General features: G+C 39.1%; 45 protein-coding genes and 4 pseudogenes. 28 read left to right on the forward strand and 21 right to left on the reverse strand.

The features are described from left to right. Positions 1 to 147 precede the first annotated feature (147 nt). Positions 148 to 2,526, forward strand: coding sequence for a CHAT domain-containing protein (locus ACE1CC_RS09015; protein ID WP_413270129.1), 2,379 nt, complete (start codon positions 148 to 150; stop codon positions 2,524 to 2,526). Positions 2,527 to 2,537: 11 nt separating this feature from the next. Here ACE1CC_RS09015 and ACE1CC_RS09020 read toward each other — a convergent pair whose 3' ends face one another. From ACE1CC_RS09020 to ACE1CC_RS09030, 3 genes are read right to left on the reverse strand one after another with little or no spacing between them, the layout of a single operon-like run. Further along, the gene (locus tag ACE1CC_RS09020) at positions 2,538 to 3,338 is read right to left on the reverse strand and encodes a DUF928 domain-containing protein (RefSeq protein ID WP_413270130.1); all 801 of its coding nucleotides are present in this window, start codon (positions 3,336 to 3,338) and stop codon (positions 2,538 to 2,540) included. A gap of 24 nt (positions 3,339 to 3,362) precedes the next feature. Continuing rightward, the gene (locus tag ACE1CC_RS09025; RefSeq protein ID WP_413270131.1) at positions 3,363 to 5,597 is read right to left on the reverse strand and encodes a CHASE2 domain-containing protein; all 2,235 of its coding nucleotides are present in this window, start codon (positions 5,595 to 5,597) and stop codon (positions 3,363 to 3,365) included. Positions 5,598 to 5,622: 25 nt separating this feature from the next. Beyond that, positions 5,623 to 7,242, reverse strand: coding sequence for an NB-ARC domain-containing protein (locus ACE1CC_RS09030; RefSeq protein ID WP_413270132.1), 1,620 nt, complete (start codon positions 7,240 to 7,242; stop codon positions 5,623 to 5,625). Positions 7,243 to 7,534: 292 nt separating this feature from the next. On the opposite strand from ACE1CC_RS09030, the gene ACE1CC_RS09035 reads away from it, so the two are divergent. The 5 genes from ACE1CC_RS09035 (at position 7,535) to ACE1CC_RS09055 (ending at position 11,811) form a co-directional block, all read left to right on the forward strand. Further along, the gene (locus ACE1CC_RS09035) at positions 7,535 to 8,305 is read left to right on the forward strand and encodes a hypothetical protein (protein WP_413270133.1); all 771 of its coding nucleotides are present in this window, start codon (positions 7,535 to 7,537) and stop codon (positions 8,303 to 8,305) included. Then, entirely contained in the window at positions 8,298 to 9,893 is a 1,596-nt protein-coding gene (gene lnt / locus ACE1CC_RS09040) for an apolipoprotein N-acyltransferase (protein ID WP_413270134.1), read from the forward strand. Before ACE1CC_RS09035 ends, lnt begins: the two co-directional genes overlap by 8 nt. Positions 9,894 to 9,904: 11 nt before the next feature. Beyond that, complete coding sequence (locus ACE1CC_RS09045; protein WP_413270135.1) at positions 9,905 to 10,951, forward strand: NHL repeat-containing protein; 1,047 nt, start codon at positions 9,905 to 9,907, stop codon at positions 10,949 to 10,951. A 93-nt stretch (positions 10,952 to 11,044) separates the two neighbouring features. Continuing rightward, positions 11,045 to 11,395 (forward strand): hypothetical protein, encoded by a 351-nt coding sequence (locus ACE1CC_RS09050; protein WP_413270136.1) that lies wholly within the window; start codon positions 11,045 to 11,047, stop codon positions 11,393 to 11,395. A gap of 11 nt (positions 11,396 to 11,406) precedes the next feature. Continuing rightward, positions 11,407 to 11,811 (forward strand): hypothetical protein, encoded by a 405-nt coding sequence (locus ACE1CC_RS09055; RefSeq protein ID WP_413270137.1) that lies wholly within the window; start codon positions 11,407 to 11,409, stop codon positions 11,809 to 11,811. A gap of 327 nt (positions 11,812 to 12,138) precedes the next feature. On the opposite strand, the gene ACE1CC_RS09060 is transcribed toward ACE1CC_RS09055, so the two are convergent. The 4 genes and pseudogenes from ACE1CC_RS09060 to ACE1CC_RS09075 form a co-directional block, all read right to left on the reverse strand. Next, positions 12,139 to 12,378, reverse strand: coding sequence for a DUF2283 domain-containing protein (locus tag ACE1CC_RS09060; RefSeq protein ID WP_413270138.1), 240 nt, complete (start codon positions 12,376 to 12,378; stop codon positions 12,139 to 12,141). 222 nt (positions 12,379 to 12,600) lie between these two features. Beyond that, positions 12,601 to 12,900 (reverse strand): annotated as a pseudogene (locus ACE1CC_RS36745) (DUF433 domain-containing protein); the annotation flags it as partial. A 188-nt stretch (positions 12,901 to 13,088) separates the two neighbouring features. Next, positions 13,089 to 13,451 carry a DUF5615 family PIN-like protein gene (locus ACE1CC_RS09070; RefSeq protein ID WP_413270140.1) on the reverse strand — a complete coding sequence of 121 codons (363 nt, stop codon included), beginning with the start codon at positions 13,449 to 13,451 and terminating at the stop codon, positions 13,089 to 13,091. 4 nt (positions 13,452 to 13,455) lie between these two features. After that, positions 13,456 to 13,803 carry a DUF433 domain-containing protein gene (locus tag ACE1CC_RS09075; protein ID WP_413270141.1) on the reverse strand — a complete coding sequence of 116 codons (348 nt, stop codon included), beginning with the start codon at positions 13,801 to 13,803 and terminating at the stop codon, positions 13,456 to 13,458. Positions 13,804 to 13,995: 192 nt separating this feature from the next. On the opposite strand from ACE1CC_RS09075, the gene ACE1CC_RS09080 reads away from it, so the two are divergent. The 13 genes from ACE1CC_RS09080 (at position 13,996) to ACE1CC_RS09140 (ending at position 22,163) form a co-directional block, all read left to right on the forward strand. After that, complete coding sequence (locus ACE1CC_RS09080; protein ID WP_413270142.1) at positions 13,996 to 14,331, forward strand: late competence development ComFB family protein; 336 nt, start codon at positions 13,996 to 13,998, stop codon at positions 14,329 to 14,331. A 91-nt stretch (positions 14,332 to 14,422) separates the two neighbouring features. Further along, positions 14,423 to 14,662 carry a hypothetical protein gene (locus ACE1CC_RS09085; protein ID WP_413270143.1) on the forward strand — a complete coding sequence of 80 codons (240 nt, stop codon included), beginning with the start codon at positions 14,423 to 14,425 and terminating at the stop codon, positions 14,660 to 14,662. A 134-nt stretch (positions 14,663 to 14,796) separates the two neighbouring features. Further along, positions 14,797 to 15,435: a sugar transferase gene (locus tag ACE1CC_RS09090; protein ID WP_413270144.1), complete on the forward strand. Its 639-nt coding sequence runs from the start codon at positions 14,797 to 14,799 to the stop codon at positions 15,433 to 15,435. Between the two features lie 12 nt (positions 15,436 to 15,447). Then, a complete protein-coding gene (locus tag ACE1CC_RS09095) occupies positions 15,448 to 15,696 on the forward strand; it encodes an NfeD family protein (RefSeq protein WP_413270145.1) in 249 nt (82 codons plus the stop codon). 28 nt (positions 15,697 to 15,724) lie between these two features. Further along, positions 15,725 to 16,573 (forward strand): glycosyltransferase family 2 protein, encoded by an 849-nt coding sequence (locus tag ACE1CC_RS09100; RefSeq protein WP_413270146.1) that lies wholly within the window; start codon positions 15,725 to 15,727, stop codon positions 16,571 to 16,573. Between the two features lie 53 nt (positions 16,574 to 16,626). Then, positions 16,627 to 16,857 (forward strand): hypothetical protein, encoded by a 231-nt coding sequence (locus ACE1CC_RS09105; RefSeq protein WP_413270147.1) that lies wholly within the window; start codon positions 16,627 to 16,629, stop codon positions 16,855 to 16,857. Then, on the forward strand, positions 16,844 to 17,173 hold the full coding sequence (gene crn3 / locus ACE1CC_RS09110) for a CRISPR-associated ring nuclease Crn3/Csx3 (protein ID WP_413270148.1): 330 nt from the start codon (positions 16,844 to 16,846) through the stop codon (positions 17,171 to 17,173). The genes ACE1CC_RS09105 and crn3 overlap by 14 nt, the downstream gene beginning before the upstream one ends. Positions 17,174 to 17,288: 115 nt before the next feature. Then, on the forward strand, positions 17,289 to 17,555 hold the full coding sequence (locus ACE1CC_RS09115) for a hypothetical protein (RefSeq protein ID WP_413270149.1): 267 nt from the start codon (positions 17,289 to 17,291) through the stop codon (positions 17,553 to 17,555). Positions 17,556 to 17,752: 197 nt separating this feature from the next. Next, positions 17,753 to 18,460, forward strand: coding sequence for a 4Fe-4S dicluster domain-containing protein (locus ACE1CC_RS09120; RefSeq protein WP_413270150.1), 708 nt, complete (start codon positions 17,753 to 17,755; stop codon positions 18,458 to 18,460). Positions 18,461 to 18,472: 12 nt separating this feature from the next. Then, the gene (locus tag ACE1CC_RS09125; protein ID WP_413270151.1) at positions 18,473 to 19,519 is read left to right on the forward strand and encodes a heterodisulfide reductase-related iron-sulfur binding cluster; all 1,047 of its coding nucleotides are present in this window, start codon (positions 18,473 to 18,475) and stop codon (positions 19,517 to 19,519) included. A gap of 114 nt (positions 19,520 to 19,633) precedes the next feature. After that, positions 19,634 to 20,701, forward strand: coding sequence for an FAD-dependent oxidoreductase (locus ACE1CC_RS09130; protein WP_413270152.1), 1,068 nt, complete (start codon positions 19,634 to 19,636; stop codon positions 20,699 to 20,701). Positions 20,702 to 20,712: 11 nt separating this feature from the next. Then, on the forward strand, positions 20,713 to 21,300 hold the full coding sequence (locus ACE1CC_RS09135; protein WP_413270153.1) for a 4Fe-4S dicluster domain-containing protein: 588 nt from the start codon (positions 20,713 to 20,715) through the stop codon (positions 21,298 to 21,300). Next, on the forward strand, positions 21,297 to 22,163 hold the full coding sequence (locus ACE1CC_RS09140) for a CoB--CoM heterodisulfide reductase iron-sulfur subunit B family protein (protein ID WP_413270154.1): 867 nt from the start codon (positions 21,297 to 21,299) through the stop codon (positions 22,161 to 22,163). Before ACE1CC_RS09135 ends, ACE1CC_RS09140 begins: the two co-directional genes overlap by 4 nt. A 54-nt stretch (positions 22,164 to 22,217) precedes the next feature. On the opposite strand, the gene ACE1CC_RS09145 is transcribed toward ACE1CC_RS09140, so the two are convergent. Together ACE1CC_RS09145 and ACE1CC_RS09150 are read right to left on the reverse strand one after the other, a co-directional pair. Then, positions 22,218 to 23,519: an NAD(P)/FAD-dependent oxidoreductase gene (locus tag ACE1CC_RS09145; RefSeq protein WP_413270155.1), complete on the reverse strand. Its 1,302-nt coding sequence runs from the start codon at positions 23,517 to 23,519 to the stop codon at positions 22,218 to 22,220. Between the two features lie 163 nt (positions 23,520 to 23,682). After that, complete coding sequence (locus ACE1CC_RS09150) at positions 23,683 to 24,078, reverse strand: ArsR/SmtB family transcription factor (protein WP_413270156.1); 396 nt, start codon at positions 24,076 to 24,078, stop codon at positions 23,683 to 23,685. A gap of 598 nt (positions 24,079 to 24,676) precedes the next feature. On the opposite strand from ACE1CC_RS09150, the pseudogene ACE1CC_RS36750 reads away from it, so the two are divergent. Then, positions 24,677 to 24,865 (forward strand): annotated as a pseudogene (locus tag ACE1CC_RS36750) (IS607 family transposase); the annotation flags it as partial. A 39-nt stretch (positions 24,866 to 24,904) separates the two neighbouring features. Here ACE1CC_RS36750 and ACE1CC_RS09155 read toward each other — a convergent pair. The 8 genes and pseudogenes from ACE1CC_RS09155 to ACE1CC_RS09190 form a co-directional block, all read right to left on the reverse strand. Then, positions 24,905 to 25,927, reverse strand: a pseudogene (locus ACE1CC_RS09155) (AAA-like domain-containing protein); the annotation flags it as partial. A gap of 206 nt (positions 25,928 to 26,133) precedes the next feature. Continuing rightward, entirely contained in the window at positions 26,134 to 27,546 is a 1,413-nt protein-coding gene (locus tag ACE1CC_RS36755) for an adenylate/guanylate cyclase domain-containing protein (protein ID WP_459563818.1), read from the reverse strand. A 152-nt stretch (positions 27,547 to 27,698) separates the two neighbouring features. Then, entirely contained in the window at positions 27,699 to 27,872 is a 174-nt protein-coding gene (locus ACE1CC_RS09165; RefSeq protein WP_413270157.1) for a hypothetical protein, read from the reverse strand. A 24-nt stretch (positions 27,873 to 27,896) separates the two neighbouring features. After that, positions 27,897 to 28,148 (reverse strand): DUF4278 domain-containing protein, encoded by a 252-nt coding sequence (locus ACE1CC_RS09170; protein ID WP_413270158.1) that lies wholly within the window; start codon positions 28,146 to 28,148, stop codon positions 27,897 to 27,899. Positions 28,149 to 28,527: 379 nt separating this feature from the next. Beyond that, positions 28,528 to 30,582 (reverse strand): calcium-binding protein, encoded by a 2,055-nt coding sequence (locus ACE1CC_RS09175; RefSeq protein WP_413270159.1) that lies wholly within the window; start codon positions 30,580 to 30,582, stop codon positions 28,528 to 28,530. Between the two features lie 312 nt (positions 30,583 to 30,894). Further along, positions 30,895 to 31,086: a hypothetical protein gene (locus tag ACE1CC_RS09180; protein ID WP_413270160.1), complete on the reverse strand. Its 192-nt coding sequence runs from the start codon at positions 31,084 to 31,086 to the stop codon at positions 30,895 to 30,897. Between the two features lie 77 nt (positions 31,087 to 31,163). Continuing rightward, positions 31,164 to 32,486, reverse strand: a complete 1,323-nt coding sequence (locus tag ACE1CC_RS09185) for a flavin-containing monooxygenase (RefSeq protein ID WP_413270161.1) — start codon at positions 32,484 to 32,486, stop codon at positions 31,164 to 31,166. Between the two features lie 28 nt (positions 32,487 to 32,514). Next, positions 32,515 to 34,161 (reverse strand): cyclic peptide export ABC transporter, encoded by a 1,647-nt coding sequence (locus ACE1CC_RS09190; protein WP_413270162.1) that lies wholly within the window; start codon positions 34,159 to 34,161, stop codon positions 32,515 to 32,517. Positions 34,162 to 34,461: 300 nt separating this feature from the next. Between ACE1CC_RS09190 and ACE1CC_RS09195 the strand changes: the two genes are divergently transcribed. Further along, the gene (locus ACE1CC_RS09195; protein ID WP_413270163.1) at positions 34,462 to 35,055 is read left to right on the forward strand and encodes a peptidoglycan-binding domain-containing protein; all 594 of its coding nucleotides are present in this window, start codon (positions 34,462 to 34,464) and stop codon (positions 35,053 to 35,055) included. A 231-nt stretch (positions 35,056 to 35,286) separates the two neighbouring features. Here ACE1CC_RS09195 and ACE1CC_RS09200 read toward each other — a convergent pair whose 3' ends face one another. Continuing rightward, positions 35,287 to 36,219: a pyridoxamine 5'-phosphate oxidase family protein gene (locus ACE1CC_RS09200; RefSeq protein ID WP_413270164.1), complete on the reverse strand. Its 933-nt coding sequence runs from the start codon at positions 36,217 to 36,219 to the stop codon at positions 35,287 to 35,289. A 98-nt stretch (positions 36,220 to 36,317) separates the two neighbouring features. After that, positions 36,318 to 36,914 (reverse strand): glutathione S-transferase family protein, encoded by a 597-nt coding sequence (locus ACE1CC_RS09205; RefSeq protein ID WP_413270165.1) that lies wholly within the window; start codon positions 36,912 to 36,914, stop codon positions 36,318 to 36,320. Positions 36,915 to 37,145: 231 nt separating this feature from the next. Between ACE1CC_RS09205 and ACE1CC_RS09215 the strand changes: the two are divergent. Next, positions 37,146 to 40,828 (forward strand): annotated as a pseudogene (locus tag ACE1CC_RS09215) (NB-ARC domain-containing protein). A 181-nt stretch (positions 40,829 to 41,009) separates the two neighbouring features. Here the strand turns inward: ACE1CC_RS09215 and ACE1CC_RS09220 are convergent. Then, entirely contained in the window at positions 41,010 to 42,338 is a 1,329-nt protein-coding gene (locus ACE1CC_RS09220; RefSeq protein WP_413270168.1) for an NAD(P)/FAD-dependent oxidoreductase, read from the reverse strand. Between the two features lie 247 nt (positions 42,339 to 42,585). On the opposite strand from ACE1CC_RS09220, the gene ACE1CC_RS09225 reads away from it, so the two are divergent. From ACE1CC_RS09225 to ACE1CC_RS09245, 5 genes are all read left to right on the forward strand, one after another. Beyond that, entirely contained in the window at positions 42,586 to 43,290 is a 705-nt protein-coding gene (locus ACE1CC_RS09225; RefSeq protein ID WP_413270169.1) for an MBL fold metallo-hydrolase, read from the forward strand. An 11-nt stretch (positions 43,291 to 43,301) separates the two neighbouring features. Continuing rightward, entirely contained in the window at positions 43,302 to 43,730 is a 429-nt protein-coding gene (locus tag ACE1CC_RS09230; protein WP_413270170.1) for a YeeE/YedE family protein, read from the forward strand. Then, positions 43,727 to 44,146, forward strand: a complete 420-nt coding sequence (locus ACE1CC_RS09235; protein ID WP_413270171.1) for a DUF6691 family protein — start codon at positions 43,727 to 43,729, stop codon at positions 44,144 to 44,146. Before ACE1CC_RS09230 ends, ACE1CC_RS09235 begins: the two co-directional genes overlap by 4 nt. Before the next feature lie 16 nt (positions 44,147 to 44,162). Beyond that, positions 44,163 to 45,932 carry a SulP family inorganic anion transporter gene (locus ACE1CC_RS09240; RefSeq protein WP_413270172.1) on the forward strand — a complete coding sequence of 590 codons (1,770 nt, stop codon included), beginning with the start codon at positions 44,163 to 44,165 and terminating at the stop codon, positions 45,930 to 45,932. Between the two features lie 256 nt (positions 45,933 to 46,188). Further along, complete coding sequence (locus ACE1CC_RS09245; RefSeq protein WP_413270173.1) at positions 46,189 to 46,839, forward strand: cadmium resistance transporter; 651 nt, start codon at positions 46,189 to 46,191, stop codon at positions 46,837 to 46,839. A gap of 31 nt (positions 46,840 to 46,870) precedes the next feature. Here ACE1CC_RS09245 and ACE1CC_RS09250 read toward each other — a convergent pair whose 3' ends face one another. Beyond that, positions 46,871 to 47,668, reverse strand: a complete 798-nt coding sequence (locus ACE1CC_RS09250) for a sulfite exporter TauE/SafE family protein (RefSeq protein WP_413270174.1) — start codon at positions 47,666 to 47,668, stop codon at positions 46,871 to 46,873. Between the two features lie 1,068 nt (positions 47,669 to 48,736). Here ACE1CC_RS09250 and ACE1CC_RS09255 point away from each other — a divergent pair. After that, on the forward strand, positions 48,737 to 49,081 hold a 345-nt coding region (locus ACE1CC_RS09255), incomplete at its 3' end, for a TSUP family transporter (RefSeq protein ID WP_413270175.1).

A 49,081-nucleotide genomic window follows, 5' to 3' on the forward strand; every position in this document is an offset into this window, starting at 1 on the left:
TAACAATTATCGATCGCAAAATGAACTACAAAAAACTGAAATTGTGGAGGCGCAAGGTTGGATAAGGGGAGAAAATGGTGAAATAATTTTAACTGCTCAAACACCTGTTACACCAGCTAATTTTATACTTTTACCTGGTAGCTGCAAATGAAAAAGTTATTAATAAAATTCTTAATTTTAGCGATTTTGTCACTAGTTGTTACTGTGAGTGTAGCACAGATTATTCCGCGAATGTTAATGGCTGGAGAGGCGATCGCATTTCCCACAAATTCCACCTTTTTACAAACCGCTATCACTTGGAATGAAACCGGAAAAAAACAACTCGAACAAGGGGAAGCAGAAGCAGCATTAAAAAGTTGGCAACAAGCAGAAATCGCATATCATAAAGCTAAGGATGAAAATGGTGTAATTGGTAGTCAAATTAACCAAGCACAAGCACTTCAAGCATTAGGAAAATATCAGGAAGCCGAAAAGTTATTAATCAAAATCCAAGAATCTCTCAAAAGTCAACCCGATTCTTTATTAAAAGTTCTGGCAAAGCGTAACTTGGGTGATGTTTGGCGAGTTACAGGTAATTTGATTGAGTCAGAAAAAATTTTACAAGAAAGTTGGAAAATAGCCGTAAGTTTACAGTCTCCCGAAAATGCTAATGCTGCTCAATTAAGTTTAGGTAATACCGCTGTTGCTCAAGCAAAACGAGCCGAATCAGTTGGTGAAAAAAAGCAAGCTAAGGAAGAGATTAAAAAAGCTCTAAACTTTTATCAAACCGTCCTGAAAAATAATCCCAGTCCGCTAATAAAACTACAAGCCCAACTAAATCTACTTTACCTGTTTAGTGAAAATCCTGAAAGTTCTGAAGTGGAAATATGGCTAAAAATTCGCGAAAGTCTCAATGAAATCCCCATTAATCACATAGCTGTTGCAGCGAGAATTAACTTCGCTAATAGTCTGCTCAAGCTTTATCAAAGTTCAAATAAATATACTCCTGAATCAAAAGAGATTTATCAAATTTTAGAAACAGCTTTACAACAATCCCGAAATTTAAATAATCAGCGATTAGAAGCATACACTCTCGGATATTTAGGCAAATTATATGAGTTAAATCAACAACCATTAGAAGCAATTAAGTTAACTAATCAAGCTTTAAATATAGCTCAATTAGAACAAGCCTGGGATATTGCTTATCAATGGCAATGGCAGTTAGGAAGATTATACAATATTCAAGGGGAAAAAGCGAAAACAATTGCAGCTTACAAGACAGCTATTAATTCATTAGATATATTACGAAAAAATCTTATTGCTATCAATCCAGAAGGTCAATTTTCTTTTCGTGATGATGTTGAACCTGTGTATCGCCAGTTAGTTGATTTATTGTTGCAACCAGAACCAGGAAAAAAGGAACCAAGTCAAGAAAATCTCAAGTTAGCAATTGAAAATATTGATGGACTACAATTAGCAGAAATTCAAAACCTGCTTGGCTGCACTAATCTAGCTCCATCAGTGTTTACTAATCAGGTAGTAGATCCAAAAGCTGCTATAATTTATCCGATTATTTTAGATCGACGATTAGCGGTTATTTTGCAATTACCAGGTAAGGATTTATCGTATCACGAAACTCTGCTCGATCGACAAGAAATAGAAAGAATTCTCAAAGAGTTAAGAACAGATCTAACAGCATCTAATCGCAAAAATGAGGTGGTTATCAATTCCCAAAAAGTTTATCAATGGTTAATTCAGCCGTTTGATGAAATTCTGAGTAATAATCAATCAATTAAGACGTTAGTATTTGTCTTGGATGGGTACTTAAGAAATATTCCAATGGCAGTTTTGTCTGATGGAAAAAACTATTTGATGGAGAAGTATGCGATCGCTATTTCTCCCAGAATAGAACTTTTTACACCCAAACCTTTAAGCCGTAAATTAAAAGTTTTTCTAGGCGGAGTTGGCGAAGCACAAAATATTGATGGCAAAGAATTTGAGAAAATCGAGTATTTTGAAGCTGAGTTAAATGAAATCAAAAGTAATATTGACCCAATTAGAGATTTAATTAACAATAATTTTACTAAATCAAATATCGAAAAATTGCTAGCCTCTGAAGAGTTTTCGATAATTCACATTAAAACTCACGGAGAATTTAGTTCAACTCCCGATCGCACTTTTATTGTAGCCTACAATCAACTATTAAAAGCAACAGATTTAGCTCGATTAATTGAAACTAACACCCAAAGTAAACCTAGAGAAATAGAGTTATTAGTTTTGAGTGCTTGTTACACTGCACAAGGAGATAATCGAGCCGTTTTAGGATTAGCTGGAATTGCGATCGGAGCAGGCGCACGCAGCACCATCTCAAGTTTATGGATAGCACAAGATGTAGCCAATACCGCACTAATGGCTAGATTTTATGAAGAATTATCTAAAGGTATCTCAAGAGCAGAAGCATTAAATATTGCTCAAAAAGCCTTATTTGAGCAATATAAATCTCCTAATGTTTGGGCACCTTATGTATTAGTCGGTAACTGGTTATAGCATAGCTATAATTATTGGTTTTCCTGAAGTTGGATTATTTCAACAATTGGTTCTTCTGCTATATTTTCTAACTTCGCAGATTGTAATAAGTTAATCCATTGGCGTTGAATCTCCTTATCCTCTGGATTATTACGGCGCAGTTCAGCTAATTGAGTTAAGGAATCATACCAAATATCGGGGTTAATTTGGTTAGTAGAAGTATTTGGTAATGCAACTCTTTGTACCCACTCATTAACTGATAATCCAGGGTTAGAATTACTATCTGATTTGCATTTAACTATTAAGTACCAATGGTAATATTTGCCTTGTTGAAGTGCATATTTTGGCACAGAAGGTAAACGAACGCCAATAATTCCTGGTGTCTTGCTGGGAACAAAAGAAGTTCGATAAATTGTATTTTCGTCGCGATCGTGCAGTGAAAATTCTATTGATTGAATTTCATCAGGTGTAAAGGGAATGTAAAACCAAAAAGTTGGATGTTCTGAAGTTGTTAATCTTTGTTGAATATTTAGCGGTACTAAAGCTGTCAGTGGTTTATCTGTTTTTCTGCATGACTCACTACCACTTAATCCGCCACCGGGTCTTCCTTGACCAGGCGGCGGAGGTGTATTTTCTCCACCTCCTGCTCTTCTTGGATCGGACGTTGGGGGTGTGTTCTCATTAACTTGCTGTTTGGAATTATTTGCTACTGAACTGCTAGGATAGTAACTCTGACCCAAAGTTTTTACTGGTGTAAAATCAAGCAAAATACTAGCAATAGGTAGGAAAATCGCTAGTATAAGCTTTCCAAGTTTTAATAAGTTAATCAGCATAGATGCTCTACTCGGAAAAACTGACTAAAAATGTGTTTTCCTATAGCTAATATAAATTATCAGACCTTGAGTAGAAAACAGAGATAATACGGAAGGAACAAAGGGTAGCCAGCCGCCGTAAGTCAGAGTAGTTAAAGCAATTTGATACAATAGCAAAATGGCAAGGCTGTTAAAAAAGAATAAAATATAGATATAACGGGGTTTCCAGACTAATAGGCTACCTATTAGAGACCAAATTGCTACCCAAATGAAATCTCCCCATTGAAAATTACCCCATTGTGGTAAAACCCATAATAATGGTCGATTATCAATTATAGCACTGATAATTTGGCTCAACTGATGAGCATGAACCCAAACGCCGGGAATACGACCATAAGGAGTGTTAAAATCATCTTTGGCAATGGGAGCAGTATAACCAACTAAGACGATTTTATTGTTTACTAATTCTTTGAGTTGACTATCTGTTTCAGCTTCTAAAAGTTGTGTCAAAGAGAGAGATTTAGCAATTTTTTCTTGTCCCCAAGGAGAACGATAATTAATTAAAATTTGGTTGCTCTTTCCGTCTAAGTTTTGATAGCCACCTGTACGAGTTGCTAGTTTTTTTAAGACTACTTTTTCAGTTTGCCATTCTTCATTTTGGTTAAGTTTCAAGGTTATTCCTTCAATTTCAAGAAACCGTTTGGCTAAATAAAAACTCAAGCTATAAGGAGTTGTACAATTTGAAATGTATGGATTTAAATCGGAATCAAAATGTAGAATTTGCCGACGCACATATTTATCTGGATCATTATTTTCTAAATCACTAAAACCAAATTTTTCCTGAATTTGATGCTGTAATTCAGGCAAGGGTAAAAAATCTTTATATTGATTTATAGAAGCTTGAGAAAAACAGACAAGTAATATATTTTTATTTTTTTGCAATTGCTCAATGAATTCTTTTCGTCCTGGTGGACGAGGTTGATAGCGGTGCAGATCTAAACCAATTAATCTTGGTTGATATTTTTGTAGTTTTTCAATTACTTTTGCTAAAGTTGCATCTCTAATAGAATACTTTTTATAGCGATCGCCTACATATTTCTTAATATCTTCTTCAGTTATTTCTATTACTAAAAGCCGGGAGTCTATCACTTCTCCGGGACGCGATCGCATCAACCAATCGAACGCTGACAACTCCCAATTTTGCAACCATCCTAAATACCGCACACCCATAATTAAACCAGTCACAGTCAGACTGGATAACATGAAAATTTTCCAATTTAATTGCAGTTTTGGTAACTCAAAAAAAGTTGTGAATGCGGAAAAATATCGCTTTTGTTTTTGCAGAGAAAGCTTTTTAAACTCTTGTAATTGATGCAAGCTACCAGATTCTAAAGCTTGCAAGTATTGGCGGATAATATCTGTATTTATTGGACGTTGAAATCGTGAAGGTTCCATTAACCAATCAATTAGATCGGCTAATGGCTGAGAAATATTAATTGCACTTTCTCGCCATAATAATCTCAGATGTTCATCTTCATCAAATTCGCTTGGTTCTTTTCCAGTTAAAAGATAGACAAATGTCCGCCCTAATGCAAAAAAATCCGATTGAGGTAAAGGTTTTCCATTAATTTGTTCTAATGGTGTGTAGCCATAACTAAGAACAGCAGTTACTAATTCTTGATTCCCCCCTAATTTTGCCAGGTAAGTGTCAGTTATTTTCCGCACAGTACCAAAATCAATTAATACCAATTGACCAGATTTTCGCAACATAATATTTGTCGGTTTAATGTCGCGGTGGAAATATTGTTCTTGATGCAATTTTTCGAGGATTTCAATTAGTTGGTGTAACCAAGCGATCGCCTTTTTTTCAGAAATTGGTTGATGATTCTGTTTTTCTAACCATTCACTTAAATTCAATCCTTCAATTTTCTCCATTACCAAACAGTGTATCGCATTTTTACTGCCATCTATTTGGTATTGAAAATATCCATCAGATTCTACTTTAGGAATTCCCGGATGTCGTAATTTGCTTAAAACTTTTGCTTCTTGTTCAAACAAAGCAATCAGTTTTTTATCTTTGTGAAATAGGCGTTTTAATACTTTTCTCTTGCCGTTATCATCAATTTCAAAAATTTCTCCACATCCCCCTTTACCCAAACGACGAATCACCCGATATCGTTGCTGTAAAATTAATTCTGCACCACAATTAATGCAGCATAGCCTATTGGCATTTTTCGGATTGGATGGCTCCTTACACTTGGGATTTAAGCAATAACTCATAATAGATGCCTAAGTTTACCCAATATTAATTACTTGACAATTCTTTAATTATTGCTTCCAGGTTATCGGTTGCATATCCGATCTCTAAAGGTGAATTTTTGGAAATTTCCGAGAGAACGTTATTTAGTTGTTCTCGTAAACTCCGAGGATTTCTAATTATTTTACGCAGGACTTCTAAAATTTGTTGCATCATTGATAAGCTTTCACCTTCTTTTTGAGTTTTATCTTCTTCTTCCAAAGTCCAACAATAATGTTTAATAATTTCCATCCTTTTAAAGTCTCCAGTTTTCATTGCTTGGATAATTTCTTCTGCACTCTGCTCAACTAAAAGGTTTTTCACATATTCCATGACGACTGGAGGTAAGGTAAAACCTGCGATACTTTTTTCAATTAGCGATCGCCTCCCCAAAGATTCCAATGCTTCAAATAATTTCAACTCTGATTCCGAGATCCACATATTTGTTTGTAGTTCTTTCAGGGAAACTGGATGATCGGAAATTGCTAACCAATTGGTAATTTCTTTTTCTAATTCCGACAATCGTTCAAACTCTTCCTCAATTAAATTCCGCATATCTCGCAAAACTAAAGTCGGTCGTTGTTTGAGGAATTGCACAACACTACCACAAAATACTTCTTGAATTGTCGTCGAAACTATCTTTAATGCTAGAGGATTGCCACGATAAAGTTTAATCAGCATTCCCCATTTAGTAGAATCGGATAATCCCTTAGCTTTGAGTATTTCTCCAGCGTCAGCTTCATTTAATCCTGCTACTTGCCAGGAACGAACAGGTAAACTTTCTCCTTCTTGGAAAGCAACTTCTCTCGGTTTTTCCACACTGGTAACAATCAAACAACTTTGATGAGGTTCTTCGCCTATTCGCCGCAGGAGTTCACTATATTCTTTATACTTTTCTTCGTAATGTCCGGCGAAATCTCCCGATCGCAAAATGGTTTCCAAGTTATCTAAAATAATTAAACAACGAGAAGTTTTGCAAATCTCTAAAATTTGGCTAATTCTATCTTCTGAATTCCCTAACTCAAGGTTTCGTTTGGGAGAAAGTATCGGCAGAATATCTCCTAACAAATCTTCGAGGAGTAAGGGATGACGTAGCGATCGCCAAATCACATAATCAAAATGTTCTTGAAGTTTTTGTCCTAATTTTACTGACAGCGCCGTTTTCCCAATCCCTACCATTCCCAGTAATGCTACCAAACGACAGCGGTCGCGCAGCGTGGCGTTAGCCGTATCGCTCACTATCCATTGTTCTAGTTTAGTGAGTTCTTCTTCACGACCGTAAAAAATTGACACATCTGGCGCTTCTCCCCAATCTTGGCAAGGTTGGGTGAGTATTTCTGCGTTATCCTCCTGAATCGTTTTGCTCAAATTAACCTGAATAGAGCCTTTTTGGTAGAGAGATATAAGAATTTGTTGCAATTTAGCCAATTTTCCTGGCCCTGCGCCACCAATGCGAAATTTTTTGTAAACTTCGCCTAATCTTTTCCGCACTGCTTCCGGCGTGATTTCGAGTTGGGTGGCGATCGCTAGAATCGATTTCCCATCCAACGCCATCGACAACACCGTTAATTCAGTGTTAGATACGCCATGTTCAGTTGCCACCGTCCTCAGAAATTCCTGGGGAATCACAGCTATTCGCTCCCCTTTATTATAGATACTTCATTGTATATCCTTAAGTGAGTTTTGTCTAATCTAGATTTTCACTTAAGCTATAAGCTTTTTACAAAACTTCACTAAAAATCCTTGCTGAAATTGCGTATTGTCACTTGACTTTTATACTTAAGTGAGATAAAGTAATTTACAAGCTCACATTGAAAGTGAACTGTGAAGTGAGGAGCGATCGATCTTCTGGGAGGAGTGCGATCGATCCGCAAAACATCCTTACTGTCAAAACCGATATTTTGTGGGAGTTTAGATCAATATGCAACTACGCTACGTTTTTAAGACTTGCTTGGCGCTGACGGTTCTAACTGGTGTGACGATGAGTAGCGTTTTACCAGCAAATGCAGGGGGTGGCGGTGGATGGCAGCCACCACCACCACCACCGCCACCGCCACCACCACCACCACCGCCCGGTTCTACGCAATCGACAGCGATTCTGCCAACCTTAGTGCAACTGGTGCAACAGGGAAGTCAGGTGTTTACAACAGGGCGAAGCTTTTTTCAGGCAGGGCGGACTTTTTTCCGCACAGGGCGGACATTGTTTAGCTTTTTAAGGCAAAGTCCCCGGCTTTGGTTCGATCCACCAACTGCTTCTGGGTTTGTCTACAGCATGAGTCCAGATTCAAATTCTCTGTTTACTGAAATTATGGATTTCCCGACAGGAATAGATGCTGATAACTTGTTCACCGTCTCAGTTGGAGATACCGTAATTGGTCAATTCAGTCCTGGTCAAAAAGTAAATTTTGTTGATTTACTCGGTCACGGTGTAAGTGAATTCGCCATTACTGGAATCGATCCGTTAGTCGATCCATTAAGTGAGAATCCATTCCCGCTGATGCTGGATTTCAACACACCAACAGCCGATTTTACTATGGCAGATTTAGAGATATTCCAACCCACAGAAGAACAATTAAGGTCTATTCCCGAACCTTCTGGTGGCTTGAGCATTCTGGCGTTTGGTGCTATTGGTGCTGCTGCGCTAGTGAAACGCCAAAGGAAATTAGCTAAGAGTGTTTTCAGCAATGGCTGAGATTAGCTGGGCTGCTAGCCGTCGATTGGGGTTAGTCTTCAGCGGCGGCTTGTTGATGGGGATGACTACCGCGCCAGTATCAGCATGGCCCCTAGCGTGGGTTGCATTAGTTCCCCTCTGGGTATTGGTTGTAGATGCTAGCCCCATCCCAAATCCCAAATCCCAAATTTCATATTCTCTGGCGTGGGGAATTGGATATCACGGTTTAGCGCTGTCTTGGATTATGGGGATTCACCCGATGACTTGGATGGGAATTCCCTGGCTAATCAGTTTGCTAATTGCTCTGTTTTGCTGGACTTTAGTCACGCTATGGGGAGCGGCGTTAGTGACAGTTTGGATCTGGGGAATGACGATAATTTGTCGTAAATCTCTTGCTTGGGTTCGCATCTTAGTCGGGGTAGCTTTGTGGTGTGGTTTGGAGAGCTTTTGGAGCAATGGGCCACTGTACTGGACTTCTATTTCTTATACTCAGAGTCCCCACAATTTAGCAATTTTGCACTTGGGTCAAATTTCTGGTCCTAGTACAGTGACAGCAGCTTTGGTAGCAGTAAATGGTCTGATTGCCGAAGCATGGCTAAAAAGCCATAATTGCAAAATGTCTCTGAATGTGCGGCTCTTTTTCTGGCCTGTTGTTTGTTATTTTTTATTGCACGCTATAGGTTTTGGGCTGTATAGTCGTCCTTTGATTCAAGTACCTGAAACAGCATTAAAAGTAGGTATCATTCAGGGCAATGTTCCTAATGAAATTAAGCTTTACTCTGAGGGTTTCAATCGCGCTATAGAAGGCTATACAGCAGGATATGAGAGTTTGGCTGCTCAAGGCATGGATGCAGTTTTAACTCCAGAAGTCGCTTTACCATTTCTGTGGACAGACTCAAGCCGAGTACACAATTCTTTTTACCAAGCTGTCCGCAAGTGGGGAGTTGTTGCCTGGTTGGGAGCTTATGGAACCCAAGAGGTTGGGGAAGATTTGCCACCTGCACTGACGACTAGCTTGTTTACTCTCTCAAAAAATGGGGAAATCTTTAGCCGCTATGATAAGGTGCATTTAGTGCCTTTGGGAGAGTCACTTCCCTTTGAGAAATTTTTAGTACAACTGCGGTTATCGCCGAATAAAGCTTTGATGGTGGCAGGTAAGCCAAATCAGAAGTTCGATACGCCTTTTGGTCCTGCAATAGTCGGCGTGTGTTTTGATTCAGCGTTTCCCGAACATTTCCGCACTCAAGCAGCTGCTGGTGGTGAGTTTATCCTTACATCTTCTAATGATGCTCATTACAGTTGGGCAATGCCGTCTCAGCATCATGCACAAGATGTGATGCGGGCAATTGAAACAAACCGCTGGGCGGTACGGGCTACGAATACGGGTTATTCGGCTATTGTTGACCCTCACGGCAGAACTGAATGGTTGTCTGAGCTAAATACTTACGAAGTTCATGCGGCAACAATTTATCGACGCGAAAATCAGACTCTTTATGTGCGACGGGGTGATTGGTTGATGCTGGTTTTGTTGCTATCAGCTGGATTTGCTTGGTTTTTCAATTTTTACCGAATACACAAAACATTCTCTTTTTCGGAGAAAGGAGTTTGATAATAAGCAAAATGATTAATTTACAGAAACTAATTCTCAAAGGATTGGTAGTAACAGCTTCTCTTGTAACTACCTCATCAGCAACATTAGCCGCTACCTTTTCTGGCGACCTTTTCTATACCAGATACCTCACTGATCCAACAAATCCCACTAGCGTTAAAAAGGCGGTTTACAACTACGATGATATTGCTCATACTTTGACTCTGGGAAACCGTATAAGTATCGCCAACGGTGGTGCAGGAGACGGAATGGTATTTGCCCCGGACGGAGATTTAATTGTAGGTGTAGGTCAACAAGTTCAAAAGGTTAACCCAGATAACGGTGCTATTCTCTCTTCGTCGGCCGTAGGTACAAATGCCTTACATCTGGCGCTTGACCCAAGCGGTCAGAAAGTTTGGGGAGGCACTGAGGGGCCTGTTGGAACAAATACACCCTTAGCAGAAATTCCTCTGACTCCTTTTAGTAATGCGATTCCACGCCCTCTCACAGGTGACGATAAATTCATCACTGCTATTGCTTTTGATAACGCTGGTACAGCTTATTACACAGCTGGTGGAGATGACGTAAATGGCAGTTTTGGCATTATTGACCTGAATACTTTTACTACTAAACGCCTCTTAGGTAATATCCCTTCTGCTCACGGAATGATTTTCGATCCATTCACGGAAGATTTAATTATGTTCCGCCACAATCATATTACCCAAGTCGATCCGAAAACCGGAGCAATTTCTGACTACGCTTTACCAACATCAGTCTTTTTAGATGGCGGTACTGCTGATGGTAACGGACACTTATTTGTTGCCGATGCTGCTAACGGCAATTTAGTATTCATGGATTACGCTGCTAGCGGTCAGGTAGGGGCAGCTGGTAATTTTGTTGCTACCCCATTTTTAGATACGCATATTGATGATATAGCACCCTTATCTGGCCCTGGTTCTAAGCGTGTTCCCGAACCTTCTTCTACGTTAGGTTTATTGGTACTTAGTGCTTTCGGTTTTCGTTCAATGTGGAAACGTCACCGGGCACAAAAAGTTTTGCATTCAGTTGTAAGTAATTGATGAAAATGCGATCGCCTACTTGGAACTAATCAAAATGCGATCGGATTTGGGGATTCATCGAAGTGCGATCGCCATTCACCTTAAAATCGGGGAATGTCAAATGCCAGCAGATTGCCAATTCACTCACTGTACGCAGACGGAACAGCTGTGCTTAGGGGTCAGAAACCGCCCCGCATTTCTGGCCCAGACCCCGCCGCGATCGGCCCTCATTCTGTGTTGCGCTGGGACACTACGAACAACCGCATTTACCAAAGGCGGGAGTATGATGCAGATAGGTTCCCCGTGCGCGATCTAGATTTCACTAATCCCGCCTTTCCCGGTAGCGGCACACCTCGTCCGGGTCATCCGGGGCCACCCCATCAGCACCGCTTTGCAGTCAACGACCCCAATATTGGGCCTCGCTCTGGATTCATCAGAAGTGGGCCAGAACCTTTAGAACCATAATAGGAGAAATTATGCGTGGTGTCACCATTACAGATCGCACAGAGGATAATTTCCTTGCCATAAATTTAGTCGATATCCTTTACCAAATCGGCGACTTTATCGAAGATACAGAATGGGAAATTTCAGCAGTAGAATGTTTTGGCACTGCTGCCGATAAATTACATGAAATTGCCGATCGCAAAGCGAGATTGCCTGGAAAAGTTTTGTTGCAATTAGCAGAAAATTTGACTCAGGTAATTGACGGTGTATTTATCGGCTACCGAAACGATCGTCTCAATCCCTGGATTATTATCGAAGCTGTTGATAGTTCTGCTTATGATGTTCAAAGCGATTCGGAAGATGTGCTAAAGCGAATCAGGCAACATTTCAAACAGGTAGCAGATTTGCCATCTGAAGAGATTGCGATATCCAGATAAAATCGCAATTGTTTCTGCAAAATCATCTAGTTTTTCTGTTGCTTATGCCACAATCAACTGTCTTAATGTTAGCTGATCGCATGATAAGCGTCAAGCAACTATAGATATTGCTAATCTGCTGACTTCTCTCGACCAAGATCGTCCTACGATTCTGCGAAAGCTAACAGCAATTGAGAACAAAGTCGATCAGATTTTGGAAAGAGAGAATAGCGATCGATCTGTCAATGGAGAGTGAAAAAGCTATTGCCAACTAGGAATTAATTGAAATGCGATCGCTACTTCAAATAAATTCTATGCGATCGCCTCACCTCAATTCCAAACCCATTCTTAAGCTTTCACAGAAAGATGTAAGTCTGCCATAATTGGTAGTTCAAACACATTACTTTCCTGAAACCGCTTCGAGAAAAACATCACTTCCAAATTCTCAATTTCCTCAGTCACAGGATTAAGACGAGCAACAATTCCGTATTCGATTTCTGCTGATTCTTGTTCTGCATAAGGAGAGCATTTGTTTATGTAGAGAATATCACCGACGCGATCGTATTCAACAGTTAATTTCGCTGCCATATTGTTGTTTCAATGCTTGTAAATTTCCTCTTTCCATCCTTTTGGTACACCCTGCCCATCCAATATGGGTAATGGCGCTAGTTCAACTTTCGCTTGTACGATTAGCGATTCACCGTTAGGAAATTGCACTGTGATCGCAGATTTTTGTCGTAACAAGCTCAAAAAATCTTCCCCTGAAATGTTTCTTATGCTTTCAATAGTAATAGTTTGTTCGACGTTCATTAGTTTTTGCTGAACCAAAGAAGGAGTTTTAGCCTCCAACTCCTGCACAAATTTTTCATCTTCATCAATCTGTTGTCGGATTTCTTGGATATGGTCGTGATAATACGCCAAAGCAGCATATACATCAGCCAAAGTAATTGTAGGATATTGCGATACGATTTCATCGGGAGACATTCCCATTCTTTCGTGCCAAATAACAATATCCTGTACTTTAATTCGATGTCCAGCAATACGCGGTTTACCGCCACAAAAACCAGGAGTGATTTCAATATGTTCCGAAATTACGTTTTGAATAGCCATCTTTGCTTAGTACCTTATGATAAGCAATCTCGAATTCACCTGACTATTATGGCATTTTTGGTATCTTTTGCCCAATTCAATTGTAAGCAATATGCCTACTGAACGAATAGCGATCGCGCCAGCGATGCGTAGCATTATCGGATTTGGGGATTTATCGAAATGCGATCGGTTTTATGCTAATGCACTCCTCAAATTGCTGGCAGATAAATAATTAAATCCTGATATTTATCTGCTGGTGAAATCTCAGCAATCTCAATCAAGTTGTCGATCGTTTGACCCATACTCATATTGGGATTCAAAATAAAAATTCCCGGCACATGACGACCTTCATTTATATGATCTGTTAGGTGTACAGGCATAGAACTACGGTTATTTGTGACCAGTAGAAAACCATGTTCTTCACACCAACAGAGAATATCTGGATCTAGCGTTGATTTAGGGGGTGTACCTGGATCTCCAACTGATAAAACATTTAAACTGGGATTCCGTCTTAGCAATTGAGTTTGATAGGCAGGTGCAATATTTTCATCCAAAAGATAGCGGAGTGCCATACATTTATTTTTGTATTACAACCTGTTCTTCAGATGTTTGCTTGCGTTTAGCTAATTCTTGCCGCAGCCAAACTAAAGCAGGTGGAGGATTTAACTCTTGCGCCTTCCGTTGTTGATGAGCGAAATCCATCCAATCAGCCAGGTATTTGCTAACAGCTTCCTGGTTGTGTAAGTAATAAAGAATCGTTGCGTAAACTTGTTCCAATGTTATAGTGCGGTAACTCTGAGCAATTTCTTCTGGTAGCCGCTTGCGATGAATAAAATCATAGAGAACTGTTTCAATTCCTACCCTTGTTCCCTTAATGCGAATATCGTTAGGAGCTAAAAAATTGAAGTAGTCTTCAAGTTGCATAATTCAAACCTCAACTGGAATTTCGATTATACCAAAACCTGCTGCCGTTTTTCATCCGTTTTGCTGAATCGCGCAATAATAATGTGTAGAATTTCGTCCACTGGTAACTCATCAAAATCTAATTATCCTACCCATGCTTGACGCGATCGCAAATCCTCCATTACAACTATTACCATTCATGTTTTTCCACCTATGAATTATCCAAATAACTCAGTGTCACTTTATCATAATGCAATGGAACTGCTGGTAATTGAAGAAATAGAACAACAACTACAAAACCTTCCCCAGCATCTCACTGAATCTATTAACAATAACGATGCTATAGCTTATGCTCTCAATCGTTTACCTCCATTATATGCGACTTCTTTAGAAGGATATTTTTGGCAACAAAAACGAGCCAGAGAAACCTTCAAAGATTTAATTTCTAAAGCTGCAAGCTGGGGAATAAAGGCGGCTCAAAGAAAAAAAGAATTCCGCTCTTATGAAGATACAACACACCTAATGAAACGCTACGCGAACACAAATTAGCAAGTTTGATTCAATGAAGAACTAATCAAAATTTGATTCATTCTTCATTGAATTAAACAAGAAACATCAGTTTTACCTCAAGGCAAACGGTATGACTAAACCTCTAAAACTCAACATTTCTGAAACAACACAAGAACTAATTGCACTGCTAAATCAACAGCAAAGCCCAAATATCAAAGAAAAAATTGTTGCTTTATATCTTTGTAAAATTGGTAAAGTCAACACTCTCACAAATTTAGCTGCAACCATCGGGAAAAACCCAAAAACTCTGCGTCGTTGGTTGCAAACTTACCAATTTAAAGGACTGAACTCTCTCTTACAACTTAACTAAAGTGTAACTTAGAGAATTGATCAGTAAGGTGCGTCAGACACTCGAAATTTTAATCTTAAATTTATAACTTTATCTGAGGCACCCTACAAAATGTAGTTAAGCTTAAATCCATTCAACTTGAGGTAAATAATCCAATGCCTACATTATCATTATCGCTCAGGACTCCTCACCCTTCTACTAAATCTATCTCTAAACGGTTGATGGATATTATCGGTAGTTTAGTGGGATTACTAATTTTAGCTTTAATTTTTTTCCCGATCGCCATTGCCATCAAATTAGATACTCCTGGCCCAATTTTCTACACTCAAAGACGTTACGGACTCTATGGTAAATCTTTCCGAATTTACAAATTTCGGACTATGGTGAAAAACGCCGATGCACTCAAAGCATTAATCAAAAATGAAGCCAAAGGATTCATATTCAAAAACGAAAATGACCTCCGTATTACCAGAATTGGACGCTTTTTACGTCGCACCAGTTTAGATGAATTCCCCCAATTTTGGAATGTTCTCACAGGAGAAATGAGTTTAGTTGGCACTCGTCCTCCCACAACAGATGAAGTAATTCACTATAGTAAACATCATTGGCAGAGATTGAATGTCAAACCAGGATTAACAGGTGAATGGCAAGTTAGTGGTCGGTCAAAAATCAAAGATTTTGAAGCTATTGTTGCTCTCGATTTGCGTTACCAAAAATTATGGAATCCTTGGTATGACTTAGTTATTATTATCCAAACAGTTTTTCTGATTCTTAGACAAACAGGTGCTTGTTAAGGATTTAAAAATATGAAATACTTGTTTGTTAAAGTCGAAATAGAAATGTTTCCCGAACCTTTAATTGGAACGGTGGAAGAAAGAATTACTTCTAATCAATCAGGAAGAGTTAAGTTTTTAGGAACTTATTGGCCTGCCAAACTCCATGAAAGTGATAGAGAAATAACTCTAATTCCTGAAGAAACTATTCATATTATTGGTATTCAAGGAATTACACTACTGGTAGTTCCTATTAACAATGAATTGACTCACCAAAAATAACAACTTTCTTTATTCGCGAGGAAAAACTATGTTCTCTATTTACATTCTGACTTACAACGAAGAAATTGATATAGCAGCTTGCATTGAATCAGCAATCCTATCGGATGATGTGATTGTAGTGGATTCTTATAGTAGCGATAACACTATTAAAATCGCCAGTCGTTATCCAGTCCAAATTGTACAGCACCAATTTGAAACTCATGGAAAACAGCGAACTTGGATGTTAAAAAATGTTCCGACAAAATACGAATGGGTTTATATATTAGAAGCTGACGAACGAATGACACCTTTGCTCTTTGCAGAATGTTTACAAGCTATTAAAACATCTAAATATGTTGGTTACTATGTAGCAGAAAGAGTCATGTTTATGGGGACTTGGATTCGCCACAGCACCCAGTATCCTCGCTACCAAATGCGATTATTCCATAGAGATAAAGTTTGGTTTGCAGATTATGGTCATGCAGAAAGAGAAGTTTGTCAGGGTTTAGTAAGTTTCCTCAATGAAAGTTATCCACATTTTACCTGTAGCAAAGGCTTAAGTCGTTGGATAGAAAAGCATAATCGCTACTCTACTGATGAAGCAGTTGAAACTCTTCAACAATTAGAGAATGGCACAGTCAATTGGCAAGATTTGTTATTTGGTAACTCAGAAGTAGCCAAACGCCGAGCTTTAAAAAATTTATCTGTGCGTCTCCCTTTTAGACCTTTGATACGGTTTATTTATATGTACTTTTTGCTGGGTGGTTTATTAGATGGTTCGGCTGGTTTAGCTTGGTGCTTACTACAGGCTTTTTATGAATATCTAATAGTTTTGAAAGTCAGAGAAATCAAAGCAAATACCTTACCAATTTTTGAACGATTAGAACTAAATACATGAAGAATTAAATCAAGCCAGAATCAACAATCAAGAGAACCGCAGTTAGTAAACTAATGGAGTGTGAAATAATTCACCAAGAACAACCTTATTTAGAAATAACTTGTGATCCTTGGGTTTTTGGACAACCTAGACCAATTCCCCAAGCGTTAATTGCTGGCTGGTCAGCTTGGGTAATTTATTGTCTAACTAAAGAGATCGAGTTTTACCAATTGAATATTGCTATTTTACCATCTACGATAGTAGGAATAGTCCAATCAACAACAATAAATTATGAGTGCGATTAAACTGGAAGTTGTTCCGCATCAAACACAATCAGGGTTGCCATATCAGCATTTACGTTTGGAAATTACCAACGAAAATGGCATCATTACACCTGCCGATCTCAAAGGATTGAAGTTGCCAGCAGGCATTGATTTTAGTCAAGGAATAGTTATTGAAGGAAAAGCACCAATTTGGTTGTATGGGTATTTAGTGCATGAATGTCACCCTGCTGCTTGGGTAGGTTGTTACGATCCGCGTTTGGGTGTAGTGGTAGTGGTGACGCATACACATGAAGTTTCGATTTCCCAGGTGTTTAAGGTGGATTTGCCTAAAGTTTAGGGGTCTTCCGTACTTAGGTTGATAAGTTTAATTAATTAATTTCGTTAGAGCTATAGGTAAATAACGATGAAATCCTGATATAGTAAGGGTCTGAGTCTAAAAAAGCTCAAAAAAGATGAACAAAGTTCAGCATCAAGCCGATAATTTAATTCGTCATGCGGGGGAAATTAAAGAGATTCGTCAAGATGGAGATATTCAACTACATCCAGAAGCACAAAATGCGATCGCATCGAGTTGGCGCAATCTGACTCGTTGGTTATCCAAAACCCTACCTCTACCAACAAAAGCACCAAATCTAAATCACAACCCTTATCCAACCAGACAACTAATACGTCACTTTTTGCTTAAAAGGACAGAAAACCTTGATGCAGCTAGATTATAAGCTTGCCTTATCACCACAACTACGGGAGAGCCTTGCCTTTCCTCTGTCAACATTTTGAGAAAAATATTGAGTATTTTTGCTTAGTTATTTCTAAAAAAAAAGATTAAAATTTTAATTGACAATATAACTAAATAGTTATACACTAAATTTATAAACAAACAGCCTAACCCAGAGGCCTAAATAACGAGATATCCCCTATGGGTAAATTATTTAACGAGCTTAAACAAGACCTTTTGTATCAGCATGGTATGAACGCCTGCCTAAACTGCGGCGTATGCACAGCAGTTTGTCCAGCAGCAGAATTTAATGATTACTCTCCCAGAGAAGTCATGAACATTGTGCAATCCGAAAATGACGAACTAATTGAAGAATTACTCAAGTCAGACAAAATTTGGTTTTGTGGGCAATGTTTTTCCTGTAAAACTAGGTGTCCGAGAGGCAATAGTACCGCTTCAGTAATTCTGGCTTTGCGCCGACTTTCCGTTCGTTACGGTTACTTTGCTGAATCAGAAAAAGGCAGACAACAGTTATTTGCCAAGCGAGTATTTGGAGAAAATATGTTAAAACGAGGCTATACCTTGTTAGCAGAAAATATCACTCCGGCACATTTTCCTGAACTTGGTGAAAACTGGGAATACTATTACGAACATAGAGAAGAAATGCGCCAGTGGTGGGACGTGCCGATGAATTTGGAAAATAGCCCAGGTTCACATCGAGTTATTCCCAAAAAAGACATGGAAGAATTGCGGGCAATTTATCAAGTTACGGGTGCGATCGATCTAATGGAAGCCGTAGAAAAAGGCATGGAAAAGAAACTCGGCAGCAAAGAAGAAGTGGAAAAATACTGGCAAAACTGGTTAGAAACTGCTGATAGTAGAAACTACGAAATTAAAGAAAACAAATAAGGAGAAAAATTCATGAAAGTAGCCAGAAAAAATATAGCATGGCAAAGACATCAAAAGCAGGTTCCAACCGTAGATGATGAAGGCGGAAAACTGTGGGGTTGCTTCCGCAGTTGTTTTCTCCAAAGTGCCGCACCATATACCGAAGGCATCGCCTATAAAATTTTAAAAAATGATTTGGGAATGGATTTACGAGAAGCACCAGGACATACTTCTTGTGGTGCGATCGGCTATCACGGAGATGTGTCAAACTTAGAAACTCAAATGGTAGTTGCAGCCAGAAATTTTTCGCTTGCACATCACGAATTAGGCGTTGAAAATCTCTTTTCATTCTGTGTTACTTCTTTTGCTAATTACACAGAAATGATCAAACTTTGGGAAGAAGAACCGGAGTTACGAGAATACACCGAAAAAACTTTAAAAGAAACGACTGGACGAGAATTTTGGATTCCTCATGTTTCTGGTGGTAGACCTTCTGTTGTTCATGCTTCTGACGTATTTTTTGCCAATCGGTATAAACTGGCAGAAAAAGCCAAATATAGCTTGAAAGGTATCAAAGCAGTCGATCATATTGGATGCCACTACGGAAAAATTTTTCCAGGTGAAGCAATGGGTGGTGCAGAATTTCCTCAAGTTTTAGTAGGATTATTGGAAGCTTTCGGTGCAGAAATTGTTGATTATCCAGAACGCAGACATTGCTGCGGCATGGGTTTTCGGCAATGTGCGTTTCCTGAAAACAGAGACTACACCGCAAGTAGCGTCTACAAAAAAATGAAAAGTCTTAAAGAAGCGCACCCAGATTGTAACTTAATCCTCACTAATTGTCCTGGATGTACGGTATTTTTGGATGCTGAACAAGGAACAATTAAAGAAGTTTTAGAAGAGGAATTTAACGTTAGCATCCTTGATTATGCACAGTTAACTGGGTTAATGTTAGGATATGACCCCTTCAAAGATTGCGGATTGAATGCCAAAGTGGTTCCGATCGAGCCTTTACTAGATAAAATTGGCATTCCTTACGACAAATCCAAGACTGCCGAAGAACGCAGAAGGCCATTTTAAAGAAGAAGGTATAAGGCAAAAGAAGGAAATATTTGTATCCTTACTTTTGCAATAGCCTTTAATTGAGAATCTCATCATTTAACTTACACAAAATCAACCTTAAAGGTAAAAAAAATGGACAAAAAAGTTGTGGTAATTGGTGGTGGCCCTGCGGGAATGGCAGCAGCAGGAAAGTTGCAAGACTTTGGATATAATGTAGTTTTGGTTGAGAAAAAACCCGAAGTTGGGGGACATTTAAACAAGTGGTATAAAGTATTCCCTGATTTTACCGATGCTTCGGAAATCATTACTAATTTGAAGCAAGGCTTAGGCAAAACACGAATTTTAAATAATACGACTGTAACTGAAATTTCTGGATCAGCACCTAATTTTAAAGTGACTGTATCGACGGGTGAAGAAATAAATGCTGGGGCGATTTTAGTAGCAACTGGATTTAAACATTTTGATGCTGCTTTTAAAGAAGAATATGGATATGGAATTTATGACAATTGCATCACTTCTGTAGAATTAGATGCAATGCTAAAGGCGCAAAGTGTGAAAACTAGAAATGGGAAAGCGCCGAAGAAAGTGGCAATGGTACATTGTGTTGGTTCTCGTGATGAGAAGGTAAATAATAATTACTGTTCGCGAGTTTGTTGTACCAATGCAATTAAAGTTGCGATCGAGATTAAAGAACAAAACCCCGACTGCGAAATTTACTGCCTTTACATGGATATTCGGGTGTTTGGTCGTGGTTATGAGGAACTGTATCGCACATCGCAAGAAAAGTTTGGCGTACAATTTATTCGTGGTCGTCTTTCTGAAGCTGGCGAGAAAAATGATGGCAGTTTATTATTACGTTTAGAAGATACTTTAACAGCAAAACCGATGCGGTTAAGTGTTGATCTTTTGGTATTAATGGTAGGAATGGAAGGTAATGCTGAATTAGCAGAAGTGGCTGGTTTAAGTGTTGGCTGCGATCGCTTTTACACCACTGCACATCAACAATATTCCAATAATGCTTCTCCGAGAGAAGGTATTTTTCTAGCAGGGACAGCAACCGGGCCAAAAGCAATTGTAGAATCAATTACTGATGGCAGGTCAGCAGCAGCAGAAATTGCAGGGTTTTTAGTTAGTAATCAACTTTTTGAATCATCTCTGAATGGTCAGTTACTAACAGAAATGGCAGCTTCAGTTAAGTAAGGTTGAAAGCAATGGCAGTTAAAAATAAAAAGTTTTTGTTTGGTTTGAAAGTCGATCGCCAACTTGATGGTGATAAAATGAATCGAGAGTTTCTTGATAAAGTAATTGCAGAAGGTGGCGAAGGTGCGGCGATCGCAAGTTGTATGCAGTGCGGTACTTGTAGCGGTGGCTGTACCAATATTGACCGGATGGATATGTCACCTAGAACCCTAGTTTTAATGGTACAAAGAGGCGAATGGGAAAAGGTAATTAAAAGTAACTCTTTGTGGTTATGTACTTCTTGTTACACCTGTACTTCTCGGTGTCCGCGTGGGGTGCGTCCTTCCGATGTGATTGAAGCAGTTAAGGCGATCGCAATTCGCCAAGGAATCGAAAACGATTCTACTAGATTCAACCAAATATTTGTCGAATTAGTTCAGAAACGAGGCATCCTCTTTGAACCAGAATTAATGCAGAAATACGGCGGTTTACAAGCCATGCTCGAACAAGCAGAATTGGGAATTAAATTAGCTCTTAAAGGCAAGATGTCGCCCTTTCCTGCCAAAGTCAAAGAACCCCAAAAATTTAGCGAAGCATTAAAAAAGGCAGGTAAAAAATGAAATATTCTTATTATCCGGGATGTAGCCTTCATACCACTGCTAAAGAATTCGATATTTCAACAAAAGTGGTAATGGAAGAACTGGCAATTGAACTCAGGGAACTAGAGGATTGGTCTTGTTGTGGAGGTTCGGTGGCAGCTGGGGTTTCTCACGATGTTGGTATGGCTTTAGCTGCTAGAAATGTCGCCTTAGCACAAAAGCAAAATCTCGATCTTTTAGCATCTTGTTCCGGTTGCTATAATAAATCAGCTAGAGCAGTAAAAGCATTAGAAAACGAAACAGAAAAACAGCGAATTACTGCAATTCTTTCCGAGATGGGAATAGCGGTTTCTGACTACAATATTAGAGTTAGAAATGTAGTTGATGTTTTGGCTAATGATGTAGATATCGCTACCCGAATTAAAAAACCTCTTAGAGGTTTGAAAGTTGCTTGTTACTATGGTTGTTTGTTGACTAAACCAGCAGATATTACAGGTTGGGATTCTCCTGTTTTTCCGATGTCAATGGATAAATTATCTCAAATTTGTGGAGCGGAAGTTGTTGATTTTCGGTCAAAAACAAAATGCTGTGGTGGCCCAATTCTGGTAGCGAAGCAAGATGTAGCTTTTGATTTAACTAAGAACCTATTAGATGAAGCAAAATCTCTAGGTGCAGATTGTATTGTTTTGGCTTGTCCGTTGTGTGCAACTAACCTGGAACTAAGGCAACCAGATATTGAGAATAAGTACAATGTTTCTTACAATCTGCCAATTCTCTATATCACAGAAATTATCGGCTTGGCTTTAGGAATTAAACCAAGTAAACTGGGAATTAATAAGCATATTGTTTCCCCCAAATCTATTTTAACAAAACTAGGACTTTGAACAAGTGTCAAATAGCAGTGATTAATTAGTTGAAAGTGAAGATTTTTTCCTATATCAACTTTTATTCACTGCCTTTTCTTGAACTCCATCACAATTTTTCAGCAGTGATAATCCGAATAAAATTCGTAAGCCTAAAATTTCAAACCAAGGCAAGCCCCATCCTAATTTCATTTTTAGCAGAAAATACTGCTCAAATCCTGCTTTTACCCAGTTCACCCAATATCCTTGCAAAGCATAGGCATAACGTCGTTTACCTGTTTGTGCATCTGGTAATACGGGTGCTGCAACATATATAATACCTGTGTTGCCAAATTCAGCCAAACAAATTGCTTCCAAAGTAGGAGTTTTTAAATTGTCTGCGATCACACCTAACCTCACACCAATATTATGTTTTACTGCTAATCCCATTGCTTCTGTCATTTGTCCAGTTTTCGGTAATCCTAACCCACAATCTTGTTTAGTTTCCGGCAATGCTACACTCACTCCAAGAGCATAAACTGAAGAAAATTGCCGATGTTCGTAAGTAGGTAATATGGGAATAAATCCTTTTTCATTAGCCAAACTAGGTACTTTTTCGATAAACTTTACTCCTCGAAAAGCTGGCAAAATCATGGCATATTTAAACGGAATTTTAGGCCCGTCAGCTAATCCGATCGTCTCGGCATCAACAAAAATAATTTCAGCGTTAGTTGCTATTTCAATTCCTCTTTTTTTTACTAAAGTTTCAGTTAACTCTCTAGAGTTACTTAAACCATCTAAACCTAAGTGTCCCAGATAAGGTTCTGGTGTGATAAAAGTAATCGATACTTTATCCCGCAAACCTCTGCGTCGCAATTCCCTTTCTGCCATTAACAAAAACTCGTAAGCTGGCCCAAAACAACTAACCCCTGCCATTGCTCCTACCACCAAATGGCCAGGATTGTCTAAGAATTTTAGCCAAGCTGTTCGTGCCTCTAAAGCATGATTTGGCGTGCAGACTGAGTGTGTATAACCTGCTTCTGGCCCTAGTCCTCGTACCGCATCAAAAGCAAATGAAGCACCTGTGGCGATCGCTACATAATCATAGTCAACTATCTGATTTTCATCAACTGTAATTTGTTTAGTTTCCGGGTTAAAATCTGTAACTTTTCCTAATATCCATTTAATTCCATACCGCTTGGTTAATTTAGCCAAATCTAATTGGATATTTTCTAGCTTGTTAAGGTTGAGTGCCACTCGGATCAACCCAGGAACAAAAGTAAATAGGGGGCGATCACAAATTAATGTCACCTGATGCTCTTTTGGCAGCAGATGTCGCAGTTCGTAAGCAGTAGGAAGTCCCCCTAGCCCCCCGCCAATCACAATCACTTTCGCCATATTTTTTATTTCCTCCTTCTGCGTGATGGCAAGCATGGTAGCAATCTACCATCCTCAATTGGGTAAGGTTTTTTTTGAATACCAAAAACTTTACTTTAGAGAAAGTTTGTATAGCCTATCCAACAGAAAAACGCTATATAATTGAATTGCACTAAATTATTTATTACAAAACTTTAAATTGTTTTAGTTGCTGGTTTTGCTTTTCTAGTTGGGACAGTAGAGACTCACATACTAAATCACATAGTTCAAATAGAAAAGGATTGGCAATTTCGTAATAAACGCTCACTCCAACCTGAGTACGAGCTACAATTCCTGCTTGAGCCAACAGCTTTAAATGCTTGGACACATTAGCTTGCCCCAAGTTAGTTTCCTCTATAATCTGAGTAACGTTTTTCGCTCCAGATTTGAGACAGCAAACAATTTGTAATCGGCTGACTTCTGATAAAACTTTAAAAAATTCAGCTATATACGCCAACACAGCTGGAGACATCTGGGAAGTTCTAGATTCTTCAGAAGGCTGTGTTGGTAAAGGTAACTCCTTTAAAGATGTTTTGGTCATACAAATTAGTTGTTGAGCTTACACAAGTTATAATATTTTTACTTTATCATATAGCTAAATAGTACTCAAAACGCAATCAATAGCGATTTTTTTCATTATAACTTACGAGTGCTGCTTTCGGGCGAGCGCTGCGACTTCTTTACAGCACTCAAGACTCTAATTGAAGGGGAGGGTGGCTTCAGGGGCAACAAGCGCCCCTAAACCAATATAGACAAATTGTTTCGCGGCACAACTCCGGTCAAAAAAATCATTGCTTATTGAAAACAGACCCCTTGTAGAAAAAAAAGTACCAAATTGTGATCAATAAGGAAAGGTCTAGTTAATTGGTTCTTCCGTAGATGGTGTGATTAATTTGGCTTATAGGAGGGTAAAGGTGGTGAGGGTAAAACGGCTGAAAAGGTTAGTGGACAAAGGTTACAAAATTTAAAATTAAGCTGAAACTATTTTAAATAAAGACAGAGGTAAAATATGTTAGGAAATCTCTGTTAAAAAAGTAGTTCAGGTTATCAAGTCCCCATTAAGCACTATACTGAATTTACTAGGAACAACCGTAGAAGGCTATCAACAAGTAGAAGGTTTTGAACTTATCGAGTACATGGTCAAGCAAAACGGTGGAGAAATCGTGGTTCTCGACCAAACTGTACACTGCCCAGAATCCGAACTTACCCAAGATTTACTCTCAATCCTTCACATCTTCTCCTGTAGAAAGCACGGACTCAGGAAATACAGTAAAAAGATCAAGGAAGATTTATCTAAAACTGAGTCCACAACAGAAACAGAAGATTAAATACTGGCTTAGCGTAAGTTTCTGTACGATTGCTACTCAAACGCTCAATCCTACATTCAAAAGTGATTTATTGATATCTGAAAGTATAAAATCTTCTGAAGAATGGACAAGGAGCAACCGCAAATTTTTCCATTGTGGATTCCCGCTGCTTTCATACCAAGATCTTAATAATGGAAAGAAATCATCAGCTATTTGCGGGTGACGAGAGATCTCATCTACTTGATCTAATGCCAAAACTAAAACTCCGTTGATTTCTGGTAATATGCAGTTTTCAAAATAGCTTGTGCAGTTTTCTTGGCTGTTGAATGTATCATTCCAGTATCGATCAATCTGATATGGTAACTGAAGTTTTCGGGTAATTGCGGCACAAAACCAGCGCAAAAAGCGATCGCTATTTGTAAAAATAGTCTTTTCGGTTTTCTGCAAATTTAATGCTACTGTCTGCACATTAGCATCCTGTTGTTTTGCATAAGCCAAAATGCGGATCATCAAAGAGGTTTTTCCCATCTGACTGGGTGCATAAATCCGAATGAGTGTACCCGATCTCATTACTGCTTCATAGCAGAGAGCCTCAACCGGAGGACGTTCCACATAGAGTGCAGAGTCCAATGGTAGCACCCCAACAGGAAGCTCTAAGGATTTTAGATGAATAGTTCTACAGGCTGCAAGGTTAAAAGATTCGAGATTTTTCCCCTCCTCCTGAATCGTTTCTGCTTCCTTGCTTCCTTCCTGAACAATTTTCTCCTCTATCCTCCCCCAATTCTGCACACCTTGCCTTACCCAATCTGCCCGTTGCGCTAAAACTGCCATCAAGTTCGTTTTACTAACTTTCTCACCTAAGCTAGAGGAAAGGATTTGCCACAACTTAGGCCCAACATCATGCTTGATATACTCAGGAGCATAGCTATATTCCTCTGCAATCTGATCGTATTTCTGTCCCTGTAAAGCTCCTCGCAAAACAGCCACTTCAATATTTTTTAAATGTCTGGCTGTTTGAGCAAATACGGCTGTATCAGCAATCTTGAGCGCGATTTCAAAAGGAATTAAACTCTCTGCATTCATTTTCTTGATCGGCTCTACGCTTTGTAATACCATCACAGTTACACTCTCAATTTTCTAGTTTGCAATCTTCAGGAAGGATTTATCTTATCCCCATTTGATTCTCAGTTTGTCCCATTAAAATTGATCTGCAAAGATCAGTGTGGATCGGTCAGTCATCGGCAAAATTGACCTTGACAAAATCATTTTTATGTAATAATGATTAAAGCTTACGGGTGTCGTCCTTTGAGCCAGTAAGTAACCATTTCTCCCTTTCCCTTAACTGTGAGTTTACCTCGTTTTTCAAATAAGAATTTGTCCTTCAAACATTGATAAGTTGCTTCTGTTACCTGAATACAACCGGGTAAACTATGAGATTCCATCCGGCTGGCGGTATTGACGGCATCTCCCCACAAATCGTAGATAAATTTTTTACTACCAATTACCCCAGCAATAACAGGCCCAGTATTAATGCCAATTCGCAAGCTGAGGGGTTCCATGCCTTCAACTTGAAAGTCAATTTTGGCGATCGCATCGAGCATATCTAAAGCCATTTGAGCGATCGCTTCCGCATGATCGGGGCGAGGAATCGGTAAACCTCCAGCTACCATGTAATTATCGCCGATTGTTTTAATTTTTTCTAATCCATAGCGATCGCTCAAATCATCAAAAGTAGAGAAAATTTGATTTAATAAAGCGACTAATTCATTGGGAGAAATTAGGGTTGAAAGAGTTGTAAATCCAACAATATCAGCAAACAAAACACTCACTTCGGCAAAGCCATCACAAATACTACGGCGACCTTGTTTTAATTCTTGGGCGATCGGTTCTGGTAAAATATTTAACAGCAACTTTTCTGCTTTTTCTCGTTCCATTTGAGCTTCTGCTTCCGCCTGTTTGCGGCGACTCATCTCTTCATAATTTCGCAAAAATGAATCATTGAAAGCAGCGATCACTTCTCCCAATTCATCCTGACGATTTACCGCCATTAAATAAGATTTCGGATTAATCCGATCTTGTTGTAGAGCGATCGAAGCTGCCATCAAACTATCTCGGAGTTTTAAAATCGGTACAATCACTACAGATTGCACCACACTCATTGTTACAAAGGTAATAAACGCAGAGATTAGTAACACAATTCCCACAACTCTAGCCACATAGACATAAAGTTCTTGTTGAATTGAGAGTGCATCGTGACGAATAATCAAAAGATAATCATTTCCCATTTCTTTTGGGAACCAAACAGCATCGTAGCGGCGCTCAAATTTAAACCATCTTTGTCGCATTTGTTGTTGGCTAACCATTTCCCACGATAAACTAGGTTGTTCGCCAAACTTGCCTAACTCTTTACCATCTGAAGCTCGATATAACACACCTCCCAACAAATTCTTTAACATGGGTTTATTTTGAAGTGCTTGGATATGAGTTAGTAACTCCTCTGAAGAGGCATTTGGATAAGTGCGAACAATCCACTCAATCTTTGCTGATGTTACCTCTTTAAGTTGATTTTCTAGTTCCTGACTCTTTTGGATTACCGAAGGAATAAAAACTATTCCCTCAATTACTATAAAACTGGCAAAGACAGAGAGAGCGATTCGCCGTGAAAGCCGAGTTTTGTAAGAATCAAAGAGATGAGGTTTCAATGAAAGTGATTGAGAATGAGTGATGTTGTTTACTTTATCAGTGGATCGGACTCGTTTGCCTACGATTGCGCTGAATAAAATGTAAATATTTGTTTGGATCATAATACTTATAACAGAGTTGAGCAAGCATTAAGCTAATATCTGATTGTAGGTTACACCCAGTAGCAATTAGCTAATCTAAAAGTTGCATACACCCTGTAGAAAATTTGAATAGTTATTTCTGTGACACTGCACTTAGTTAATTGTATATAATGAGGATTTTTTTCCTTAGTAAAAAGCGATCGCTCCAATTCTTGAGCTAGAGCGATCGCTTCCACTCTCATCAAAAGCAATTTATTACTTGGCAGCGACTAATTTAAAGTGTTAATTGACTCTCCACGATAATAGGTAGTACCGCGATAGGAGAGTTTTTGGCTTGCTACTGGTTTGCTCGCTGGAGAACCTACAGAACAATATTTATTACCTCGATAAGAAAGTTCGATATTGTGTCGGGGTGATGAAATCGTAGGGAAATATTTAGCACCCCGATAGCAAAGCTGGGTATTATTTTGTGATAATGAAGATGTATCAGAATAGCTAACACCGCGATTTACGAGTTGCATAGTGGTTCCTCCAAAAAGTATTTGTTGTGTTTGAATGATTTATTGATCCAATTGAAAAACGAAAGTTATATTGTTAGTGCGGCAGAAATAACTCTCACAGTTAATTTAAAGCGCGAGGTTTGACATAAGCTTTAGGAGCAGCGGGAGTGTAATTGTAGGTATGACCGCGATAAATTAGTTGCATGATTGACGGCTCCTTGTAAAACATTTGGTTTACTCCTCCATTTATAGGATTTGAAACCTCTGCGGTCGATACAGAAAAGTTAAGTATTTAAAGAAGCGCATAGTACCTTAATTTTCAACTTAACTTTTATAGGTACAAGATGTGAGTACAGGGGGATCTTTGCCCCCAACTTCCTAAAGTGAAATGGTTTGAGAACTATGCAAACAAAAATTGAGCAGTATTGGCAGTAGCTAGATTTAGACCAATGTTGTCTTTTGTAAATTCAGTCACGCCGCGCAATTCGGCAAGGATTTGACCAGAACCAAACTCGCTATTACCTTCGATTCCATCACTGAGGCGCAAGAAAGTGCTATTGCCATTAACCACTAGATCGATCGCCTCAATCCCTTCAAACTGAAGTAAATCGCCATCACGCAGATTAAACTGGTGAATCACATCGCTACCATCACCATTGCGGTAGATAACCTTATCCACATCCTGATTACCCCCTAGATAGAGGTTGTCATCGCCTGAATTACCAATCAAGATGTCGGCACCAACTCCACCATAGAGGATGTCATCACCATCACCACCCCGCACAATATCATCACCACTTAATGCCCGAATGGTGTCATTACCGCCTTGACCATTAATTATGTCGTTGGAGTTTGCAAAGCCACGCACATCATTATCGAGCTCATTGAGGAAAGTAGTCGTGTTACGATTCCAAATCTGGTCTTGGGTAGAATCGGCATCAAAAACATCGATACTGTCCTGAAGTTGGGCATCGCCATCAAATACAATATTGCCAACCTGTCCGTGCTGTCCACCGGGAATCGGTAAGTTGTCTAGATTTTCCAGCGCAAAATCTTTCAGGATGACTTTGGTATCATCAACTCCTTCAAAACTGACTTCCAAATCAGCACCAACTTGAGTCAGCAGCAAATTTTTAGCTATTAAATCGGCTCCCTTAAACACCAATTCATCAAAGGTAGACAGTATCTCTTCAGACGGATTGCTGCCCTTGCCAACTCCGGTAAAGTCTTCAACTAAAACTGTGCCATCACCTCGATTGACTTTGACTGGCCAGACATTGGTATTGGCATCTCCGGTTGATGCGGTGTTGTTGAGAAACGTTACACCAGCATGAGTTAAAGTGCCACCAGACTGGACGAAGATAGCACCACCCCGCCCCTGTCCTGGGTAGGAATAGTAAGGAACACCATTCGCGCCAGTAGCAGAATTACTGATAAAGTCAGTGTTTGTCACCGTAAAGAATCCGCCCTCTCTCACAAACACAGCACCACCCAAACCAGCACCCCCACCACCACTGCCGCCGGAGCCACCATAATTACCTCCACCTCCAACTGTTGGTGGAGCATAATTACCGCCAGGGTTGACAGCATTACCTCCATTACCTGCAAAGGCACCCCCAGCACCGCCTCGACCACCATAACCGTAGTAACTTCCAGCACCGCCTAGAGTATTGCCGCCAGCCCCACCAGCCCCACCACCACCGCCGCCGCCAGCACCAAAGCCTCCTGCGCCGCCATTGCCTCCATTACCCCCATTACCAGGGGCAAATATAGGACCTGCCCCGCCTTCGCCGCCACCGCCGCCACCGCCGCTAGCACCGCCCACACCAAAATTGCCATTGCCCCCATTGCCCCCGTTGCCGCCATTAGCAAATGCACTGGAGTGGTTGTAGTTCCCGCCTTCACCTCTGATGCCAGCAGTGCTAGCGGCGCTGCCAAACAGAGATCTGCCTCCAGCACCACCAGCAAAACCAGGCGTACCATTCCTATAATCACCTCCTCCATCTCCGCCATCCCGGAGGATACCACCACCGTTGCCTCCCACTACTCGATTGGCAACAAATGCCACTCTATCGGCGGTAACATTACCACGATTTATAAATATGGCAGCACCAGCCCCTAAACCGCCGCCACCGCCCTTTTGTCCATCGCCACCGTAGATATAACCGTTGTAAAACCCTAAGTTGAAGAAGCTAACGGTTGCCTGATTTACAAAAACAATTTGGGTGCGATCTTGCCCACTGAAGCCACTGGTGTTAGTACCATTGCCTTGAAAGATGATTCCTCCTGAATTGGAGTTAATGACAATTGGCTGGTTAAGTCGTGCAATTTGGTTCACATAAATTATGTCATCTTCGGGGGAAGTCATCGCCTGATTGACAGCTTCCCGCAAACTCAACTGATTATCATTGAGGTCAACAACATCGTCGTATCTAGTAACTGTAAACGTTGCCATTTGAGGTTCTCCTAATTTACTTGCATGGTTGTGAGTTAAAATTGCAGATGAAAAATTCCCTGGAATAGCAGTTGCAGTGGGCTGCACAGTTCCAGAAGAAGATCGGGTTAGGGGGTTGGAAAAAGCTGGTGCGATCGCAATTGTTTGCTAATGCGGTTGCCAACGGGTGCGATCGCTAATTCTGTTATACAAGTTCAGTTTTGGAAAGGGTAATGGATAGGTAGCTAAATCAAACTTCCATTACCCATTAAGTTAAGATTAACAACTTGATAACGAATTGATGTTGATTTCCTTTTTGGAGATATCAAAACGTTATTTGTTGAAGCTATGGTTTTCTACAGATGATGCCATTTCCGATGCAGCTACAGAATTAGATTTCGTTGCTTCCACACTAGAGCGACGAGGAGCACAAGCCTGTGAGAGGAGCAGAACACCAATTGGTAAAGCAAGTGTGAGAATGCGATTAAAGCGAGTTTTGCTCAAAGAAATTGTTTGCTTGTTCATGGGATGAACTCCTTGAATTGAAAATTGATGATGTCTCATTTATAGAATGAGCTAATCTTGAGGTCGATACAGAAAAGTTAAGGAGTTGAGAACTGGTGAAAATTTGGGAGTTCAGTTTTGTAGAAGGTAAGTTCAGGTTTTGAAGGTATGGGTTGATTTGCGAGTTGTGCGGTGATTCTTTTGCCTGTGAGCCAGCCATAATGACCGTAGGTAGACGATCGCCACAAAGTCTTTTCAAACCCAACAAAATATAAAGTTGGCTCGACTAGCGATCGACATTTTCCATCAGTTTTGGGTAGATAGCGATCGTCTGCATCGAGATACAAATCTGCTTGGTCTAGAATGGTGTGAATACTTGGTCGAAATCCTGTTGCTAAAATAATGGCATCATAGCAATTTGTTTCGCCATTTTCAAAACAAGCACTTCGATAATTAAGCATTTTAATACTACTAGGAATTACCCGAATATTCCCATTTTTGATTTGTTTGATAGTTCCGCGATCGACCCAAGCAACCCTTGCTTGATTGGTTTCCAAATCCATTGCTCCTATATCTTCTGGATAAATGGAAAATTTACTTAAATCAGCTGCAAAACGTTTAATCCAGCGATCTGTTGCATCAATTGCTTGTTTGAGTTCTTCAGGAGAAAAGGTTAATATCTTTTCAATCTTAACCATTGGCTCAAGCTTTCTTTTTGATGGATTGAACCATTTTTGTATAGAATTAATTGCCTTAAACAACCAGTATTGTAGTACTTGAAGGCGTGGATACAGGGGAAAAACCCAACGTTTTCCGCGAATTAACATATCAACATTTGCTGCATCATGTTCATACAAATCAAGAGCAATTTCTGCGGCGGAATTTCCCGATCCCACAACTAGAACTCGCTGACCTCGGTAGGAAGTTCCATTCTTATACTGCGAGCTATGTATAATTTGTCCAGAATAGTGATCTTGTCCAGAGAACTTAGGAATAACTGGTTTGTTATTCCATCCAGTACAAACGGCGAGAACTTTGCATTGTAAAATCTCTTTGTTTGTGCGAATTTCCCAGTTAAATTCTGAATTTGCTAAATGATTGACTTTAGCGATCGTTTGAACTTCTTCATTAAACCGAATATGGGAATTAATCTGGAAATGGTTAGCATAGTCTGTAAGGTAACTAATGACTTCAGCTTTGGTTTTAAAAATTGAATATCTTTTTTCTGGCTCAAAAAATGGTAAGGCAAGATAAGGGGTATGAAGTGTGAGGCGATCGTAAGCATTTTTCCAAATTGTACCTACAGAATCCCCCTTTTCAATAACCACAAATCGCTCAATACCAAATTGTTTTAAACTAGCTGCCAAAGTTACACCGCAAAACCCAGCACCAATGACCACAACATCGAATTGACTTGCCATATATTACCTCCCATTTATTAGTCGTAATCTATGTAAAAGAAAGAGCAGATACACTATTCATGCTGTCATAGACAACTTTTCCGTAGTCCAGTTTAATTAGGCGATCGCAAGTATGAAAATACTGGTCATCATGGGTAATAGCTATGACTATTTTTCCTCTTGCTTTTAACTCTGGTAATAATTGCGTATAAAATATATTTTTGAAAATTGGGTCTTGATCCGATGCCCATTCATCAAAGATAAAAATTGCTTTATCCTCCAAATAAGCATTCAGTAAAGCTAAACGTTTCCGTTCTCCTTGGGATAAAACATTAGTAGAAAATTCGTTATTTCTGAACCTTACTTTCTTGTCTAATTGCAGCTTTATTAAATAATCATCAGCTTTTTTATCTGTTGCTGTGGTCTTTCCCTTCAAGAGAGTTTCAAACAAGTAAAAATCTGAAAATATAACCGAAAAATGTTGACGATACCACTCTCTCATTTCCGAAGTAATTCTTTGATTATCTAGAAAAATCTCCCCTACTTCGGGAAAGTATAAACCTGCTAAAATTTTCACTAATGTAGACTTACCACTACCATTACCACCAGCAATAAAAGTAATTTCTCCAGCAAACAAGGTAAGATTTATTTCACCTAACTTAAAAGCACGATCCTCTGGTTCATGGTAGTAAGTATGAGTTACACCCGATAGTTGTAGAGATTGACAGGTTAAAGCAGATTCAAATTCAAAATTTAATAGCGTTTCTTGAGGCGAACTTGCTAAAGATAATTGCAGTGCTTCTATTGTTTGCAAAGCGACGATCGCACCACTTATCATTGGCAACACACTCATCATATAATCAAGAGGACTGATTAGATAAATGATAGTAATGGCATAACTCGATAAAATGGCAGGTTGAATACTTGAGATTAAAGGTAATCCAAAAAGAACAATACCAACTACTAGAAAAAATAAAATATGCCCCCAAGTAGCTGCTACCGCAAAAATGGTCATGCTATTAATGTTATGCCGTCGATAATTTTGTGCTGTATCATAAAGCCCATCTATTAAAAAGTTTTGACGGCGTTGTTGATTCAACTTAAGTTCTTTGATTCCTGCTGTCAAAGTATTAACATACTTGAATAGTTTATCCTGCTGGCTTCTTGCTTGTTTTAAATAACGGAATGCTCGATTACTTATAACCTGATAGCTAAAAATACCGATCGAGATAGAAGACAATATGATGATAAATAGGATTGGAGATAACCAAGCCAGATATAGTAAGCAACTGGTAACGATCGCAATATCACCACAAAAAGCTGGCAAAACCTGAGCAGCTTTTGCCAGCGTCTCAATGTCATCAATCAAAGATGCTAATATCCGATGGTTTCCTAAATATTCTAAATGAAATAGTGGAGATGCTAAAATTTGGCGACTTAACATCATGCGGAGATCTAAAACTATTTTTTGGGAAAGTCTGATTAATAAAACTCTGGAAATAATGCCAGTCGTTAATTTAAAAAAGCAAAGACCAAAAAAAAATCCAGTTAACTGAAGTGTAAATGTTGGGTTAATAATTTTTCCGCTGATGACAGCAATTAATCCTGTAGTAGTAATTCCACTGATTAATCCGGTAATGGTAGCTAGTACAAGCGGTTTCCAAAATGAGTTGAGTAGTTGCTTAAGCAAATTCATAAAGCTCTAGAAGAAACATTATTACTGTTCTAGAATTTGAGCCAGTAAATGTCGATACAGAAAAGTTAAGGATTTTTTTGCAAATCATAACTTCATTGATTTTGAAGTTTCTATAAATCAATTTCTAACTTACTTAACTTTTCTGTATCGACGCTCATCAACTATGAAAACTACAACAGGAATAGACAGGCGATATTTTTGATGTGTGAATTAAACCAAGTTTGAGATAAAAACTTAGCACCACGAAGATATAACGAATGTCAGTAATGATTCGATAAACTTTAAATGAGGTAATTTCTTATGCAAGTAGCAACTTCCGCTTCCTTTCGTTCTTTGTCTGTTCTGCGTCGGGGTAGCACAGGAGAAGATGTTTCCCTGCTGCAACAGCGTCTCAATGCAACAAGAAATATTCCCGGTGTTGGATTACCTGCGCTAGTTGTGGATGGCATTTTTGGTGTAAATACAGAACGCGCTGTGAGACGTTTTCAAGAAGTATTTACGTTAGCGATCGATGGTGTAGTTGGGCCACAAACTTGGGCATCTCTAATCCGCATTTCTCTACCTGATGATTTGTCTCCTCCAGCTAATTTTAATGTGCGATCGTACCGGGTAATTTTTGCGTCTACTACTACTTCAGCCATTGTGAATAATGCTGCGGTGCGTGAAGATTTTGATGTGTATGTTGTTAACGCCAGAGCCAGACAACAATTACTTCTTGACATTACTTCTACTGCAAATAATGCAGTAGTGAATGCGATCGTCACTCCAAATAATCAACAACTAATTCCAGACATAGACGACATTCTCAGATTTCCTGTTAGTGGTGATTATCTAATTCTCATTGGTAAAGATAGCGGTAACGCAAACTATCAATTACAAGTTACAATTCGCTAATATCATGTCCGGTTGATCGGCAATAATATCTTTTTCCCACGCCCCTGTAGAGACGTTATATATAACGTCTCTACAGGATGGGTAATCTCTACAGGATGGGTAATCGACTAGGCATGATATAATTTCAGAACCATACTTTTGTTGTAATCTAAATATTAAAATGCCCTTCTTCTTTACAGAGAATTGGAATAAAAAATAGAAATGTCCATACTTTAAAAAGATTAAAATTTTTTACAAGTCTTCTCTCTTTCTACTTTCTCCCGATGTTGGATTTGCTGGAGAATATTCTCCAAATTCCCAGCGTAAAGGTGTGGCATTTCGCGTTTCGATTAACTGAGAAATGGTAAATTCGATCAGCCTTTGTGCGCCTGGAAAAGCAGAAAGTAGTTCTGTATCCCACAGAATTACTGCTTGTCCAGTTAATTGTAATGTATGCCCTTGCTCAAAATCAATAAATAGTAAACCAGCTTGCGGATTTTGGGCTAAATTTCCTAGAGTTTGGAACATATTATTACCTGCATAATCTGGAAAAAGTAAAGTTTGGGAATTAATAACCTGAACAAAACCTGGGTAGCCTCCTCGATGAGAAGCATCAGCCCCTTGTGTAGAATTAGCAGTGGCAATAAAAAAGGTATCTGCTTGATTAATCCAAGTTTCATCTGCTGAATTTAAAGCATTTCTTTGGTGAATTTCTGGAGGTGGCAATTCTGCGATCGCACTAGTTTCTAAATAGCGAGTTTGAATATATTTTGGACAGTTGAAAAATGCTTGCTGAATTTGAATTTGCAGTTTCTCTGGTTGCCGTATTGTTACATTGCCATTCAATCTCAACCGCTTCCGGTTGGATAAGTCTATAATTAATAAGCCAATTTCACCATTTATTTCTAAGTTTTGGTGCAGAATATCTGTACAATTAGAAGTATGTTCGATTTCTATTGTTTGCTCATTTAATACTTGAATAAATCCAGGTATTCCCGTTAGTAAAGATGCCCAAATAGTGCTATTTGATGCGATCGTACTGGCGATCGCCATTTGCTGAACACTAAGAAAACTCAAAGCAGCAGGCTTAACTGTATTACAAATCACTTGTCCAATCCGTTCCGCGTCTTCTCGCACACCTGCACGAGTTTGAACAGCAATTTCTCCAGAATGAAAAGGCATCATTACATTAATTAATTATTTGCTACTTACTACATTACAAACAAAATATTAAAACTAGATGAGATTTCCGTAACTCAAAACACAAAACTTTCCTCTTTATTCTAGAGCCCAGGCATAGCTTCGTAACCAGGTAATTGTTTAATGCGATCGATCCAAGCAATTACATTTGGGTAAGGCTCTAAAGCAATTTTACCTTCGGGAGCCAGTCCTACATAAGGATAACAGGCGATATCTGCAATGGTAGCAGAATTGCACTCCAACCAATTTCGCTCTTTTAGATGAGTATCTATGATTTGCAGCACTTGTTTACCCTTTTGTTGCGCCGTTTCCCAATCAAAATCCATGCCAAAGCGAAAATGAAGTCGGGCAATAAATAAGCTAGTATTGATTTCGTTAGCTGCAAATGACAACCACTGCATTACTTTTGCCATTGACTTGGCTTCTAGTGGTAGCCAATTTTCCCGTTCATATTTGCGTGTTAGATAAACCAGAATAGCTTGGGAATCTCGAATTAAAGTGCCTCCATCGATTAAAACAGGAACCTGCCCAAGAGGATTGAGCTTGAGAAAGTCAGCAGATTTATGTTCACCACCTGCGAAATCAATTAATACTCGTTCATGCTCTATTTGTAGCAATGAAAGCAATAACCTAACTTTGTGACAATTTCCTGACAAATCAGTATGATATAGCTTCATCATTAGCTTTTCATCTTTCTATGTTTAAGGGTCATCAGCTTAAATACTGGTTAATATTATCACTGATATCAAGATCAGTAATGGATCACTTTAACTTGAATGAAATCGATCTTGTTTATTAAACCTTAAATATGGTATTGCACATCAACAGAAAATCTGGCAAATTAGTTTAAACATAAAAAAATCTAAACTCTATCTTTCGTAACAATTAGACACAGTTGGTGGAAAAAGATTGTGGTAACACTCAAAGCTTCACAACAAGGTCTTGCATACATAAAAAAAGCTAGAAGCGAAAAAGGTTGGGCTGTTAGCGATTTCCGTTGGATTGAGACTGCCAGCGCAATTTTAGGCGCTTTTTGGGCAGAGGATGGAGTTCTTGCCGTTGGCATCTCAGAGGGAACTTGGAAACGCTTCTTAGCTGGGAAATACCCCATCAATGCAGAGGCGTTCAAAGCGTATTGTCAAGTACTTGGGTTGAACTGGGAGGAAGTTGCAGAAGGGGAGCAAGGGAGCAGGGGAGCAGAGGGGAGGAAGGAAGATCGGTCAATGGAACGCTTCAGAATTGGGGTGATGCGCCTGATGTTTCGGTGTTTTATGGTCGTGAGGTAGAGTTGAATACGGTTAGGCAGTGGGTGGTTGAGGAAAATTGCCGTTTGGTGACGTTGTTGGGAATGGGTGGAATTGGGAAAACGGCGTTATCGGTGAAGTTGGCTAGAGAAATTGTTGAGAGTAGGGAAGTAGAGGAGTATTCAAAATTTAACATTGATTATGTGATTTGGCGATCGCTCCGTAATGCTCCCACTGTGGAAGAAATTTTAACAGAAATTATTCAGTTTCTTTCCCAGGAACAAGAAATTAATTTACCATCGAATTTAGAAGGAAGAATTACCAGATTACTCCATTATTTACGAACTTCACGCTGTTTGCTGATTTTAGATAATGCCGAATCGATTTTACAAGCGGGCGATCGCACGGGGCGTTATCGTACTGGATACGAAGGTTATGGACAACTTTTGCGTTCAATTGCGGAAACATCGCACCAAAGTTGTTTAATTTTAACATCTCGTGAAAAACCACAGGGATTAGCTAAATTTGAAGGGGAAAGTTTGCCAGTGCGATCGCTGCAATTAAGCGGTTTACCTGAAGGCGTTGGGCGCAATTTATTCAACGTTAAAGGAACATTTACGGCAACGGATACAGAATGGGAAACATTAATTTCACGTTATGCGGGAAATCCACTGGCGCTCAAAATTGTGGCTTCTTCTATTCACGATTATTTTGACGATAATATTTCTTATTTTTTAGAAACAACTCAACAAAGTGCGTTTTTATTTGATGATATTCGTGACTTATTAGCGCAACAATTCCACAGATTAACTGATTTAGAACGCGCCATTATGTATTGGTTGGCGATCGATCGAGAACCTGTCACTTTACCAGAGTTACAAGCTGATTTCGTCACAACTATTCCCCCTCGTGAATTTCTGGAATCTTTGAATTCATTACAACGGCGTTCAATTATCGAAAAAAGCAATGCTAGTTTCACTCAGCAACCAGTTGTTATGGAATATGTAACAACTCATTTAATTGAACAAGTTTGTGCAGAAATCAGCAGCTTAGAAGAAAGCTATGCAACTAATAAAATTTTCATCAATCATGCACTCCTGAAAGCCACTGCCAAAGATTATATCCGAGAAACCCAAGCTAACTTAATTTTGCAACCAATTATTGATGAATTAACCGCAACTTTAGGAAGTCCCGAAAATATTTCTGTTTGTCTTAGTGAAATCCTGAACAATTTGCAAGGAAAACCTCCGAAAGAAACTGGATATGCAGCTGGAAATGCAATTAATTTGCTGCATCAGGCTGGTGTAGATTTGACCGGATTTGATTGTTCCGGGTTAACTGTTTGGCAAGCTTATTTGCAAGGCGTTACTTTACACAATGTTGACTTCAGTAACTCAGATTTATCTCGCTGTATTTTCACAGAAACCTTGGGAAATATTTTATGGGTTGCGTTCAGTTTTGATAGTCAGTTATTAGCAACCTGCGACACTGATTGTAATGTCAGGATTTGGGAAGTTAAATCGGGCAAATTGCTAGTTATTTGTCAAGGTCATAATAACTGGGTGCGCTTCGTAGTGTTTAGTCCAGATGGGAAAACCCTTGCTAGTTGTGGTGCGGACTGCACAGTAAAACTGTGGAATGTGCAAGATGGTGTTTGCATTAAAACATTTATTGGACATCAACATGAGGTTTTTGCCGTTGCTTATAGCCCTGATGGAAAAAGGTTGGCAAGTGCAAGTGGCGATCGCACAATCAAACTTTGGGATATCTGCAATGGTCATTGTTTGCAAACATTAACCGGACATACAGATTGGGTGCGTTCTATCGCTTTTAGTCCAGACGGTAAAACCCTTGCTAGCGCTGGGGCAGATCAGACAATTAGGCTGTGGGATATAGGAATGGGGGAGCAAGGGGGACAAGGTGATAATTCAAAAAACGAAACTAAAAAGTCAAAACTCCTGACGGGGCATTCGGGGTGGGTGCGTTCTGTAGTTTTTAGTCCTGATGGTGAGGTTTTGGCGAGTTCTAGTAGCGATCGCAGTATCAAACTTTGGGATTATCAGACAGGAGAATGTCTCAGAACTTACACCGGACATCAAGGTAGTGTCTATTCAATTGCATTTAGTCCCACAGGTGATTTAATTGTCAGCGGCAGTGGCGATCGCACAGTCAAATTCTGGGATTGTTATAGCGATAACTGTGTCAAAACATTGTATGGACAAACTAATGAAGTTTGTTGCGTTGCCTTTAGCCCAGACGAGCAAACTATTGCCTGTGTCAGCTTAGATCAAACTGTCCGATTGTGGAATTACCAAAGTGGACATTGTTTAAAATCTTGGTATGGCAACACAGATTGGGCACTTCCTGTCAGTTTTAGTCCGATCCCCCCATCCCCCCTTACTAAGGGGGGCACAGGGGGGATCTTGGCTAGTGGCAGCAACGACAAAACCGTAAAACTGTGGGATTGGCAGACTGGTGATTGTATCCGCAGTTTGTCTGGACATACCGACTTTATCTATGGACTTGCCTTTAGTAAAGACGGACAAATTTTAGCGAGTGCTAGTACTGATTGTGTTGTGAGACTATGGAAGATCAATACTGGTCAATGTTTCCAAATTCTCCAAGGTCATGCAGATTGGGTGTATGCAGTTGCTTTTCATCCTGAAGATCTTACTGTTGCCAGCGGTAGTGCCGATTGTACTTTGAAGGTATGGAACTGGCAGACAGGGCAATGCTTAAAAACCCTGACTGGACACAGTGATAAAATCATGGGAATTGCCTTTAGTCCCGATGGACAAGTAATCGCGACTGCTAGTGCTGACCAAACTATTCGATTATGGGATTATCACTCAGGGGATTGCATTACGGTACTTGATGGACATACAAATCGTGTTTATTCAGTTGCATTTAGCCCTGATGGAAAGCTTCTTGCTAGTTCTAGTACCGATCGCACTGTCAAACTATGGGACTGGGTAACAGAAGTATGCCTCACAACCTTTACCGGACATACCAATTGGGTGTTTTCCGTTGCTTTTAGTCCTGATGGACAAACCCTTGCTAGTGCTTCCCACGATCGAACAGTGCGGCGCTGGGATATCAAATCAGGTCAGTGTATCGCTGTTTATACGGGACATTCTCATTTGGTTTCTTCAGTTGCCTTTAGTCCTGATGGGAAAGCGATCGCCAGTGGTTCCCAAGATCAAACTGTGCGGATTTGGAATACTGGTACGGGAGAATGCGATCGCATCTTAATTGCTAAACGTCTTTACGAAGGTATGAAACTGACGGGGGTTAAAGGTTTAACGAAAGCAACGATCGCCACTCTGCAAACTCTAGGTGCGATTGTATAGTCTAGGACTTACGCACTGAAACGAAATCTCGTTGTTCTGGGCATTGGTTATAAGGCTGAAAGGCTGATTATCTCGTTGAAAATTTGGCTGAGTGCGTAAGTCCTAAAGCATTCAAAAAAGTAAGTTGTTGCGCTTCAGCGCTAAAGAAAGGCACTGAAGTGCAACAACGTATCTAAAAATTTCAATTGACGTTTTTATTTAATTTTTGCATTAAATTAGGTTCTCCTCCAGAAGGACAGGAAAGCTGATTATTTTGCCACTGGATGGACTTGATATAATCTCCTTCAAACTGCTCTCCTTTTAGCATTCGATTCCAATAAATCCAAGGTAAAAGAGTTGTTTTCATCTGCCACATAATCCAACGTTCTTTAATTGGATTAAGGGGAAAGCTAGAAAGAGGTGTACTAGTATAACCATTAAACTCAGCCATGATTGTTTTACCATAGCCAGTAATTAAAGGACAACAAGTATAACCATCATATTTACTTAATAAAGGTTTTGAGTCCATTAAAGCTAACAAATTTTCGGCTACAATTACTGCTTGTTTGCGTGCTGCAGCTGCTGTTTTGGAAGTAGGCAGGGAAGAAGCATCTCCTAAACTAAATACATTGGGATATCGATTGTGTTGTAGGGAATATTTATCTACGTCCACCCAACCATAAGGACTATTCTCTACTGCCAAAGGGCTTTGTTTAATAAAGTCGGGGGCGCTTTGTGGTGGTGCAACGTGAATCATTTGGTACTTGTGGGTAACTTCATCCATTAGAGTGCCGTTAGCATCAAACACATCAAAAACTGCTTCTTTAGTTTCCGCTTTAATTTCTTTCAAATTGTGCCGAAATTTAACATCAATTTCTCTTTCAGCAATGACTTTATCTAATAGTGCTGAATACTCTGGCACACCAAACATTTTAGTACTTGGTGTAAGAAACATGACGTTAGTGCGCTGACGAACTCCGAGTTTACTGCGAAAGGTGTCATCTGCCATGTACATGATTTTTTGGGGCGCACCGCCACATTTAACAGGAGTCTTGGGAAAGGTAAATAAAGCATTTCCACCAGAGAAATTTTTGAGTAGTTCCCAGGTGTAAGGTGCATAATTAGGAGCATAGTTACTAGTAACACCATGTTTGCCGATCGCTTCTTTCAACCCTTTAATTAAATGCCAGTCCAGCTGGATACCGGGACAAACTATTAAATAATCATACTCAACCAAAATACCCTCTTGAGTCAAAACAGCATTGTTATCTGGGTCTAGTTTCACTACTCGATCTGCGATCCAAGTCGCTTGTCGAGGAATAAAGTCTTTTTTATCTCTAACTGTATCTTCAATTTGGAATACTCCTCCCCCTGTCATTGTCCAACCGGGTTGGTAGTATTGTTTGTGGGATGGCTCAATAATAGCAATATCTAGAGATTTATTTTTTTTCAATAATATAGAGGCGGTGGTAAGTCCAGCAGATCCGCCCCCAATAAAAACAATTTGGTGGAGCAGTCTCTTTGTAATCATAGGTGTTGCGAATGCTGAAGTTTCAGAATGCTGGGAAGTTGATTTTACCATGAGTAGTCTTTTTTTGTTATAAGGTTGACGATCACTAGCTAATAAGGTTCTCGCAGGTTCAGTAAATCCCTTTACCCCCGCTGCAAAGTTTTTTATTGCTATTGTCAAATTGTAAAACTTAAATTACTATATAGCAATATAAGCAGAAAATAAATTTGCTACGCAACGATTTTAGACCCAAAAGGAGTCTCCAGCTATGCTATTCCGCCAATTATACGACAATGAAACCAGCACTTATACTTATTTAATTGCTGATGAAAACACCAAAGAAGCAGTTTTGGTCGATCCGGTAATTGAGCAAGTCGAACGAGATTTAAAGCTAATACAAGAATTAGGGTTAAAATTGCGCTATTGTTTGGAAACTCACATTCATGCCGATCATATTACGGGAACGGGTAAACTACGAGAAATCACAGGTTGTGATGGAATAGTGCCAGCAAATGCCCAAGCAGCTTGTGCTAACGGCTTTATTAAAGATGGGGAAGTATTAAAAATAGGTGATATTGAAATTTTGGCGATCGCTACTTTAGGACATACTGATAGCCATAACTCTTACTTAGTCAATCAAAATATATTGCTGACAGGAGATTCTCTATTTATTCGCGGTTGTGGAAGAACCGATTTTCAAAGCGGAGATCCCGGCTTAATGTACGACCACGTTACGCAAAAACTATTTACCCTAGCAGATGAAACCTTAGTTTGTCCTGGTCATGATTACAGAGGGCATTTAGTTTCCACAATTGGTGAAGAAAAGCAATTTAATCCCCGGTTTGTTGGTAAAGATCGGGCAAGTTTTATTGAGCAAATGAATAACTTAAACTTGCCAAATCCAAAGAAAATTGCTGAAGCTGTTCCAGCTAATCAACAATGTGGAAATATCGCGGTAATGGCAGAAACTTAAGGATTTAGATCGTGGCTAGTTTTAACTGGATTTATGCTTTAATTGGTGGCATTATCATCGGGTTAAGTGCCACCCTATTACTAGCATTTAATGGTCGAATTGCTGGTATTAGTGGAATTGTCAATGGCGCAATCGCCTTTAACAAGCAAGAAATTTGGCGTTGGATGTTTATCTTGGGTATGTTACTGGGTGGTATATTTTACGAATATACACTAGCTCCTGAACCAACACCCAAGTCTACATTCCTACCTTGGGCAATGATTCTTGGCGGTTTTCTAGTTGGTTTTGGTACCAGAATGGGTAGTGGTTGCACTAGTGGTCATGGAGTATGCGGATTAGGTCGATTATCTGTGCGATCGCTAGTAGCAGTTCTCACTTTTATGATTACTGCCATCCTGACAGTTTTTGTTGTCCGTCATGTTCTACGTTTAAGTATATGAAAGAGAAGCTAATAGCCTTGTTATCAGGAGTGCTATTTGGTTTGGGATTGGGATTTTCACAGATGATCGATCGCGATCGCGTACTGGGTTTTTTAGATGTTGCTGGTGCTTGGGATGCAACATTATTGTTTGTGTTGGGTGGTGCGGTTACGGTAACACTAATTGCCTTCCGATTTGTATTATGTCTGACTCACCCAATATTTGCTGACACATTTAATTTACCTACTAAGAAAGATATCGACAAACCTTTAGTTATTGGTGCTGCTATTTTCGGCATTGGTTGGGGAATTTGTGGATATTGTCCGGGGCCTGGTATCACTGCTTTAGTGTTAGGTAGTTGGAATCCGGTTTTGTTTTTGGTGGCGTTTATTATAGGTTCCTTAGCCTATAAACCTGTCTCTAGAAGGCAATTATAGTGTAAAAAAAAAGACAATGATTTCAAGATCGAAAAAACAAAAATGGTTCCATAATTGGACTAAAATATTTCCGATTTTAGATTGGAGTTTACACTATCAGCGCAAATATTTAGCTGGTGATTTAACAGCTGGAATTGTTGTTGGTACTGTCTTGATTCCGCAAGCAATGGCTTATGCTTTGTTAGCAGGTTTACCGCCACAAATAGGTTTATATGCTAGTATTTTGCCTCCATTAGTTTATGCGTTTCTTGGCACCAGTCGTCTGATTTCAGTTGCTCCTGTAGCCTTAGATTCACTCATGGTTGGTGCAGCAATTGCTCCGTTAGCAGCTGAAAATACGACAGAATATTTAGGATTGGCATTGTTGCTGACACTAATGATCGGTGCGATCGATATTTTAATGGGTGTTTTTCGGTTAGGATTTTTGGTGAACTTTCTCAGCCAAGCGGTAATTTCTGGTTTTATTAGTGCAGCTGCGATCGTGATTGCTTTTAGCCAAGTTAAACATTTGTTAGGATTAAAGGTTCCGCAAACTGAAAGTTTTCTTCAGTTATTAACTTATTTAATTCAAGGAATTACTGCAATTAATTGGGTTACGCTAACTTTAGGCACTGCCAGCATTTTAATGTTGATTTACTTGCCACAATGGTTAGGTAAACAACTTAAAAAATTAGAATTTAGCGAATTGGCAATCATGCCAATTACTAAAAGTGCGCCACTTCTCTTAGTAGTTGCCAGTTCGCTAATAGTTTGGTTTTTCCACCTCGATCAAATTGCTGGAATAAAAATTGTTGGCGAGATTCCGCAAGGCTTACCCTCTTTAACCTTTCCTAGTCTTGACGGAAATAGGATTAATAGTTTAATACCTGCTGCTTTTGCGATCAGCTTTGTAGGTTTCATGGAAGCATATTCAGTTGGGAAATTTTTGGCTAGTAAGCGACGGCAAAAAATTGAAGCAAATCAAGAATTTATTGCTTTAGGGGCAGCGAATATGAGTGCAGCTTTAACAGGAGGTTATCCAGTTGCTGGAGGCGTAAGTCGATCGGGTGTTAACTTTTCTGCTGGTGCTAATACTCCTTTAGCGTCAATTATTACGGCATTAATTGTTGCACTTACGGTGATGTTTTTAACGCCGTTGTTTTATTTTTTACCTCAAGCTTGTTTGGCAGCAATTATTGTCATGGCTGTTAGCAATCTTCTGGATATTGCAACACTGAAACGCTTATGGGTGTACAATAAAGCTGATGCGATCGCTTGGATAGCAGCATTTCTTGCCGTCCTAGTAACCAGTGTAGAAAAAGGAATTTTATTCGGTGCGATCGTATCAATTCTATTGCACTTATGGCGTACTAGCAAACCTCATATTGCTGTTGTAGGTAGAGTGGGAGACACTGAACATTTCCGTAATGTTTTGCGCCATAATGTTAAAACTTCTCCTCATATTTTAGCTGTGCGGGTTGATGCCAGCCTTTACTTCGTGAATACTAAATATTTAGAAGATTACTTACTGAAGGTAGTAAGCGATCGCCCAGAGGTGAAACATCTATTACTGGTATGTAGTGCAGTTAATTCGATCGATGGTAGCGCTTTGGAAACACTAAAAAGTTTAATTCTTGACTTAAAGACTAGGGAAATTGAATTTTATATGTCTGAAGTCAAAGGTCCAGTAATGGACAGATTGCGAAAAGTTGGATTTGTAGATGAATTAGGGAAAGGTCATATTTTCCTAACTACGGATCAAGCAATAAAATCATTAGATATAAAGGATGGAGACTGGGAAATATAGACTCATATTATGTTTGGTCGATTACCCCCCTATAGAGATATTGCATACAAGGTGTCTACAGAATTTGGAACTAAGGGGATTTCTACATTCAAGAGATAAGGAATTAGAATCACTTTGATGCTCAATAGTTTCAATTACAAATTTAACAGATACTCATTGATAATCTACTAAATTAGAGCCAAACCACAGATACTCATTGATAATCTACTAAATTAGAGCCAAACCAGAGTATATTACCCTTTTTTACATCTACGATATGACTAGTATAGGAACAGCTATTACTGAAGGAATCATCGCTTTTGCAGCAACGAATATTGATGACATCATTATTCTGTTACTATTATTCTCACAACTGGGCGAAAATTTTCGGCGGCGAAACATCATTATCGGTCAATATCTTGGTTTTGCGATTTTACTTGCTGCTAGTTTACCAGGATATTTCGGTGGTTTGGTTGTGCAGAAGGAATGGATTGGTTTATTGGGATTACTACCTATAGCGATCGGAATTAAGCAATTAATCGATCGCAACAAGGATGATGCACAAGTACAAACTGTAAGTAACGACTTTCAACAAAACTTACCCAGTAACTCACTCATAGCTTTTATTTTTAGTATTTTCAATCCGAAGACTTATCAAGTAGCCGCAATCACAGTTGCTAATGGAGGAGACAATATTAGTATTTATATTCCCTTATTTGCTGGTCAAAATCTTAATGACTTACTAATAATTTTGGGAGTATTTTTTATCATGGTGGGTGTTTGGTGTGGAATCGCTTACTCATTAACTCTGCATCGTGATATCGCTTATCTATTAAGTCGTTATGGTAAGTCGATCGTCCCTTTTGTATTAATTGGGTTGGGTTTATTTATCATGTACGAAAGAGGAACTTTTGAACTTTTGCGATAAGCCTACAGCACGCTATGCGATCGGCATCTAATTAAGCCTGATTAATTAGTTTCCAACTAACCATTGTGAGAATGCTATAAATAATCATACGTAGCGCAGGTTGTGGGGTAAGTTTGCAGAGTTTCGCACCAACTAAAACCCCCGGTACTGTACCTAACCAAATTGGCAAAACTAAACCCCAATCAACTGTTCCTAAACCTAAGTGTCCCATCGAAGTAAACACTAACAGAATGGAAGCTTGGGAAATATCTGTACCGACTAATTTTTGAGAATCAAGGCGGAAAAAGGTAATTAATGCCAGCGCAAACATTGAACCAGAAGCTACACTAGTCAAGCCAACTAAACACCCTAAAACTGCTCCAATTCCCATTGTTAATAACCGACCTGAATTAGTTGTTAAATCAAATTTGGGTGGACAAGGTAAATTTACTTGAGGCAGAAAAAGTTTTAATAATGATTGTGTTATTGCAGAAAAAGTAACTAACACCATCATAGTGCCAATTAAGCGAAGTAAAATACTATCTAAATTTAAGCCTTCAATTTGTCTGAGTAAATATAAAAGTCCGATTCCAGAAAGTGAGCCTGGTACACTTCCCAAAGCTAACCATTTGACTACTTCACAATCCAGAGTTTTTTGCTGCCAGTGTTTAACGCTACCAATTACTTTCATTAAAGTGGCAGCTACGACATCAGAACTAACTGCGATCGCAGGCGGCACCTGAAACAGAAAAATCAACATGGGGGTAATCAGCGATGCGCCGCCAATTCCTGTTAATCCCACAAGGATGCCTACTAGAAAACTCAATGGTGTTAGTAGTAAATAACTCATATCCGAATATGACCTCTGAAACTACCGTTGCCGACAATTTTGTTCAGTTTTTGCGATCGATTATCTTGCACTACGACTCGGCTTATTTGCAACTCTCTTAGGCTAATAAAATAAATCCGCTAACTCGATCGACTTACCGTATTTTACTGTAACTATTACCAAAAAGCTATAGATTGTAGTATCTGCCTATACAGAATTGCCCAAAAGCCTCTTCAGATCGAGCTAACAGCCATTCAGTTTGCCATATTCATTTAAATAATTAATCACTTCAAGTTATCAATTCAACAAATAAGAGTGTTTGATTTTATTGATTTAGCTGCGTAAAGTAAAACTAAAGTCTTTAAAGCAGGTGAAATTAGCAGGATGATTCCTAATTTATCTCAAGCAGATATCAATGCCCAAACTCCCAATCCCCAACTTATTGATTAGATATTGTACAGTTCAATAATCGATTTAGAGGTTATTTGTTGGGCAATAACCTCTTTTTTGTTTTTATCTAGATGACAGAATACTGACAAGTTGACACAGTGGGGTTATAAGTTAACCTTATTAAAACAAACTATGGAAAAACCAACCGAGAGAGTACATTTATTTCTAAAAAAGCCATAATGTAACTAACTTGACCATAAACAATAACAAAGTATAACTTTTATTTATAGATTACTAAGTTGGTAATCTTTTCGGGTTTTAATAATAGTAAAAAAAACCTAAAGCTAATTAGTAATTCGCTTGATTTTTACTCAAAATTAATTTACTATCTTTATTCATGGAGAAATCCTAAATTCAATGAAAATACATCTATCTTTGGAAAGAATATATAAGCAAAGGAGTAATTGCCAAATGAAAGCTCTATCCATAAAGGATAATACTGGAGAGTCCTATATTAATAGATATAAGGGATTTGCTCTAGCCATTCCTAGAATAGTTAACATATCCTTATTAGTGTAGTAACTGAAGTTAACAAGCTGGAGATTTAACTTAATGCGTATATGGATTTACAGCTATTGCTGAAACATCTAAAGCTGTTATTACTAAATAGTAAAAATTTATAGGAAAGAGGTGCAGACATTGGATATTTGGGAATTTACTTTATTAGTTTGGATAGGTTCATTTACTGCTGGCTTTGTGGGAGCATTGACTGGCTTAGGTGGTGGCGTAGTTATTGTTCCCTTATTAACTTCAGTATTTGCCGTTGATATTCGCTATGCTGTTGGTGCTTCTTTAGTTTCTGTGATTGCTACTTCATCCGGTGCAGCATCTGCTTATATTAAGCAAGGTTTCACTAATTTACGGTTAGGAATGTTTTTAGAAGTAGCAACAACAATGGGAGCATTAATGGGTGCCATAATTGCTGCTTTTATTTCTGTTAAAGCACTAACTATTGTCTTAGCAGTTGTTCTACTGTATTCAGCT

Source organism: Floridaenema aerugineum BLCC-F46 (assembly GCF_041929345.1).
GTDB lineage: Bacteria > Cyanobacteriota > Cyanobacteriia > Cyanobacteriales > Aerosakkonemataceae > Floridanema > Floridanema aerugineum.

What these genes read in the sequence shown, in the direction of transcription:
- ACE1CC_RS09015 (WP_413270129.1), top strand. Translation starts at nt 148, where the DNA reads ATGAAAAAGTTATTAATAAAATTCTTAATTTTAGCGATTTTGTCACTA.
- ACE1CC_RS09020 (WP_413270130.1), bottom strand. Translation starts at nt 3,338, where the DNA reads ATGCTGATTAACTTATTAAAACTTGGAAAGCTTATACTAGCGATTTTC.
- ACE1CC_RS09025 (WP_413270131.1), bottom strand. Translation starts at nt 5,597, where the DNA reads ATGAGTTATTGCTTAAATCCCAAGTGTAAGGAGCCATCCAATCCGAAA.
- ACE1CC_RS09035 (WP_413270133.1), top strand. Translation starts at nt 7,535, where the DNA reads ATGCAACTACGCTACGTTTTTAAGACTTGCTTGGCGCTGACGGTTCTA.
- lnt (WP_413270134.1), top strand. Translation starts at nt 8,298, where the DNA reads ATGGCTGAGATTAGCTGGGCTGCTAGCCGTCGATTGGGGTTAGTCTTC.
- ACE1CC_RS09045 (WP_413270135.1), top strand. Translation starts at nt 9,905, where the DNA reads ATGATTAATTTACAGAAACTAATTCTCAAAGGATTGGTAGTAACAGCT.
- ACE1CC_RS09050 (WP_413270136.1), top strand. Translation starts at nt 11,045, where the DNA reads ATGTCAAATGCCAGCAGATTGCCAATTCACTCACTGTACGCAGACGGA.
- ACE1CC_RS09055 (WP_413270137.1), top strand. Translation starts at nt 11,407, where the DNA reads ATGCGTGGTGTCACCATTACAGATCGCACAGAGGATAATTTCCTTGCC.
- ACE1CC_RS09060 (WP_413270138.1), bottom strand. Translation starts at nt 12,378, where the DNA reads ATGGCAGCGAAATTAACTGTTGAATACGATCGCGTCGGTGATATTCTC.
- ACE1CC_RS09070 (WP_413270140.1), bottom strand. Translation starts at nt 13,451, where the DNA reads ATGGCACTCCGCTATCTTTTGGATGAAAATATTGCACCTGCCTATCAA.
- ACE1CC_RS09075 (WP_413270141.1), bottom strand. Translation starts at nt 13,803, where the DNA reads ATGCAACTTGAAGACTACTTCAATTTTTTAGCTCCTAACGATATTCGC.
- ACE1CC_RS09080 (WP_413270142.1), top strand. Translation starts at nt 13,996, where the DNA reads ATGAATTATCCAAATAACTCAGTGTCACTTTATCATAATGCAATGGAA.
- ACE1CC_RS09085 (WP_413270143.1), top strand. Translation starts at nt 14,423, where the DNA reads ATGACTAAACCTCTAAAACTCAACATTTCTGAAACAACACAAGAACTA.
- ACE1CC_RS09090 (WP_413270144.1), top strand. Translation starts at nt 14,797, where the DNA reads ATGCCTACATTATCATTATCGCTCAGGACTCCTCACCCTTCTACTAAA.
- ACE1CC_RS09095 (WP_413270145.1), top strand. Translation starts at nt 15,448, where the DNA reads ATGAAATACTTGTTTGTTAAAGTCGAAATAGAAATGTTTCCCGAACCT.
- ACE1CC_RS09100 (WP_413270146.1), top strand. Translation starts at nt 15,725, where the DNA reads ATGTTCTCTATTTACATTCTGACTTACAACGAAGAAATTGATATAGCA.
- ACE1CC_RS09105 (WP_413270147.1), top strand. Translation starts at nt 16,627, where the DNA reads ATGGAGTGTGAAATAATTCACCAAGAACAACCTTATTTAGAAATAACT.
- crn3 (WP_413270148.1), top strand. Translation starts at nt 16,844, where the DNA reads ATGAGTGCGATTAAACTGGAAGTTGTTCCGCATCAAACACAATCAGGG.
- ACE1CC_RS09115 (WP_413270149.1), top strand. Translation starts at nt 17,289, where the DNA reads ATGAACAAAGTTCAGCATCAAGCCGATAATTTAATTCGTCATGCGGGG.
- ACE1CC_RS09120 (WP_413270150.1), top strand. Translation starts at nt 17,753, where the DNA reads ATGGGTAAATTATTTAACGAGCTTAAACAAGACCTTTTGTATCAGCAT.
- ACE1CC_RS09125 (WP_413270151.1), top strand. Translation starts at nt 18,473, where the DNA reads ATGAAAGTAGCCAGAAAAAATATAGCATGGCAAAGACATCAAAAGCAG.
- ACE1CC_RS09130 (WP_413270152.1), top strand. Translation starts at nt 19,634, where the DNA reads ATGGACAAAAAAGTTGTGGTAATTGGTGGTGGCCCTGCGGGAATGGCA.
- ACE1CC_RS09135 (WP_413270153.1), top strand. Translation starts at nt 20,713, where the DNA reads ATGGCAGTTAAAAATAAAAAGTTTTTGTTTGGTTTGAAAGTCGATCGC.
- ACE1CC_RS09140 (WP_413270154.1), top strand. Translation starts at nt 21,297, where the DNA reads ATGAAATATTCTTATTATCCGGGATGTAGCCTTCATACCACTGCTAAA.
- ACE1CC_RS09145 (WP_413270155.1), bottom strand. Translation starts at nt 23,519, where the DNA reads ATGGCGAAAGTGATTGTGATTGGCGGGGGGCTAGGGGGACTTCCTACT.
- ACE1CC_RS09150 (WP_413270156.1), bottom strand. Translation starts at nt 24,078, where the DNA reads ATGACCAAAACATCTTTAAAGGAGTTACCTTTACCAACACAGCCTTCT.
- ACE1CC_RS09170 (WP_413270158.1), bottom strand. Translation starts at nt 28,148, where the DNA reads ATGCAACTCGTAAATCGCGGTGTTAGCTATTCTGATACATCTTCATTA.
- ACE1CC_RS09175 (WP_413270159.1), bottom strand. Translation starts at nt 30,582, where the DNA reads ATGGCAACGTTTACAGTTACTAGATACGACGATGTTGTTGACCTCAAT.
- ACE1CC_RS09180 (WP_413270160.1), bottom strand. Translation starts at nt 31,086, where the DNA reads ATGAACAAGCAAACAATTTCTTTGAGCAAAACTCGCTTTAATCGCATT.
- ACE1CC_RS09185 (WP_413270161.1), bottom strand. Translation starts at nt 32,486, where the DNA reads ATGGCAAGTCAATTCGATGTTGTGGTCATTGGTGCTGGGTTTTGCGGT.
- ACE1CC_RS09190 (WP_413270162.1), bottom strand. Translation starts at nt 34,161, where the DNA reads ATGAATTTGCTTAAGCAACTACTCAACTCATTTTGGAAACCGCTTGTA.
- ACE1CC_RS09195 (WP_413270163.1), top strand. Translation starts at nt 34,462, where the DNA reads ATGCAAGTAGCAACTTCCGCTTCCTTTCGTTCTTTGTCTGTTCTGCGT.
- ACE1CC_RS09200 (WP_413270164.1), bottom strand. Translation starts at nt 36,219, where the DNA reads ATGATGCCTTTTCATTCTGGAGAAATTGCTGTTCAAACTCGTGCAGGT.
- ACE1CC_RS09205 (WP_413270165.1), bottom strand. Translation starts at nt 36,914, where the DNA reads ATGATGAAGCTATATCATACTGATTTGTCAGGAAATTGTCACAAAGTT.
- ACE1CC_RS09220 (WP_413270168.1), bottom strand. Translation starts at nt 42,338, where the DNA reads ATGATTACAAAGAGACTGCTCCACCAAATTGTTTTTATTGGGGGCGGA.
- ACE1CC_RS09225 (WP_413270169.1), top strand. Translation starts at nt 42,586, where the DNA reads ATGCTATTCCGCCAATTATACGACAATGAAACCAGCACTTATACTTAT.
- ACE1CC_RS09235 (WP_413270171.1), top strand. Translation starts at nt 43,727, where the DNA reads ATGAAAGAGAAGCTAATAGCCTTGTTATCAGGAGTGCTATTTGGTTTG.
- ACE1CC_RS09240 (WP_413270172.1), top strand. Translation starts at nt 44,163, where the DNA reads ATGATTTCAAGATCGAAAAAACAAAAATGGTTCCATAATTGGACTAAA.
- ACE1CC_RS09245 (WP_413270173.1), top strand. Translation starts at nt 46,189, where the DNA reads ATGACTAGTATAGGAACAGCTATTACTGAAGGAATCATCGCTTTTGCA.
- ACE1CC_RS09250 (WP_413270174.1), bottom strand. Translation starts at nt 47,668, where the DNA reads ATGAGTTATTTACTACTAACACCATTGAGTTTTCTAGTAGGCATCCTT.